Raw genomic sequence first — 57671 nt, forward strand, 5'->3', positions numbered from 1 at the left:
GTGCCTGGCTCGTCGGTCAGGCGGCCGGGGCGCAGGATCGTCCAGGCCAGGCCGTCGCGGGCGCGCAGGTCGTCCTCGGCGGCGGTCTTGGCCTCGATGTAGGCGGCCCAGACCGCGTCGCTGCCCGGCGCGGGCGGGCGGCCGGCGCCCATGGAGGAGATCTGGATGAACCGCCGCACGCCCGCCCGCTCGGCGGCGTCGGCCATCAGGACGGACGCGGCCCGGTCGACGGTGTCCTTGCGGGCCGCGCCGCTGCCCGGGCCGGCGCCGGCCGCGAAGATCACGGCGTCGGCGCCGCGCAGGATCTCCGTCACCTCGTCGGCGGTGGCCTGCTCCAGGTCGCACAGCACGGCCTCGGCCCCGGTGGCCTCGACGTCGGCCACGTGCGCGGGGTTGCGCACCAGGCCGACCGCGCCGGACCTGAGCCGCTCGGCCAGCCGCAGCGCGATCTTGCCGTGGCCACCCGCGATGATGATCCGCATGCCCCCCATGGTGTCATGGACGTCATGAACGACTTCCCGCAGGCCCCCACGCCCGCGTTCCTGTTCGACCTGGACGGCACCCTGATCGACAGCGTCTACCAGCACGTCATCGCCTGGCGGCAGGCGCTGTCCGGGATGGGGATCGACCTGTCGGTGTGGCGCATCCACCGGCGCATCGGCATGAGCGGCGGCCTGTTCGTCAGCGCGCTGCTGCGCGAGACCGGGCTGAAGCTGACCCAGGAGCAGATCGACGAGTTGCAGGTCACCCACGCCGAGGCGTACGAGCAGCAGGTGGCGTCGGTCCGGCCGCTGCCGGGGGCGGCCGAGCTGCTCGGCGAGCTGACCGCGCGCGGCGTGCCGTGGGCCATCGCGACCAGCGGCTACGCCCGTACGGCCCGGCTCGCGCTGGGCATGCTCGGCCTGCCGGAGGACACCCCGATGGTCACCCGCGACCAGGTGCGGCGGGCCAAGCCGGACCCGGATCTGTTCCTGGCCGGTGCGGCGCTCGTCCAGGTGGACCCGCTGCATGCGATGGTGGTGGGCGACAGCGTCTGGGATCTGCTGGCCGCCCGCCGGGCGGGCGCGCTCGGCATCGGGCTGCTGTCCGGTGGATATGGCAGGGACGAGCTCGAACGCGCCGGGGCCTTCCGCGTGTACGCCGATCCGGCGGACATGCTCGCCAGGCTGGACGAGCTCGGCGTGCGCTCCCCGTCCTGAGCGAAGGGGGAATATCTCGCCGAACCTCCCAGCTTGATCGTGCGTATCCCCCACAGAGGAGCATTGAAGATGGACTTGGCAGACATCGGCGTCACCGGCCTGGCCACCATGGGGCGCAACCTGGCCAGGAACCTGGCCAGGCACGGGTACGCCGTCGCCGTGCACAACCGCACGACGGCCCGCACCCAGCAGCTGGTCAGGGAGTTCGGCGGGGAGGGCACGTTCGTGCCGGCCGAGGAGCTGGCCGCCTTCGTGGCGTCGCTGAAGCGGCCGCGCCGGGCGATCATCATGGTGAAGGCGGGTCCCGGCACCGACGCGGTGATCGACCAGCTCGCCGAGCTGATGGAGCCGGGCGACATGATCGTCGACGGTGGCAACGCGCATTTCCAGGACACCCGGCGGCGTGAGGCGGCGCTGCGCGAGCGCGGCATCCATTTCGTCGGCACCGGCATCTCCGGCGGTGAGGAGGGCGCGCTGCTCGGCCCGAGCATCATGCCGGGTGGCTCGAAGGAGTCGTGGGAGGCGCTGGGCCCGATCCTGCAGGACATCTCCGCCAAGGTGGACGGGGTGCCGTGCGCCGTGCACGTCGGCCCCGACGGCGCCGGGCACTTCGTGAAGATGGTGCACAACGGCATCGAGTACTCGGACATGCAGCTCATCGCCGAGTCCTACGACCTGCTGCGCCAGGCCCTGGGGGCGACGCCGGCCGAGCTGGCCGAGGTGTTCAGGGAGTGGAACCGGGGCGACCTGGACTCGTACCTGATCGAGATCACCGCCGAGGTGCTGGAGCAGGTCGACGCGGCCACGGGCAAGCCGTTCGTGGACGTCGTGGTGGACCAGGCCGAGCAGAAGGGCACCGGCCGCTGGACCGTGCAGAGCGCGCTCGACCTGGGCGTGCCGGTGACCGGCATCGCCGAGGCGGTCTTCGCCCGCGCGCTGTCGGGCCATCCGGAGCAGCGCGCCGCCGCCGCGTCGCTGGAGGGCCCGAAGCTGTCCGGCGTCGGCGGCCGCGAGCTGATCGAGGACGTGCGCCAGGCCCTGTACGCGTCCAAGATCGTCGCCTACGCGCAGGGCTTCGACCAGATCGCCGCCGCCTCCGAGGAGTACGGCTGGGACGTCGACCCGGGCGCCATGGCCACCATCTGGCGCGGCGGCTGCATCATCAGGGCCAAGTTCCTCGACCGCATCCGCGCCGCCTACGACGCCGACCGGCGGCTTCCGACGCTGCTGGCCGACCCGACCTTCGCCGCCGCGCTGAACGCCGCGCAGGACGCGTGGCGGCGCGTGGTGACCACGGCCGTGCGCATCGGCGTGCCGACGCCGGGCTTCTCCTCCGCGCTGGCCTACTACGACGGGCTGCGCCGCGACCGCCTGCCGGCCGCGCTGGTGCAGGGGCTGCGCGACTACTTCGGCGCGCACACCTACCACCGGGTGGACCGGGAGGGCGCCTTCCACACCGACTGGTCGGGCGACCGCGACGAGCACCCCGCCTGACCGTCACCCGCGGCTCGGCGGCCGGTCAGCGGCCGGTCAACGCGACCGGGTTGGCCACCGCCGTGACCACGCAGAACCCGATCGGGCCGGCCGTGTCGTGCAGGGTGACCTGGCCGGTCGCGACGCCGCCGGCGCTGAGGTGGCCGGTGGCCTCGACGCCGATCAGCTCGCCCTCGGGCAGCCGGGCGAGCGTCAGCGTGTAGTCGGCGTTGATGAAGCTGACGCCCGCCGAGCCGACGTTGGCCAGCGGGCTGGCGAAGTCGGCGGCCAGGGCGGCGCGGGTGAGCGGCGTCAGCGGCTCGTCGTCCACCAGCGGGTGGGTCTCGCGCAGCCACACCCGGTCGCGCCCGCCCTGCCCCCATTCGGTCAGCCGCCACAGGTCGAACGGCGGCTTCCAGCCCTGCCCCTCGGCCGGGTCGCCGGCGGGCGGCGGCTCGTCCCAGGCGGGCGTGTGCGGCAGCCGGCCGCCGGGCTGCTCGCCCTGCCGGAGCAGCACGGCCGAGGCCCGGCCGATCACGCCCTGTCCGGTGGAGAGCACGGCGTCGGCGACCCGGATCCGCCGTCCGTCCCTGACCAGGGTGGTCTCCACCGTGACCGGCAGCATGGGGCTGTTGCGGAACAGGTCGACGGTGAGCCTGGCGAAGTGCAGGCCGGGCTCGCCGTGCCGCTCCTCCAGGGCGCTCGCCGCCAGGCCGCCGAGCAGTCGGCCGTGGAGCATGTCGGGGGACCAGGGGCTGCGCGCGTGCGGGGCGGGCACGAACTCGCCCTCCTTGCGCGTGAAGAACGCTGACGTGGCCATCACCGAATCATATTCTGGAAGAGAGCAGCCGCCGTCCCAGGGCGTGCAGGCGTTCTTTCAGCTCGGCCGGTTCGAGCACCTCGAAGTCGAGGTCGAGGAAGGCCACGGCCACGGCCATCAGGTGCAGGTCGTCGCCGCGCATGGTGAGCACGCAGGTGGCCTCGTCCACCGGCTCGACCTCGCCGCCGACGCGGCCGGCCAGCCGTCCGGCCGGGGCGTGGATCAGGAAGCGGGCCTGGACCGGCCACATCTGGTGGCCGAGCCGGTGGCGCACCCACGCGGCGACGTCGGCCTCCGGCGGCTCGCGGGGGGCGAAGCGCGGGCCGTTGGGCGTGCGCACCTCGATCCGGTCGGCCCGGTACGTGCGCCAGTCGTGGCGGTCGACGTCCCAGCCGACCAGGTACCAGCGGCTGCCCTTGCTGACCAGGCTGTGCGGCTCGGCCCGCCGCAGCGTGACGGCGCCCTCGTGGTCGGTGTAGTCGAAGCGCAGCTGCTCGCGGTCGCGGCAGGCGGCGGTGATGCGGGTCAGCAGCTCGGGGTCGACCGTCGGGCCCTGCCCGCCGACGCGGACGGTGTGCGTCTGCAGGGCGTTGACGCGCTGCCGCAGGCGGGCGGGCAGCACCTGTTCGAGCTTGGCCAGGGCACGCAGCGAGGTCTCCTCGATGCCGGTCACCGTGCCGCCGGCGGCCGTGCGCAGGCCGACCGCGACCGCCACGGCCTCCTCGTCGTCGAGCAGCAACGGCGGCAGCTCCGCGCCGGGACCGAGCCGGTAACCGCCCGCCACCCCCGGCGTGGAGCCCACCGGGTAGCCGAGGCTGCGCAGCCGGTCGATGTCGCGGCGCAGCGTGCGCGGGGCCACGCCGAGCCGCTGCGACAGCTCCGCGCCGGGCCACTCGCGCCGGGTCTGCAGGAGGGAGAGCAGGCGCAGGAGCCGCGCCGAGGTGTCGAGCACGGGTCCATTGTGGCCCGATCCTGGCCGCAATGCTGCCTAGCGTGGGCGGCATGAACCGATTCGTCATCGACATCCCGCAGTCCGCGATCGACGACCTGCGGGCGCGGCTGGACCGCACGCGCTGGCCGGACGCCCTGGAGGGGGTCGGCTGGTCCTACGGCGTGCCGCCCGAGGCCGTGCGCGAGCTGGCCGCGTACTGGCTGGACGGCTACGACTGGCGGGCGCACGAGGCGCGGCTCAACGAGCTGCCGCAGTACACGACCGAGATCGACGGCCAGCGCGTGCACTTCGCCCACGTGCGCTCGCCGCGTCCCGGCGCGCTGCCGCTGCTGCTGACGCACGGCTGGCCGAGCACGTTCGCCGACTTCTCCCGCGTGGCCGAGGCGCTCAGCCGCGACTTCCACCTCGTCATCCCGTCCGTGCCCGGGTTCGCCTTCTCCGGCCCCACCACCGAGACCGGCTGGGGCGTGCGCCGGGTCGCCGCCGCCTGGATCGAGCTCATGGACCGCCTCGGCTACGACCGGTACGGCCTCCAGGGCGGCGACTTCGGCTCGCTCGTCTCGCCCGCCCTGGCCCGGATGGTCCCCGACCGGGTGGCGGGCGTGCACCTGAACGCGCTCACGGCGTTCGTCTCCGACGACCTGTCCGGGCTGACCGAGGCCGAGACCGAGCGCGCGCGGCGGATCGAGCGCTGGCACCGCGAGTTCTCGGGGTACGCCGCCACCCAGAGCACCAGGCCGCAGACCCTCGCCTACGCCCTGGCCGACTCGCCGGCCGGCCAGCTCGCCTGGCACCTGGACGCGTTCGCGAGCTGGGGTCAGGACGCCGGCGGGGTCGCCCCCGACGACGTCCTGACCAACGTCACCATCACCTGGCTGACCGGCACCGCCGGCTCCGCCGCGCGCCTGTACCGGGAGAGCGGCGGCGACTGGGCGCCGCCCGCCGAGCCCGGCACGACGCCGACGGCCGTGGCCGTCTTCCCAGGCGACAGCACGGTCCGCCGCTACGCCGAGCGCTCCCACAACGTGGTGCGCTGGTCGGAGCCGGCGCGCGGCGGCCACTACGCCGCCCTCCAGGCCCCCGACCTGCTGGCCGAGGACGTCAGCTCGTTCTTCGCCGAGCTCTAGCCGTTCTGCCGGGCACTACGTCCTTCGCCGGGCTCTAGCCGGGCATCACGCAGAACGGGTGGCCCTCGGGGTCGAGCAGCACCGTCCAGTCGTCGCCGCCCGGCTGGTGGCCGGGCAGGGTGGCGCCCAGGGCGACCAGCGCCCGCCTGGCCTCCTCGACGTCGGGGACGGTGAGGTCGAGGTGCACGTGCTTGCCGTCGTTGGGCCAGCCCGGGCCCTGGTAGCCGTCGATCCGCTGAAAGGCCAGCGGCACGGGGCCGCCGGTGACGGTGGCGTAGTCGGGGTCGGAGTCGCCGACCTGCCACCCGGTCGCCTTGGCATAGAAGCCCGCCAGGGCGACGGGGTCGGCGCAGTCGAAAACTATGGAGGAAATCACTGTCGTCATGCCCCCACCCTTGCCGGTGCCACCCCCCAAGGTCTTGAACATCCTTGCACCCACCCCGCCCGATGCCTTCGGCGCGTACCGTGGCCGAGGCCGTACCCCCTGGGACGCATGCGTCGCCGAAGGCCCCGAACCCTGGCGGGGAGATTGTCGGTGGTGGGGCGTAGCGTTCGGCGGGTGCGATCCTCCAAGCCGCTGGCCCGTGGGAAGGGCTTCACCCTCGACCTGGTGACCTGCGCCGACGACCACCGCGGCTGGTCGCGGCCCGAGGTGGGCCGGGCCCACCGCATGGTGCTGGTCCACCGCGGCGCGTTCCGCCGCATGGCCGACGGCCGCAAGGCCGCCGTCGACCCGACGATGGCCTACCTCGGCGCGCCCGGCGAGGAGGAACGCTTCGCCCACCCGGCGGGCGGCGACGTCTGCACCTCCATCTCCCTGTCCCCCGCCCTCTGGCGCACGCTCGCGGGCGACGCCACCAGCCTCGCCCGCTCCACGGTCTACGTCGACGCCCGCCTCGAGCTCGCGCACCGCCGCCTGCTGGCCACCGCCCGCGCGGGAGACCCCGACTTCGCCCTGGTCGAATCCCTGCTGTCGCTGACCGGCGCCACCCTCACCCAGCTGGCCGGCCCCGCCACCCCGGCCGCCGCGGACGGGGCGGCCGCGGCGCGCCGGCCCGCCCCCTCCCCCGCCCGCTCCACCGCGGCCATCGCCGACGCCGCCCGCGAGGCGATCTCGGCCGACCATCCGGCGGCCGCCGGGCTGTTGCCGCTGGCGGAGTTGCTTGCCGTCTCCCCCTACCGGCTCAGCCGGGCCTTCACCCGCGAACTGGGCGTCTCGCTGACCCACTACCGCAACCGGGTGCGCGTGAGCCGGGCGCTCGACCGGCTGGAGAGCGGCGAGACCGGCCTGGCCGCGCTCGCCGCCGACCTCGGGTTCGCCGACCAGGCCCACCTGACCCGTACGATCCGCCGCCACGTCGGCCACACCCCGACGGTCCTGCGCCGCCTGCTGGCCTCCCCCGCCCCCCTCCGGCGGGTGGATTTCGGGTCGCCGGCCGCCGTAAGCTCCCCCAATGCATGATGCAGGTGAGGACCCCCGGCCCGCCCGGGGCGTCGTACGCGAGGTCCACTCGCTCAACGGTCCCGTCACTCTGGCCTACTCCCCCGACCTCGACGGCCTGGCCGATCCTGGGGAGATCGTGTGGGCGTGGGTGCCGTACGAGGAGGATCCGTCGCGGGGCAAGGACCGGCCGCTGCTGGTCGTGGGCCGTACCGGGCGCAGGCTGCTCGGCATGATGTTGTCGAGCAAGGGCGACGACGGCTCCGACTGGCTGGAGATCGGCGCGTGGGGCCGCGACGGGCGGGTGTCGTACCTGCGGCTCGACCGGGTCTTCGTGCTGGACGAGGGCGACATCCGCCGCGAGGGCGCGGTGCTCGACGGCGACCGGTTCGCCCGGGTGGCCTCCGTCCTCATGCAGACGCACGGGTGGGGCGTGGGCTGACCCGCGCACGGCCCGGTCCTCCGCGCACCGGTCCGCTCCCGCAGGGGTGGGCAGTCCTGTAGCCCCCGGGGATGGGCGTGAGGGAGTATCCGGATGGTAAGCGCACGATCCGGTCATCGTCCGAGATCGCCCGCGCCTGCGATCATGGGTGCATGCGTGTTGTGGTGATCGGCAGCGGGATCGTCGGGGCGAGCGCGGCCTACTACCTGAGCGGCCGCGGCGTGGCCGTGACCGTGGTGGACCGCGGCTCCCAGGGCCAGGCGACCCAGGCGGGCGCGGGCATCGTGTGCCCCTGGGTGGACCATCCGGAGGACGACTCCTGGTACCGGCTGACCAGCGAGGGCGCCCGCCACTACCCGAGGCTGGTCGAGGCCCTGGGCGAGGACATCGGCTACGCCAAGGTCGGTGCCCTGCTCGTGGCCGAGGACCCGGTCGATCTCGAACCGGTGCGGGCCCTGCTGCGCCGCCGCTACGCCGACGCGCCCGAGATGGGCGAGGTCACCGACGTGCTGACGCCGTCCGACCTGTTCCCGCCGTTGTCCGACGACCTCAGCGCGCTCCTCGTGCCGGGCGCCGCCCGGGTGGACGGCAGCGCCGTACGCGACGCGCTGCTGCGCGCCGCCGTCGCCCGGGGCGCCGAGGTGCTGCACGGCAGCGCCGTCCTCACCTCCGACGGGCAGGTGCGCCTGCACGCCGCCGACGAGGACATCCCGGCGGGGAACGGGCCGCAGTGGGCCCAGCCGGGGCCGGGAGCCGGCGCGGTGAGCGGCCGGACCACCTCCTGGCGCCAGGCCGCTCCGCTCGCGCCGGACCACCCGCCGTCCGCCACCGGCGACCTGACCGAGAGCCCTCTTGAGGCGTCCGACGAAGGACCGGTCGGCGCAGCGGGCGACGCGCCCTTCGGCGGCCCTCCGGACGGCTCCCCCGGAGGTCCCGCCCCGGCCTCCGAGCCCGTGCCGCCCGTGGTGGAGCCGATCGTCCCCGTGCCGCCGGCCGAACCCGTCGCCCCCTCCGCGGCCGGACGCGTGCCCGCCGGCGAGGGCGTCCCGCTGGAGGCGGACGTCGTGATCGTGGCGGCCGGGGCGTGGACGGGCGAGGTGTGCCGTCCGCTCGGGGTGGAGCTGCCGGTGTTCCCCCGGCGCGGGCAGATCCTGCACGCCACCCTAGACGGCGTGGACACCGCGTTCTGGCCCATCGTGCTGCCCAGGAGCGGGCCGTACCTGCTGGGGTTCCCCGGCTCGCGGGTGGTGATCGGCGCGACCGTGGAGGACGTCGGGTTCGCGCCCCGGGTCACGATGGGCGGGCTCGAAGAGGTGATCGCAGCGGGGTTGCGGGTGGCGCCCGGCCTGTTCGGGGCGACGGTGTCCGAGACGAGGGTCGGCCTGCGGCCGGTCAACGCCCCCGGCCCCGCGCTCATCGGGCGGCTCACGCCGCGGGTGGTCGTGGCGACGGGGCTGAGCGCGTACGGGCTGACGGCGGGCCCGTTCACCGGCGAACTCGTCGCCAAGCTGGCCCTCGACGAACAACCCCCCATCGACCTCACCCCCTACGCCCCCCGCACCGTCTGACCCACCCGCAGGCCCGGCGGAACCGCGCCCCGGCGCGGAGCCCCGCGCCGACCAGGCCGGCCCGTGGACGCCCGGCGAATGTCCCCGCGCTGGAGGAACGGCGTCCATCGGGCGCCAGACACCGATGACGCCGCCCCCGGACGGCAGGCTGAACCAGGACGTGAGCAGGGCGTGCCGCGTCCGGACGGCGGGGGTTGGTGGCAGGTCGGCGTAAAAGGCCATGCGTATCGATGCGGAGGGAGGCTGTCCGCGGGCCCGGACAGGAATTGCCCACTCCGCCGATCGTGGTCATCGGCCACGATCAGGCACCTGACAGTTGTGAAGCCACGCCCACATAGCCGTACGATCCCCCGATCAAGGACCGCGATGTCGATACACGAGAGTCTGGCAATCCTCCACCGCGCCGCCGAATCCGGAACGGTCATCATCACGGCGTCGGAGCCCGCCTCCGCCGAAGCCGTCCGCAACCGCGAGACTGGACTGAAGCCCCATTTCGGAACCGTCGACTGGACGGCTCCGCCCAGCTACCGGGCTTTCCTCGCCGAGCACAACACCTTTGCCTGCAAGCGCCGGGACGTCTCGTCCAACGAGTACATCGAGTTCGTCGTCGTCGGTGACGACGCCATCGTCGAGCTGAACTCCGATCTCGTGCACATGCCCGAGGGTGTGGACCGCGGCGACGGCCGGTGGCTGTCCACCAACCACCTGGTCGGCTTCGCCCTCGCGGACGCGGACAACGAGGCGGTCTGGTGCTTCGACGTCACCCGGCCGGACGCGGACGGCGAATACCCGGTCTACCACCACCACTACGACGACCAGGAGGGGCGCGCACGCTACGTCGAGGACGGGAGCTGGGAGGAGCTGGCCGACTCCATCCCGGACTTCCCCACGTTCGCCGCCTGGCTGGACGCGATGACCACCGCGTTCACCGCGCCGGAGCCACCGAGCTGGTTCGCGGAGCTGGGCTCTCCGGGCTTCCACCCGGGGCCGTAGGAGGCCGTACGGGCAGGGCGCGGTCATGGCCGGCGATTCGCGCCGCTCGCAGCAGCGGGCGATCCGGTGGCAGGCGTGGGCGCGTCCGACGTGCCGGGTAACGCCGGCCGCCTCTCCACCTCCGGGAGCCTTGGTGAAGGAGCCGTCCACGGCGATCTCGTCGAGGCACGGATCGTGGTGGCCGAGCAGCTGGTGTCGGCGATCGCCTCGTAGGAACAGCCGAGGCGCGGCAGTCGCGCGCCGGTCCGCGCGACCCCTTGGTCAGACCCCGGCATGATCCGGGCGGCACTGCGCGGATATGGTGGATTTCTCCCCACCGTGATCTCGTGGGGAGGCCGCGTTGCCGCTGTTCGCGCTGCTGATCGTCCTGCTGCTGGCCGCCGGATGCGCCTCCGCCCCGGAACGCACGGAAGCGCCCGAGCGCCCCGCAGAACGAGCCCTTCCCGCCGTCCCCCGTCCGCCGCGCCCCTCGATCCCCGCGCCGATCCCGCTGCCCGCCGCACACGTCAAGGTCCCGTACGCCGCCTCGGGCTCGTACGCCGTGGTGCCCGGCGGCGCGCCCGCCCGAGACGGGGAGGGCGAGGTGGTGCGGTACCTGGTGGAGGTCGAACGCGGCCTGCCGATCGACGGGCCCGTGTTCGCGGCCGCCGTGCACCGCACCCTCAACGACCCGCGCGGATGGGCCCGCTTCCAGCGCGTCGACCACGGCCCGGTACGGGTGCGGGTGGCGCTGTCCAGCCCGGGGCTGACCGTCCGCCAGTGCCTGCCGTTGCGCACCGGCGGCACGTTGTCGTGCTGGAACGGGACGCGCTCGGTCATCAACGCGCTCCGCTGGGCCGACGGCGTCCCGCAGTACGAGGGCGACCTGGCCGCTTACCGCGACTACCTCATCAGCCACGAGGTCGGCCACAGCCTGGGACACGGCCACCGCGCCTGCCCCGGCCCCGGTCTGCCGACTCCGGTGATGGTCCAGCAGTCGAAGTCGCTGGGCCGCTGCCGTCCGAACCCGTGGCCCCACCCGGAACGCCGCCCGGACGAGCGCCGCGACGCCCTGGTTCGCAACCCCTGACGGATGGCCGGCCCCCGGAAGCCGCGAACCTCCTACTCGGAAGGGCTCGCGGAGGCGGGAGGAGGGCCCGCGGGGGCGGGCGCGGCAGGAGGGCTCGGGGCGGCAAGCGGAGTGGAGGGAAGTCCGGCGCCTGGGCCGACGCCGCGCAGCAAGGTGTCCACCAGCCGCGCCGCCAGCGCCTCCGGCTCGCCGTCGCGGCTCTGCGCCGCCTCGTGGATCAGCGCGTAGTACACCCGGCGGGCCCACTCCGGCTCCACGTCCTCCCGCAGCACCCCGGCCGCCCGCGCCTGCTGGAACAGCCGGTCGCACCTGGCCTCGACCTCGGAGTGCACCCGGGCCACCTCGGCCCCCGCCGACGGCCCGCGGCTCATCGCGAACCCCCAGTCGATCTTCACCCGCAGCACGTTCGCCGTCACCTGGTAGAGCGCGACCAGCGGCGGCGCCTGCTCGGGACGGGCGGCGTCCACGGCGGCGGCGAACTGCCGGGTGGCCCACTCGGCCATCGCCTCCACCAGCGACTCCCTGGAGGCGAAGCGCCGGTGGACGGTCGTGCGCGCCACCCCGGCCGCCTCGGCGATCTGCTCCATGCTGGCCGCCGGATTCCTGCTGAGCACCCGTTCGGCCGCCTCCAGGATCGTCCGGACGGTCCGCTCAGCGTCGGACCGCAGGGCCCGTGTCGTCCCACTCACACCTCAGAGGGTACAGGACGGTACCCCTTCGATTCGAAGTTGCGTCATCACTGTTGCAGCTTCTAGAGTGATCGCATCACCGCTGATGCAAGAAGGGCGATTCACATGGACATGCGACTCACCGGCAAGACCGCCGTCGTCACCGGGGCGAGCAGAGGGCTGGGGCTGGCGATCGTCAAGGCGCTGACGGCTGAGGGCATGCGGGTCGTGGCCGCGGCCCGCACGATCTCCCCCGAGCTGGAGCGCACCGGCGCGATCACCGTCACGGCCGACCTGTCCACCGCGGCGGGCCCGGCCGAGCTGGTCGAACGCGCGCTGGCCGAGCTTGACGAGATCGACCTCCTGGTCAACAACGTGGGCGGCGGCGACGGCGGCCAGGGGCAGCTCAACGGCTTCCTCGGCTTCGACGACGACGCCTGGCGCCAGTCGTACGACCTGAACTTCCTCAGCGCCGTGCGGGCCACCAGGGCTGCGATGCCGAGCCTGTTGCGGCGGGGCGGCACTGTGATCAACATCTCGTCCAACGGCGCCCGCGTGCCGCACATGGGGCCGGTCGTGTACACCACCGCCAAGGCCGCGCTGACGGCGTTCGGCAAGGCTCTGGCCGAGGAGTTCGGCCCGCGTGGCGTGCGGGTCGCCACCATCTCCCCCGGCGCCTCGCGCACCTCGATGTGGGAGGCCCCCGACGGGTACGGCGCCGCCCTGGCGGCCTCGCTCGGGATGGAGCACGAGCAGTTGCTCGCGGGGCTGCCGTCGGTCACCGGAATGACGACCGGTAGGTTCGTCGAACCGGAAGAAGTCGCCTCCTTGGTGACGTACCTGGCCTCGCCGCACGCCGGGAGCGTGAACGGCGCCGACTACGTCATCGACGGCGGAGCGATCAAGACGGTATGAACTATCGCGATATATCGTAGAACGGGAACACCGGGGAATCCCGTCCGGTTGGGCGGGATGGACATCATCTCCAGGGGAGTGTGGGCAATGGCAGGAATGCGGACCGCACGGCGGATCCTCGCGGGCGGCGCGCTCGCCGCCGCGGCCGGGTGGGCGTTGCGCGGGATACCGGCCGAGCTGGGCGTGCGGCCTTTGACGTCGGGGCCGGACCGGGTGAGCAGGATGCGGCGCTCGCCGCAGTTCAGGGGCGACACGTTCGTCAACCCCATGTCCGAGCCGACCGCCCTGATGACCACGCCCCCGGTGGGCCTGCTGGCCGAGCTGGCCAGGAACAAGGAGCAGCGGCATCCCGCCGGTCCCATCCCGCTGCGCCTGCCGCCGTCCGGCCCGCCGCCGGCCGACGGCCTGCGCGCGGTCTGGTACGGCCATGCCTCCACGCTGGTGGAGATCGAGGGCAGGCGGGTGCTGTTCGACCCGGTGTGGAGCAACCGGGTGTCGCCGTCCCAGCTCGTCGGCCCCAAGCGGCACCACCCGCTGCCGGTGGACATCGGCGACCTGCCGCAGGTCGACGCGATCGCGATCTCGCACGACCACTACGACCACCTCGACATGGCCACCGTGCGCTCGCTCACGCGCACCCAGAAGGCGCCGTTCCTGGTCCCGCTGGGCATCGGGGCGCACCTGGAGCGGTGGGGCGTGCCGCTGTACCGGATCATCGAGCTCGACTGGGACGAGGAGGCCGAGGTGGCGGGCCTGCGCTTCGTCGCCACCGCCGCCCGGCACTTCTCGGGGCGCGCCTTCACCAGGAACGACACCCTGTGGGGTTCGTGGGTGGTGGCCGGGCCGAGCAAGCGGGTGTTCTACGCCGGCGACTCGGGATACTTCCAGGGCTACCGGGGCATCGGGGCCGCGCACGGGCCGTTCGACCTGACGCTGATGCCGATCGGCGCCTACAGCCCGGCCTGGCCCGACATCCACATGAACCCGGAGGAGGCCGTCAACGCCCACCTCGACCTCGGCGGCAAGCTGCTGCTGCCGGTCCACTGGGCGACGTTCACGCTGGCGCTGCACCCGTGGGCCGAACCGGTGGACCGCCTGTGGCGGGAGGCGAAGGCACGCGACGTCGAGATCGTGGTGCCCCGCCCGGGCGAGGGCGTCGACGTCACCGCCGTCCCGTCCGTGGACGGCTGGTGGGAGACCCTGGGATAGCCGTCCCGCCCGTGGACAACTGGCAGGAGGCCCCTGGGATAGCCGTCCCATCCCTGGACGGCTGGTGGGAGACCTTGGGACAGCCGTCCCGTCCGGGGGACGCCGACTGTAGGAGGCCGTACGGCCCCCTACAGTCGTGGGGTGAGCAACATGGAACGTGACCCCCGCGAACTCCGCTGCGCCGCCGACGGCGGCGACCGGAGCGAGGTGCTGACCGGACGCGAGGTGCCGCTGGGCGGCCCGCGCGCGATGCGGGTGAGCAGGACGCTGCCCGGCGTGCACCGGCGGATGATCGGCGCCTGGTGCTTCGTCGACGCCTACGGCCCCGAGCCGGCGCTGATGCGCGTCCCGCCCCACCCCCACACCGGCCTGCAGACGGTGACGTGGCTGCTCGCGGGCGAGGTGCTCCACCGCGACAGCGTCGGCAGCCTGAGCCGGGTGCGTCCCGGCCGGCTCAACCTGATGACGGCCGGGCGCGGCATCTCCCACTCGGAGGAGTCGCCCGGCACGACGCTGCACGGCGTGCAGCTCTGGGTGGCCCTGCCGGAGGCCCACCGGCGCACGGCCCCCGCCTTCGAGCACCACGCCACCCTGCCCGTGTTGTCCGGCCCCGGCTTCGACGCCACCGTGATCATGGGCACGCTCGGCGGCGTGACCTCGCCCGCGACCACCTACACCCCGCTGGTGGGCGCCGAGGTGACGGTCGACGGCACGGGCGAGGTGCCGCTCGACCCCGCCTTCGAGCACGGGCTGCTGCTGCTCGACGGCGAGGTCGAGCAGGCCGTGCCGGGGGCGCTGCGCTACCTGCCGCCGGGTCCCGGCACGTTGCGGCTGTCGGGCCGCGGGCGGGTGCTGCTGATCGGCGGCGAGCCGTTCGGCGAGGAGATCGTCATGTGGTGGAACTTCGTGGGGCGCTCCCACGAGGAGATCGCCGCCTTCCGGAAGGAGTGGGCGGAGGGCGAGGGCTTCGGCGCGGTCGAGGGCTTCGACGGCGAGCCGCTGCCCGCCCCGGCGTTGCCCTCCATCCGCCTGAAGCCGCGCGGACGGGTACGTCCCGAGACGCGCTAGTAGACCGAGATGTGCGGATGGTCGAAGTGGTTGGCCGTCGTGCCGCCGCGGTTGGACATCGTCCGCCAGGTGCCCGTCCTGGCGTGCCAGATGCGCTGGCGGTAGATGATGTACATGATCCCCAAGCGCCGGGAGTTCTTGATGGCCCAGTCCGCGATCTCGTAGCCGCGCTTGACCTCGGCCGCCGACGGCATCGCGCCGCCGTGGCTGAGCATGAAGTCGCAGGCGCGGCCGAGCGGGTGCTCGCCGCCGTCCTGGATCGTCCGGTAGCAGCCGATCCCGAACGGCACCGTGAACCGTTCCTTGATCAGCGTCTTGACCAGGCGCATGCGGGGCGTGATGTTCTCGGAGCCGTCCGGGAGCTGCGGCACCCACGTGCCGTCCGGGCGGCGCACACCCGGGGCCGTGTAGAGCCTGTCGATCCGGTCCCTGATCTTCTCGATCAGCTTCTCGGCCTTCTTCCTGCGCCCCTCCAGGTCGGCCACCGCGGTGCCGAGCTCCTCGGCGCGGGCGGCGGCCTCCTGCTCGGCCTTGCGGCGCTCGTCCCTGACCTTGGCGTAGCCGCGCAGCCGGGCGTCCTGGACGTCGATGAGGTGGCGGCTCAGGGCCAGGCGGCTCAGCAGCGCGTCCGGGTTCTGGCTGCCGGTGAACAGGGCGATCTGGTTGGGTTCGCCGCCGATGTACTGGGCCACGGCCAGCGTCCTGAGCTGGAGGGCCTCCCGGTCGTAGACCTCCTGGGCGGCGGCCAGCCGCTCGCGCGCGCTCTTCTCGGTCTTCTCGGCCTGCTGCTGGGCGCGGCGGCTGTTGTAGTACTCCTCGATGAGCCGGTCCGACTCCTTGCTCAGCGCGGCCAGCTCCTTCTTGAGCTGCTTCACCGAGGGTTTGGGGGCCGCGCGCCCGGCTGAGGCGTTGCCCGCCGTCAGCGTCAGCCCGACGAGTACGGCGACCACGGCCCGCGCCACGTGGCCCACGGCGGAGGAGGCGACCGCCACTGTCCTCCTTAGCCTGAGCCGCAGGGCAGGTTCCGGTCAGGAGCTAATCAGAGTCCGGGACGCCCTCTTTCCGACGCTGATAGTAGGGGATCAAGCATCATTCCCCGCAACTCATGACTTTTCCTGACTACGTGATCTTCGTGCGCGTCTGACCGCGATGCGGCCTCCGAGCAGGGCCGATCCCGGCACCACGAGCATGCCGAGCAGGCTGGAGCCCAACCCGACGTCGAGGTCGGCGTCCAGCAACCCGCCTCCGCCCCCGCCGAGCAGCGAGCCGCCGAGCGACAACCCGACCGAGACGGACAGAAGCGGTTCGTGGCTCTTGGCGGGCGGCTTCGCGGAGGGCTCCGGGGCGGGGGCGCTCGTGGCGGGTGGCTTGGGAACCGGCCCGCCGGTGGCGGACTGCCGGGTGGACGTCGGCGACGACCGCGTGGGCGGCCCCGAAGGCGGCCCCGAAGCCGGCTCCGAAGGCGCCCCGGACTTCGGCGGCTCGGACTTCGGTGGTCCCGACTCCGACGGCCCGCTGGTCGGCCTCGGCGGCCGGCTGTTCGGGGCCCTCGTGGCGGGCGGCGCGGACGACACGGGCCCCGCGGTCGGCACGCCGGGCACAGTCGGCATGGCCGGCGCAGTCGGCTGCCCGCTGGCCCCGGCCGTGGCCGTCACAGGCGGCGAGACCGTCCCTGACCCGCTCGGCACGGGCAGCTCCGGATCCGGCGAGACGGGCGGCGTCACGAACGAGCTCTCCGCGGACTCCGGCGGCATCGCGATGCCGCTGTCCGGCGAGGGCGAGCCGCTCCAGATCACGAACGTCGAGGCCACCGCCGCCGCCGTCGCCAGCACCAGTCCGCCGGTCACCCCCAGCTTGGCCGGTGGCCCCAGCGAACTGCGCACCACGCTGGTGCCCGTCGCGACGCCGTGCTCCGCACCGCTCCTCCCGATGATCCCTTCGCCGAGGCCCTCGCCCATCCCCCCGCCGGTCCCGGCCGACGGCAGCAGCGCGGCGAACGGCATCGCCAGCACGGCCAGACCCGACCGCCCGCGCAGCTCCCATCCCGCGCCGTACGTCCCGCGCGCCACCTCCTCCAGCTCGGCCAGGAACGCCTCGGCCGAGGCGGGCCGGTGAGCGGGGTCCTTGGCCAGGCCGTGTTCGACGAGCCCGCGCAGGCGTCCGTCCACGTGCTCCAGCGGGGGCGGCATGTGCTGGTGCTGGAAGGCCAGGGCGGCCAGGTTCGCGGCGGTGAACGGGCGGCGGCCGGTGAGGCATTCGTAGAACACCAGGGCGGCGGCGTACACGTCGCAGGCCGGGCCGGCCGGAGCGTCCTCCCACTGCTCGGGGGACATGTAGGCGGGGGTGCCGGCCAGGGCGCCGGTCTCGCCGAACCGGGCCGCGACGCCGAAGTCGACCAGCTTGCTGTCGCCGTCCGGGGTGACGATGACGTTCTCGGGCTTGAAGTCGCGGTGGGCCACCCCGCGCCGGTGCGCCTCGGCGAGGCCGAGCAGGGCCCCCTTCAGCAGGGTGAGCGCGGCCTCCACGCCGGTGCCGCCCTCGGCGGCGATCAGGCGGCGCAGCGTGACGCCGTCGACCAGCTCCATCACGATCGCGGACGTGCCCCCGGCCTCGACGTAGTCCAGCAGGCGGGCGGTGTGGGGGCTGTCGATCTCGCCGATCACCCCGGCCTCGGCGCGGAACCGGGCGGCGAACTCGCCGTCCGCACGCAGGGCCTCGGACAGGTGCTTGATCGCGACCGGTAAGCCGTCGGAGTCGCGGACGGCGAGCACGACGCGGCCGGTTCCTCCGTGACCGAGTTCCCGGATCTCCGTGTAACCGGGAACAGCCATGTCGGGCCCTCCTGACCGGATAAAGATCCTTATGTCAGGACGCTAGCCGAAGGTAACACGCCGTGTCGAGCCCCTTCGCAAGAGTAACCGACCCCCTGTCGCAATCGGTATTTTTCCTACTTCCTATAGTAGGTCCGTGGCTCTCACCGATCATCTGCGCGAATGGCTCGGGGCCTGGCCGCCCACGGGAAACCTCGACGTCACGGGCTCGCCGCTGCGTACGCTGCCCGCCTGGGACGGCCGCGTGCACCCGGCCGTCGGCGTCGGCACCCCGGAGGGGGCGATGTTGTCGGTGCCGCCCGAGCACGTCGCCCGGGTGCGCGCCGCGCGGACGCTCCGGGAGATCCCCGAGCTGATCGGATATGGGGATCGCGGCTGGTTCGACGCCGTCTTCCGGTGGACCACCGAACCCACGCCCCTGCCCGACGCCGGCGAGTGGGTCCCGGCGACGGACGACGCCGTCCCCGGATGGCTGCGCGTGTTCGGCGGCGAGGTGCTGGTGGCCGTGGACCCCGAGACCGGCCAGCACCTGGCCGGGGTGGGCGTCAAGCGGCACGACCGGTTCGGCCGGGAGCTGTCGGTGGTGACCGCGCCAGAGGCCCGCGGGCGCGGCCTGGCCAGACGGCTGGTGGCGCAGGCGGCGCGGCGGGTGCTGGACGAGGGGGCGGTGCCGACGTACATGCACGCGGTCAGCAACACCGCCTCGGCCGCCGTCGCCAAGGCGGCGGGCTTCCCCGACCTCGGCTGGACGGCCTTCGGCGTCGCCGAGAACTGACCCCTGCGCCAAGCCGCGCACGAAGTAAGGGCAAAGCCACCCAAGGCCAGGCGGCCCGAAGCACCGGACACGAGATCAAGCCCTGGCACGCGGCCAGGCGGCCGGGACCACCGGGCGCGGAGCCAGGCGGCCCGAAGCGTCGGACACGAAGTCGGGCCGCGGGAAGGGCCGATCGTGGGTCGGGCCGTGGGAAGGGCCAGGCGGCCCGAGGCGCCAGACACGAGGTCAGGCTGCGGGTTGGGCACTGGCGCACGGTCAGGCTGCGGGTTGGGCCTGGCGCGTGGTCAGGCGGCGGGGATGGCCGGGCGTGGGGTCAGGAGGGTGCGGAGGTTGCGGGCGGCGGTGCGGCCCGCGCGGTTGGCGCCGACCGTGCTGGCCGAGGGCCCGTAGCCGACGAGTTGCAGCCGCGGCTCCCGGACGACCCGCGTCCCGTCCACCTTGATGCCACCGCCCGGCTCCCGCAGGCGCAGCGGCGCGAGGTGGTCGAGCGCCGACCGGAAGCCGGTGGCCCACACGACGACGTCCGCCGCGGTCCGCCGCCCGTCCGCCCACTCCACGCCGTACGGGGTGAGGCGGCGGAACATCGGCAGCCGTTCCAGCGCCCCCTTCGCCATCGCCTCCCGCACGACGACGCTGTAGCCGAGCCCGGTGACGCTGACCACGCTCTGCGGCGGCAACCCGTCCCGCACCCGCGCCTCCACCAGGGCGACGGCCTCGCGCCGGGCGTCCTCGCCGAAGTCGTCGCCCCTGAAGACGGGCGGACGCCGGGTGACCCAGACGGTGCCGGCGGCGACCCCGGCCACCTCCGACAACACGTGCATCGCCGAGGCCCCACCCCCGACCACGACCACCCGCCGACCGGCGAACGCCGCCGGCCCGCGATAGCCCGCGTAGTGCAGCTGCTCGCCCAGGAAGTCGCCGGCTCCCGGGTAGTACGGCCAGTACGGACGCGTCCAGGTGCCGGTCGCGTTGACCACGGCCTTGGCCGCCCACTCCCCCGCGTCCGCCGCCACGACCAGCCGCCCGTCCTCCCCCTCCCGGACGGCCGTCACCTTGACCGGCCGCAGGACCTCCAGCCCCACGCGCCGCTCGTAGTCGCCGTAGTACTCCGGGACGACCTCCGCCGCGGGCCGGTCACCGGCCGCCGCCACCCCGTCCGGCACGCCGGGCAGGTCGAAGATGCCGTGCACCTTGTCCATGGTCAGCGACGGCGACCGGTGCCGCCACGCGCCCCCGGGCCCTGCGGCCGCGTCGAGCACGATCGTCCCGATGCCGAACCGCCGCAGGAAGTACGCGCTGGACAGCCCCGCCTGCCCGGCCCCGATCACCACAACCTCGGTCGTCTCCACGGTCGAGTGCAACCCCGCACACCCGCCCGCTCTTCCCACCCTGCCATTCCTGCGGCGACACCCGGCCCGTCCCGCAACGGCGCCGAGCCATTCGTGCGGCGACACCTGCCCGGTCCCGCAGCGGCGCCGGCCCGTTCCTGCACACGCCCGGCCCGTTCCTGCGGCGGCCCCCGGTCGGTCCGGTGGCGGCGCCCGAGCGGATCAGGCAGCGGCGCCCGGCCGGATCAGGCGGGGGGCGGCTCTGTCAGCGCCGTGGCGAACAGGGCGCGGTGGCGCAGGACGTGCTCGCGGTCGGCGCCGTACAACACGTCGTCGCCGCGGGCGATGTGCGCGGCGAAGGCCCGGTCCCCCGCCGCCGCGCGGTCGCGCATGTGCCGTACGAGGTGCGCCAGCCGGTCGGCGACGGTGACGGGCAGCGCCGGACGGTCACCTTCCGCCAGGCCATAGGCGTCGGCGAACAGCCGCAGCCTGCGTGCCTGCTCCCCCACCGGATCGGCCCCGTCGTGGCGCGGATCGCTCAGCGGGACGAACCGGTAGGCGGCGTAGGCGACGTCCCACACACGCGGCCCCGGGTGGGCGGTGTCGAAGTCGATCAAAGCCACCGGCCGCCCGTCGCGGAACACGCAGTTGTACGGCGCGACGTCCCCATGGCAGATGACCTCGGCGGGTTCGCGCGGCGGGAAGTACCAGGCGGCCCCGGCGGCGGGCCGGAAACCCTCGGTGGCGTCGTGGTAGCGGCGCAGCAGCCGGGCGACGTCGCCGAGGGCCTGGTCGGAGCGGGCGTGGTCGGGCAACGGATGACCGGGCACCTCGCCGGGGACGAAGTCGAGCACCTCCCGGCCCTGGACGTCGATCCCGTGCCCGGCAGGCGCGCCCGTGAAGCCGCGGGCGGCCAGGTGGCCGAGCAGGGCGTGCACGGCCGGCGTCCACGGGCCGGTCGGGCGGCGCACGGTGGCGCCGACCCGCACCACCTCGTTGACACCGCCCCCGGTCAGCAGCTCCTCAGCACACCCGCCCCCGCTGAGCAGCCCTTCGTCAGGGCCACCACCGGTCACCCGCTCCCAACCACCGCCGCCACCGGCGAGCACCCCCTCGTCAGGGCCGCCACCGGTCAGCAGTTCCCGGTCACCGCCGCCGGTCAGCGACTCGCCGTCACAACAACCGGTCAGCAGTCCCTCGTCACGCTCGGACACGTCCGCCATCCTCGCACCCCGGCGCGCAGCGGCCACCGCCGTCGAGCCGCCCGGACCCCGCCGGGAGGCGTCAGCGGGCCCTGAAAGCGACCGCGGTCGTGGAGGCGATCGCCGTCACCAGGACCACCATGACCAGGACCGTGCCGAGCGGGTTCTTGCGCCGCGGCGGCGCCTGGAACTGCTTGACCCGCTTGTGCATCGCGACCGCCGGGGTGGGCTTGGGCGTCGGTGTGACCTCCTGGACGGGCACCCGCACCGGAGGCGCCACGCGCACCGGCCGGGGCTTGGGGTGGTGCACCGGCCTCGGCGTGTGCGGCGGAGTGGATGGCGGCGTGGGACGCGGTGTCGGCCGCGGCGACGAGCGAGGCGGCGGAGGCGGCGGCGGGGACGGGCGGACGTGACAGTCACCCACCTCGACGCTGCCGCTCGGCCCGTACACGCACACCGAGCCGGGGCCGATCGACACGCGCGGCACAGGGGCGCCGGTCCGTGGCGCCCGCCCGCCGGGCCGCGTCGACACCGACGCCCGGGGCTCCGGATCGTCCCGGATCTGCGCACCCGGAACCGACACCCGCGGCTCCGGATCGTCCCAGATCTGGGCGCCCGGGACCGACACCACCGGCCCGGTGCGGCCGTCGCGCCCCCGCCCGCCGTGGATCGTGATCCCCGGGCTCGGGAGCTGCGACGGACGCACGCGCACGGTGCCGGGCGCCGGGGATTGCAGGTCGGCCGCCGCCGGGCCGGCCGCGCTCGCGGCGAGCAGAGCGGCGGCCAGCAGCAGCGGCGCACGCCTGACGCCCACGGTCACATTCCCCCGGCGATGCGGGAGAACTCCTGCAGGGCGCCCTGGAACGCCTGCGGCCCGACCGCCAGCGGCCCGGCGAAGGCGTGGGAGATGTCCCAGGTCAGATAGGTGCCGAAGCCGAGCATCGCGGCCATTGCGAGCAGCGGCAGGACCGCCAGGCCGCGTGGCCGCGCGCCGGCCAGGTAGGGGAAGACGACGACCAGGAGGCCGGTGAGCACGGTCAGGAGCAGCAGCCCCTGGGGCGGGGTGGCGGCGGCGTCCATCGAGCGCTGGGAACGCGCGGCGGCGATCGCGGCGACGCGTTCGAGCACGGCGTCGCGGGCGTCCTTGTCGTCGTCGGTCTTGGCGTCGACGGCGCTCACGCGGCTGCGCATGGCGTCGAGCCGGGCGGCGCCGACCGGGTCCATCCGGCCCTCGGCCATCAGCGGCCACTCGTCTCTGACCACGAAGGTGACGTAGTCGCGCAGCGCGGTGCGGACCGTCTGCTGAGCGGTGCCGGGCAGGTCGGCCGCGGCCCAGTAGGCGTCGATCGCGGCCTGGCTCTCGGCCTGGGCGTTCTGGCGGGCGGCGTCGGCGGTGGTCCACGGCACGATGATCGCGATCGCGAACACCAGCAGGAACAGGGCCGACAACATCGCCCCGGAGTGACCGGCCGAGACCCCGTCGGGCTCGGCGTCCTCGCTGCCCTTCTTCGTGAGCCGGAACACCAGCGCGGTGAGCGCCACCACGCCCACGGCCGCCACGATCGAGAGCGTGTACGCCAGCATGAAGATCTCCCAAATCTTCTCGAATACACAGTGTTACATGACTATCACACTATGCAACGCTGGTGTCAGCTACCGGCAAGTAAAGTCGCGGCAAGCGTGTCGGCCGCCGAGGGAGCGGCGCGAGCGGCACCGGGCAGGCACCGAAGACGTCGAGAACCTGCTCGCGCAGGGGTCCGGGGCGGCACCGCCGCTGGACGGATCGTTGATCATGACCGGGTGTTCTGACCAAACGTCCAGCCGGTCGGTGATGATCCAGAAAAATGGTGACTATGGACGGCGTGAATCTCAACGGCCGTAAATTCGTGATGGTGAGCTCGACGGCGAGCGCGGTGGACCCCGACAGCCCGACGGAGTTCCTGTACTGGGAGGCCGACGGCGTGGTGTGGGGCAGCTACACGGGCGACACCGTGACCCACGGCCGCTTCGTCGGGACGCGCGACGGCGCAGACGTCTCCATCTCCTACGCCCATGCGCTCAAGGCGGGCGGCAAGGCGGGCGGACAGAGCAGCAGCCGCGTCGAGCAGGGCGAGGACGGGCTGCTGCGTCTGGTCGAGGAGTTCCGGTTCGACGGCGACGACACGCTGCACGTCAGCGTGTGCGCCGAGGTCCCGGCCTCCTGACCGACCCTCCGACGGGAAACCGGAAAGCCGGTGGGCCGGTGGGCCGGTGGGCAGATCGGCCGGGAGCGGGCAACGCACCGGCCCCCGGCGGCCCGGCCACCCGGCCGCTCTCGGCCCAGGGGGCGACGCCGAGCCCTCCTCACGGAGAGCGGCGCCCGACCGTCCTTGCGCAGAGCGGCGGCTAGCCGTCCTTGCGGAGGGCGGCGCGTCCCTCGGCCGCGCCGACGAAGCGCATCATGCCGAGCGGCACGTCCCCTTGCGTCTCCTGGGGTGTCCGCCGCGCGGGACGGGAGGCGTCCCGGTCGGACGGCAGCACGTACGGCCGCCTGAGCACTTCGTCCAGGATGAACACGGTTTCGGTGGCCTTGACCGCCGGGATGTTGGCCAGGCGGTCGGTCACCATGGCGTGCACGGCGGCCACGTCGGACACCCGTACCTGGATCATGGCGTCGTGCTGGCCGGTGGTGATCGCGCAGTACTCGACCTCGGGCATCCGGGCCAGTTCGGCCCTGAACTGCTTCCACATCTGCTGGCGCACGGTCACGAAGATCAGCGCGGTGATGCCGAGCCCGGCGCGCACGTGGTCGATCTCCGCGGTGAAGCGCTTGATCGCGCCGTCGGCGCGCAGCGCCTCGAAGCGCGTGTAGGCGTTCGCGCGGGAGATGCCCACCCGTTCGGCCAACGCGGCGACCGAGATCCTGCCGTTCTCGCGCAGGACCTCAAGGATCTTCATATGGACGTCGTCCAGTTCGAGACCGATGCCGATCCGTCCAGGCTGACCGCCGCCGCTGGCACCATTTCTGGAAATATCACTCATCATTACACCTCGACCATTTATATCCGTCTCGCGGACCGCACATGACCTGGACGTTCTGCCGGACAATCCTCGACATCCTTCTCCCGAACGTCCAATTTGGAGGACCCCATGGCGACCCGCTCGCAGACGGCGGCAGTGCTGCTCGCCGGTGCGCTCGCCCTCGCCGCCTGCGGAAGCGGCGGCACCTCGCAGACCCCGGCGGCCTCCGGTGGCGGTGGGAAGACGCTCGTCATCGACACGTCGTTCGACCTCAAGACGGCCGACCCCGGCCGCACCTACGAGCCGACCGGGCTCATCGTCGGCAAGGCCGTCTACGAGACGCTGCTGACCTTCGACGGTTCCGACGTGACCAAGCCGGTCCCGGCGCTGGCCGAGTCCTACGAGCTGAGCGAGGACGGCAAGACGCTGACGCTCAAGCTCAAGAAGGGCCCCACCTTCGCCGACGGCTCGCCGATCACCGCCGACGACGTGGTGTTCTCGCTCAACCGCGTGCGTGACATGAAGGGCACCCCGTCGTTCCTGCTGGACGGCGTCGAGGTGGCCAAGACCGACGACTCGACGATCACGCTGACGTCGAAGGCGCCGAACCCGGCGCTGCCCTACATCCTGCCGAACCCGGCGCTGGGCATCCTCAACAGCAAGGTCGCCAAGGAGCACGGCGCGACGGCCGACGCCCAGGACAAGGCCGAGCAGTACCTGAACGCCTCCTCGGCGGGGTCAGGGCCGTACACGATCGAGTCGTTCAACGTGAGCAGCCAGGTCACGCTCAAGGCGAACCCGAAGTACTACGGCACCAAGCCGGCCTACGACAAGGTCGTCATCCGCAACGTCGAGGCCGCCACGCAGAAGCTCAACGTGCAGCGCGGCGACAGCCAGGTGGCGCTGAACCTGTCCGGTGACCAGGTCACCAACATGCCCTCCACCCTGCAGGTGAAGAAGACCGCCTCGGCGAACGTCATCTTCCTGCTGGCCAACCAGGACTCGGGCGTCAGCAAGACCACGCCGAACGCCAAGTTCGTCGAGGCCGTGCGCAAGGGCGTCGACTACGCGGGCCTGCTGGAGCTGGCCGGCGAGGGCTCGACGCAGGCGCCGGGCGTGATCCCGTCGCAGCTGCTCGGCGCGCTGCCGCCGGAGCAGGCTCCCAAGCGGGACGTCGAGGGCGCCAAGGCGGCCCTGGCGGCCAGCGGCGTGTCGAACCCGACCGTCAAGCTGGAGTTCCCGAGCGAGCTGACCGTCAACGGCCTGTCGTTCCAGCCGCTGGCCGAGCGCATCCAGGCCAACCTCAAGGAGGTCGGCATCACGGTGGACCTCCAGCCCGCGCCGGTGACGACCGCGCTGGACAACTACCGCAACGGCAAGGAGGAGATGGGCCTGTGGTACTGGGGCCCGGACTACCCGGACCCGAGCGACTACCTGGCCTTCGCCCCCGGCAAGACCGTGGGCCTGCGGGCCGGCTGGAAGGAAGGCGCGGCCAAGGAGATCGAGTCGGCCGCTGACAAGGCCGCGACCGCGATCGGCGACGAGGCCCGCAAGACGGCCTACGCCGACCTGCAGACCAAGCTCAACACCTCCGGCCCGTTCGTGCCGCTGATCCAGCCGAGCCAGAACATCGTGTCGGCCGCGTCCGTGACGGGCCTGGAGTACCACCCGGTCTGGACCGTGGACGTCGCCGACCTCGGCGCGAAGTAAGGAGACCGTCAGGTGTCCGACAACCCGGGCGCGGCGGGCTCGCCGCCGCGCCCCGGCGCCGGCTCCCCGGTCGAGGCGGCCGCCGCGGGCACGCGGCGGCGGGGTGTGCACCCGCTGGCGCGCTTCCTCATCCGGCGCATCCTCATCGCCGTGCTGCTGGCCTGGGGCATCACGCTCGTCACGTTCCTGCTGACGAACCTGGTGCCCGGCGACCCGGTGGCCGCCAACCTGGGCCAGCGGGCGCTGGGCGACCCGGCCATCGTGGCGCAGTGGCGGTCCGAGCACGGCCTGGACAAGCCGCTGTGGCAGCAGTACGGGATCTACCTGCAGGGTCTGGTCCAGGGTGACCTGGGCATGAGCCAGCAGAGCCACCGCCCGGTCAGCCAGGACCTGGCCGAGTTCGTCCCGGCCACGCTGGAGCTGGCGGGCGCGGCGATCCTGATCTCGCTGGTGCTGGGCGTGGCCTTCGGCGTGGTCGCCGCGCTGCGCAGGGACCGGCTGTCCGACCACGTGCTGCGGCTGGTCAGCCTGATCGGCATCTCGGTGCCGACGTTCTGGCTGGCGCTGGTGGCGTTCTACGTGTTCTTCTTCCGGTTGCAGATCACGCCGGGCAGCGGTCGCGTGGACGCGGCGCTCGGCTCGGCGCCGGCGGTGACCGGGCTGCAGACGGTCGACGCGCTGCTGGCGGGCCGGTGGGACATCTTCACCTCCGCCGTCGGCCATCTGATCACGCCCGCGCTGGTGCTGGCGCTGTACACGATCGGCCTGCTGACCCGCTTCACCCGTTCCGCGGTGCTGGAGGTGCTGGGCCAGGACTACGTCCGGGCGGCCCGCGCCAAGGGGCTGCCGGGCCGGGTGATCCTGTTCAGGTACGTGCTGCGTTCGGCGCTGGTCCCGATCATCACCGTGGCCGGTCTGGCCTTCGGCAGCCTGCTGTCCGGCACCGTCCTGGTCGAGGCGATCTTCGCCTGGCCCGGCGTCGGCCAGTACGCCTACAAGAGCGCCACCAGCCTCGACCTGCCCGCCGTGATGGGCGTCGGCCTGGTCGTGGGCGTGGTCTACCTGGTCATCAACCTGATCGTGGACGTGCTGTACGGCGTCATCGATCCCCGAGTGAGGCTGCAATGAGAGGCAAGGGTCTGCTGGGCAGGCTGCCCGAGGCGTGGCGGCAGCCGCTGGCCGTCGCGGGCGCCGTCCTGGCCGTGGCCTGGCTGGTGATCGCGCTGGCCGCGCCGTGGCTGGCGCCGCACGACCCGCTGGCCCAGGACCTGCCGCGGCTGGCGCCCCCGGGTCCGGGCCACTGGTTCGGCACCGACCAGCTCGGACGCGACATCCTGAGCCGCGTCATGTACGGCGCGCGGGTGTCGATCCCGCTGACGTTGCTGCTGGTCGTGCTGTCGGTGCTGGTCGGCGGCCTGCTGGGGGCGTGCGCCGGGTACTTCGGCAAGTGGGTCGGCGAGACGATCATGCGGATCGCGGACCTGGTGTTCGCGTTCCCGACCGTGATCCTGGCCATGGTGGTGGCCGCGGCGCTGGGCGCGAGCCTGGGCAACGCCGTGCTGGCCGTGCTGGTGGTGGCCTGGCCCGCCTACGCCCGCGTCACCCGTGGGCTGGTGCTGGGCGTGCGCGAGCGGGAGTTCGTGCTGAGCGGGCGGCTGCTGGGCTTCTCGGTGTGGCGCTCGCTGCGGGTGGACGTGCTGCCGAACGTGACCGGCCCGATCCTGGTGCTGGCCACGCTCGACATCGGCACGGCGCTGCTGCTGCTGTCCGGCCTGTCGTTCCTGGGCCTGGGCGCCAAGCCGCCGTCCCCCGAGTGGGGCGCGATGGTGGCCTCCGGCGTGGAGGTCTTCGACAGCTGGTGGGTGGCGACGTTCCCCGGCCTGGCGATCCTGACCGTGGTGCTGGCGTTCAACTTCCTCGGCGACACGCTGCGGGACGCGCTCGACCCGCGGACGGCCCGCGCGATCAAGGAGCGTGCGTTGTGACGCTGGACATCACCGGCCTGAAGGTGTCGATCCACGGCAAGGAGATCCTGCGCGGCGTCGACCTGAAGCTGGCCGCCGGGCGCGTGCACGGCCTGGCCGGCGAGAGCGGGTCGGGCAAGACGATGACGGGCCTGGCCGTGCTGGGGCTGCTGCCGCACGGCGCGCGCGTCTCGGGCCGGATCGGGCTCGGCGAGCGGGACCTGCTCACGCTGCCGCCCAAGGAGCTCAACCAGGTGCGCGGCGGCGAGGTCGCCATGGTCTTCCAGGACCCGGCGACCAGCCTGCACCCGATGCTCACGATCGGCCGGCAGCTCACCGAGCACATGCGTCACCACCTGGGCCTGGGCAAGGCCGAGGCGAAGGCGCGGGCGGTCGAGCTGCTGGGCAAGGTACGCATCCCGGGCGCCGAGGAGGCGTACGGGCGCTTCCCGCACCAGTTCTCCGGCGGCATGCGCCAGCGCATCGCGATCGCCGTCGCGCTGGCCTGCTCGCCCAAGGTGCTGATCGCCGACGAGCCGACCACGGCGCTGGACGTGACCGTGCAGGCGGGCGTGCTGCGGCTGCTGCGCGGGCTCTGCGACGAGCTGGGCCTGGCCGTGCTGCTGGTCACGCACGACCTGGGCGTCATGTCGGCGGTCGCGGACGAGGTGAGCGTGATGAAGGACGGCCTGGTCGTGGAGACCGGGCCGCGCGGACGGGTGCTGCGCGACCCCGAGCACCCCTACACCCGCGCGCTGCTGGACTCGCTGCCTGATTCTGCGCCTGATTCTTCTGTGCCTGATTCTGCTTCGGACGTGGAGGGCTGATGCTGGACATCGAGGACCTGGTCGTCGAGCACCGCTCCCCCGGGCGTCCGGTGGTGCGGGCGGTGGCGGGGGCCAGCCTGACGGTACGGGCGGGCGAGGTCGTGGGCCTGGTCGGCGAGTCGGGGTGCGGCAAGTCCACCCTGGCGCGGGCGGTCTGCGGGCTGAACCCGATCACCCACGGGTCGATCGCGTTCGAGGGGCAGCAGGTCACGCCGCTCGGCCTGCGCCGCAGGAAGCTCACGGGCATCCAGATGGTGTTCCAGGACCCGTACGCGTCGCTGAACCCGCGGCGCCGGGTGGGCGACCAGATCGCCGACGGCCTGCGCACCGCGGACGACACCCGTACCGACCCGGCCGACCTGCTGGAGCGGGTGGGCCTGCCGCGCGAGTTCGCCGGACGGCACCCCCACGAGTTCTCCGGCGGCCAGCGGCAGCGCATCGCGATCGCCAGGGCGCTGGCGGCCCGGCCGCGGCTGCTCATCGGCGACGAGCCGATCTCCGCGCTGGACGCCTCCGCCCAGGCCCAGGTGGCCCGGCTGATGCGCGACCTCGCGGTGGACTCCGGGGCCGGGCTGCTGTTCATCAGCCACGACCTGTCGGTGGTGCGGCTGATCGCCGACCGGATCGCCGTCATGTACCTCGGCAAGATCGTCGAGGTGGGCGAGACGGCCGAGGTGTGGGACGACCCGAAACATCCGTACACCAGGGCGTTGCTGGGGGCCATCCCCAAGCCGGACGGCATGGGCGTGCTGCCCGCCGAGCTGGCCGGGGACGTGCCCGATCCGGCGAACCCGCCGGGCGGGTGCCGGTTCAACCCGCGTTGCCCGCTGGTGATGGAGGTGTGCCGCGAGAAGGAGCCGGACTTCGGGCCGGTCGCCTGCTGGCTGCACGAGCCGGCGTGAGCCGGCGGCACGCCGCGCGGGTGGCGGCCGTGCGGCGGGCGATGGCCCAGGAGGGCATCGACGTGCTGGTGTTGCGGCCCTCGCCCGACTTCCGGTTCCTGAGCGCCTCCCCCGAAGGCCCTCTCCCCGAAGGCGCCTTCCCTGAGGGCGTCCTGCCTGAGGCCGTCCTGCCGGAGGGCGCCGCGCCGGACGGCGGCGTCGCGCCGGGCGTGTTCCTCGTGGTGACGGCCGACGCGATCGTCGAGACCCGCGACCCGGCTGGCCTGGTGCCCGCCTCCGCGCGCCGGGTCGGGGTGGACCCGGAGATGCGGGCGAGCGAGCTGTTCCGGCTGGCGATCGCCGCCGAGCTGGTGCCCGCCTCCGCGGTGCTGGCGCCGTTGCGGCTGCGCAAGGACCCGGCCGAGCTGACCGCGCTCGGCAGGGCGGTCGCGGCGGCGGAGGCGGTGCTGGCGCAGGCGGCCGAGCTGGCCTGGTTCGGCGCGACCGAGCGGGCGATGGCGCGCCGGCTGCGGCTGCTGGCCGTGGAGTCGGGCTGCGAGGAGGTGATCTCGCTGCGCGTGTCGGCGGGCGAGCACACCGCGCGGCCCGAGCACGTGCCCGGCGGGCGCGTGATCAACCCGGGTGACGCGCTGCTGGTGTCGGTGTGCGGCCGCTGGGACGGCTACTGCGCCGAGGCGGGCCGGGTGTTCGCCGTCGCCGAGCCGCCGGAGGACTACGAGGCGATGTACTCCGTGGTGCTGGCCGCCCACCGCGCGGCGCTGGCGGCGCTGCGGCCGTCCGTGCCGTTCGCGGAGCTGGCCAGGACGGTGCACGAGGTCATCGACGCCAGCGGGTACGGCCGCTTCGCCGCCCCGCACGTGGGCCGCGGCGTGGGCCTCGGCCACGACGAGGGACCGCGGGCCGGCGAGGACGCGGTGTTCGCCCCCGGGATGACGGTCTGTCTGGAGCCGGCCATCTACGTGCCCGACCTGTTCGGCGCCCGGGTGGCCGACGTGGTGGCCTGCACGGCCGCCGAGCCGGTGCCGCTGGGCACGCGGCCGCACACCCTGCACGTCCTCGACCGCTGAGGCGGCCTGCGCTTACGCTGGGTGACGACGATCACCGGGGGGCGTCGTGGACCAGTTCGTGCTGCTCATGCTGGTGCTGCTGGGCGCGCTGGTCACGGTTCCGCTGGGTGAGCGGCTGGGGCTGCCCGCGCCGGTGCTGATGACGCTGCTGGGCATCCTGCTGGCGGTGCTGCCGTTCGTGCCGAACGTGGACATCCCGCCGGCCATCGTGCTGCCGCTGCTGCTGCCGCCGTTGTTGTACGCGGCGGCGCGGCGTACGTCCTGGCGGCAGTTCGCGGCGAACTGGCAGCCGATCTTCCTGCTCGCGGTGGCGCTGGTGTTCGTGACGACGGCGGCCGTGGCGGCCACGGCGTACGCGCTCGTCCCCGGCCTGCCGCTGGCGGCGGCGGTGGCGCTGGGCGCGCTGGTCGCGCCGCCCGACCCGGTGGCGGCCACGGCCGTGGCCGGACGGCTGGGCCTGCCACGGCGCATGGTGTCGCTGCTGGAGGGCGAGGGCCTGTTCAACGACGTGACCGCGATCGTGCTCTACCACGTGGCGGTCGCGGCGGTCGTCACCGGCGTGTTCTCCTGGCCGGGAGCGCTGGGCGAGTTCGTGTTGTCGGCCGGGGTGGCCGTGGCGGCGGGGTTCGCGCTGGGCTGGGCGGCCGGGAAGCTGATGGCGCTGCTGGGCGACGCGACGCTGCAGGTCGGCCTGTCGCTGGTGGTGCCGTTCGTGAGCTACGCGGTGGCCGACGAGCTGCGCGGATCCGGTGTGCTGGCCGTGCTGACCACCGCCTTCTACCTCAGCGACCGCATGTGGGACGCCGACGACGTGTTCGGCAGGTTCGCCTCGTCCACGTTCTGGCAGGTGGTGGACACGCTGGTGACCGGGATCGCGTTCGGGCTGATCGGGCTGGAGCTGCACGCGGTGTTCGGCACGGTCCACGGGCGGTTCGGCGAGGTGCTGTGGTGGAGCGCCGCCGTGGTGGGCGTCGTCGTGGTGGTGCGGCTGCTGTGGCTGCTGCCGGCCGCGTGGCTGGCCAAGAAGGGGCGGCGCGAGGACACCGAGGTGCCGATGAGCTGGCGCGAGACCGTCGTCATGTGGTGGGCGGGCATGCGCGGCGTGGCGTCCGTGGCGCTGGCGCTGGCCATCCCGCTGCGGATCCACGACGGGCGGCCGTTCCCGCAGCGGCCGGTGATCGTGTTCATCGCGTTCGCGGTCATCCTGGTGACGCTGGTGGTGCAGGGGCTGACGCTGCCATGGCTGGTGACGCGGCTCGGCGTCAAGGCCGACACGGCGGCCGAGCGCGACCTGGAGAAGCGCCTGGCGATCCGGGCCGCCCACGCGGCCAAGCGGCGGCTGCGGGAGATCGACGAGGCCGAGGACCTGCCCGAGGAGGTGGTCGAGCTGCTCGGCCGCCGCATGATGGACCTCGGGCTGCGGATCAGCCCCGAGGCCGCCGACGACGAGCGGCGCGAGGCGTTCGAGCAGCGGGCGCGGCGGGCCCGGCTGGTGCGGCGGGTGCAGGAGGAGATGATGTCGGCCGCCCGGCAGGCCGTGCTGGACGCCCGCCGCGACCCGCGGGCAGATCCCCAGGTGGTCTCCCGGGTGCTGCGCGCCCTCGACGCCCGGAGCATGCGCTGACCAGCCCGGATCCGCCGCCCGGGGGGTTGACGGTGTGTGATCGGGGGCCGCAGAGGGTAGTCATTTCCTTATGCTGCGGATCGGCACGCTGGGCGCCGCCCCGTCGGTCGGCGTCGTGGCCTGTGGCTGGCACGACAGCGGTCCTGGCCCCTTCACCACCGGCATCAAGCTGATCTACACGCTCGGCGGCCCGCTGCCCGAGCTGCCCGGCCTGCGGATCGGGTCCGGGGCGCTCAGGGGCGCCGAACAGATCGCCGCCGCGCTGCTCCAGGGGCTCGACGTGGTGATCACCGAGCCCGCCTGCCCGGCCGCGCCCGTCGTGGCGGCCGGCATGTGGCACTACGGCTGGACCAGGCGCGACGTGTCCGCCCTGGCCGGGGCGACGGTCGCCGGTCTGGCGCTGGCCACGCAGCCGGGGGCGTGCGTGGCGGAGATCGGGCGCGACGGCACCAGCTCCATCGACGGGCAGATGCCGGCCGAGTCGGTACGGGCCCGCCTGGCGGCGGCGTTCTCCGGCGGCCGGTACCGCACGCCGGAGGTGACGGTGCCGCTGGAGGCGGTGCGGCTCAGCGAGGACACGCCGTGCCGGATCCGGATCGCGCGCACCCCCGGCATCGTCGTCTGAGGCCGTTCCTGGGCTGTGGGGCTCGGCGACGAAGAACCGCCGGCCTTTGGTGGCCCGGCACGAACCCTGGTGTCGCCGCATGTCGTACGGTCGCCAGGGAGCACCTGCGCGCCGACCGAGTTGGAGAGAGTGTGAAGATCACAGGAGTAGAGCTGCGCCGGATCGCGATGCCGTTGGTGGCGCCGTTCCGCACGTCGTTCGGCACCGAGACCGCCCGGGACGTCCTGCTGGTCAGGGTGGTGACCCCCGACGCCGAGGGGTGGGGCGAGTGCGTGGCCATGTCCGAGCCGCTCTACTCCAGCGAGTACGTCGACGGCGCCGCCGAGGTGATCCGCCGGTTCCTGCTGCCCTCCCTGCCGGCGACCCTGGACGCGTACGGCGTCGGCCGCGCGCTGGAACCGATCAAGGGCCACCGCATGGCCAAGGCCGCGCTGGAGACCGCCGTGCTGGACGCGCAGCTGCGGGCCTCCGGCGAGTCGTTCGGCCATTTCCTGGGCGCGGCCCGCGACCGGGTGCCGTGCGGGGTGTCGGTGGGCATCATGGACTCGATCCCGCAGCTCCTCGACGCCGTGGCGGGCTTCGTCGAGGAGGGGTACGTCCGCATCAAGCTGAAGATCGAGCCCGGCTGGGACGTCGAGCCGGTGCGCGCGGTGCGCGAGCGCTTCGGCGACGACCTGCTGCTCCAGGTGGACGCGAACGCGGCGTACTCGCTGGCCGACGCCCGCCGGCTGGCCCGGCTCGACGCGTTCGACCTGCTGCTGATCGAGCAGCCGCTGGCCAACGACGACCTCGTCCAGCACGCCCGGCTGGCCCGCCAGTTGCGCACCCCGATCTGCCTGGACGAGTCCATCGAGTCGGCCGAGCACGCGGCGGCCGCCATCGCGCTCGGCTCGTGCTCGATCATCAACATCAAGCCGGGCCGCATCGGCGGCTACCTGGAGGCGCGGCGCATCCACGACCTGTGCCGGGCCAACGGCATCGCGGTGTGGTGCGGCGGCATGCTGGAGACCGGTCTCGGCCGGGCCGCCAACGTGGCGCTCGCGGCGCTGCCCGGGTTCACGCTGCCGGGCGACACCTCGGGGTCGCGCCGCTACTTCGCGACCGACGTGACCGAGCCGTTCGAGCTGGTGGACGGCCATCTGGAGGTGCCGACGGGGCCGGGGCTCGGCGTCGAGCCGATCCCGTCCGTCCTGGAGGAGGTCACGACGGCCACGGAGTGGATCCCGCTGTAGGGCGCCCGTCCTGGAGGGCGGCCCGGCCGGGGTCGCGGGACCCCGGCCGGTGCCCTGCGGCCGAGCTCGGCCGCAGGCCGGAGTCGGCGAGGTGGCTCACGCCGTGGAGCGCGAGGGCGAGGGTCGTGCCTGCGTTGACGCGCCAGGAGCACCGAGTGCCGGGCGATGACGACGTCCATGCCCGCCGTTCACGAGTCTCCTACGGGTTGTCGCCCATGATCTGCTGTTCGTCGAGGTCCACCTTCACCGAGCCGCGGTAGGCGCGGCTGTGCTCGGCGCAGAGATAGAGCGTCAGCCCCTCGGGGGTCGTCGTACGCGAGAGACCTCCCCAGGCCCGCTTCGGGTCGTACTTGACCAGCAGCGCTTCGAGCGCGCGGAAGTCGGCCTCCAGGGTGGCGTGCGCTTCCGGTCCCCCGGCCTCGGACAGCTCCCTGCGCTCGATCGCGAGGTCCGGGATCTGGGCGATCAGCTCCTTCATCGCGTCGGCCTCCGCCTTGGTCTGCTGGCTCAGGTGGTCCACGCTCATCCCGAGAATCGGCCCCGCGAACGGCGCGGCGTGCTTCAGCACGTTGAGCAGATGCTTCAGGTACGGCGCGATGGTGACGAGCCACTCGGGCGGCTCGTCGAGCTTGTAGCAGCCGTCGTTCCCCGGCAGGCGGTGCCAGGCGCCGGGCTCCTCGCAGTAGAGCCGCAGTTCGTACGCGGCTCCGGTGAGCGCCTTTCGCTTGAGCTCCACCAGGGTGAAGACGCTCGGGCAGAGGATCTCCCGGTACGCCTGCGCGATGCGCTGCGTCCTGACGAACATGCGCTGCATGAACTCCGTCTGCCCGTCGATCTTCTCCCCCTGGGCCATGACGAGCTCCGTGATGCGTTCGATGTCCTCGCGGCTCACGGATCGTTCGGGCGGGGCCAGCCCCAGCAGCAGGCTCGTCACGTTCAGCAGTTCCAGCGATTTCCGGCATTCGATCTGCTCACGCGGCGGATTGAGGAGCAGGCGTCTGTGCAGATCCTCGTAATCGAATCGCTCCGCGCAGGCGACGTCCGTCCCGGTCCCGCACGGGCAGGGGATGAGCCGTTTGATGCTCAGTCCTGGGAAACGTTCGAGCGTCCTGTTCAGGCCGTCGTCGAGAAGGGAGAAGAACGCGGTGGGCAGCGGGCCTCGTACCGCCAGTTCGACCAGGTTGCGGTGCCGGTCGGCCCGGACGAGCGCGACGTGCCGGCCGTCGGGATGCCTCAGCAGCGCGCCCGTACGCCAGTGGTGGTGGGTGGTGAACCGGTGCGACCGGGCGATGAACCAGGTCGGGATTCCCGGCGGCATGGAATTGAGCTCGTACAGGACGCGGATCTCCTTCGACGGCCCGGATTCGCCGCCGTCCCACAGATGCTGGTACGGCGGCGGGTTCCAGCCGAGGCGTTCGACCACCAGGCTCAGATCCGTACCGTCGTTCCCCTCCATCTGATAAGAGAGGTCGTACTTGTCCATCATGTCGAGGAAATGATGGCGTAGTCCGCGGTCGAGATCAGACCAGAGAAAGCTCAGATGTTCCCGCGTGAGAACGCCGTTCCGCGCCGCGACCTCGTCGCTGTCGAGAACCTTGCTGATGTAGGCGTTCACCCATTCGGGGCGCAGGATGACCGACTGCGCGAGATTGGGGTCGTCGTGGTAGTACAGGATGTCGCCGAGCTGGTGCAGCATGACGGCCACGTACTGCTGCTGGATCGGGTCGCCGACCCCGGCGCGGTCCATCACCGCCCACATGCGTTCCGGGGTGATGTGCTTGTCCTCCATCGCCCGCAGTTCCTCGGCCGCCGCCTGCCAGGTGGTGGGCCATTCCGAGCCCATCAGCGGCAGGTTCGCGGCCTGCTCGCGCAGTTCGCCGCGCAGCGCCTCGATGCCCTGGCGCGTCTCGCTGTCGATGGACAGGCCGGCGACGATTCGGGGATATTGGGCGCGTAGTTCGTCCAGGGGGAGGTCGACCGGGCGGTCGCCCTGGTCGGCGTGGGTCGCGATCAGCAGGATCGGCGATTCAGGAGCGCGCGCGGTGATGATGTCCAGCCAGTACTGGAGTCTCCCCTGTTCCCATCCGAGCCGCGAATTCCACGCGAGCAGGAAAAGGGACCGGTCGGTGAGGAAGAACTGGTGGGTGGCGTGGTAGATCTCCTGGCCGCCGAAGTCCCACACGCTCAAGTGCATGTCGACGTCGGCGCGGCTGGGATGCGGGATGTTCAGCCGTTCGATTCTCAGGCCGTGCGTCGAGGGTTCGGCGTGGTCGTGCGGCATTCCCGCCAGCGCCTTCAGCAGCGACGTCTTGCCCACGCCGCCCTCGCCGACGATCAGCAGTTTGGACACCCATTGCTCGGCCGCTCCGTCGCGGCGCGCGCGCAGGAACGTGAGAATGGACACGGTGCCGCCGGCCACGATGGCGGGAGGCGGGCTGATGATCCGGTTTCCGCGTACGGAAAGGACGGAAAGCCTTGGCAGCCGGAGGACGAGATCCGGGATGACGGAGAGCTCGTTGTCGTCGAGGAGGAGTTCCTCGAGCCTGCCGAGTCCGGCGATCGCATCCGGCAGTTCCGTGAACCGGTTGCTCGACAGATGCAGATGCGCGACGCCGGCGAGCCGCCCGAAAGCCGCGGGCAACGTCGACAGCCGGTTGCCCACCAGGTCGAGCCGCACGAGGCCGCCGAGTTCGCCGATCTCCTCCGGCAGGGTCGTGAGCTGGTTCTCCCGCAGTTGCAGTACGGTGAGCGCCTTGAGGCCGCCGATCGCGGCCGGCAGCGTCGGAAGCTCGTTCTCCGCCAGAGCGAGTGTGGTGAGCGCGGTGAGCTTCGTGATCTCCTCGGGAAACGTCGTGAACGCGTTGTTCTGCAGGTACAGCGTGTTGAGCGCCTGGAGCCGGCCGATCGCGGCCGGCAGCGTCGACAGGTCGTTGCCGTCGGCGTCCAGACGGTCCAGGAGAACGAGCCGGCCGATCGACTCGGGCAGCGCCGTCAGCTGGTTCTCGTCCAGGTTCAGCGCCGTGAGAGCCGTGAGATCGCCGATCGCCTCCGGCAGTTCGGTGAACAGGTTGCCCGACAGGTTCAGGTTGACGAGGGCCGTGAGGCCGCGGATCGTCTCGGGCAACGTGCTCAGCTCGTTGAGCGACATGTTCAGCTCGGTGAGCCGGGTGAGGTCGCCCACCACCTCCGGGCAGGCCGTGAACGCGTTGCCCGACAGGTCCAGCCTGACCAGGCCAGAAAGGCCGCCGACCACGCCCGGCAACGAGCTGAACTGGTTGTTCGACAGGTCGAGCCCGGACAGTGCGGTGAGACCGCCCACGGTCCGGGGCAGCGCCCGGAGCTGGTTGCCCGACAGGTACAGATCGGTCAGAGCGGTGAGCTCGCCGATCGCGTCCGGCAGCACGGTGAGCTGGTTGCGCTGCGCGTACAGGGTGATGAGCGCCTTCAGCCGGCCGATCGACTCCGGCAGCGCCGTCAGCTGGTTGCCGTCGGCGTCCAGGCGTTGCAGGAGACTCAGCCGGCCGATCGACTCCGGCAGCGTCGTCAGCCGGTTCTCGTCCAGGTTCAGCGCCGTGAGAGCCGTGAGGCCGCCGATCGGCTCCGGCAGCGTCGACAGCTGGTTGCCCGACACGTTCAGCTCGGCGAGGTCCCGCAGCCCGGCCACCGTGTCGGGCAGGACGGCAAGGCGGTTGGTCGACACGTTCAGCTCGGTGAGGGCCGTCAGGCCGCCGATCGACTCGGGCAACGTGCTCAGCTCGTTGAGCGACACGTTCAGCTCGGCGAGGTTCCGCAGGCCGCCGATCGACTCCGGCAGCGCGGCAAGCTGATTTCCCGACACGTTCAGGACGGTGAGAGCGGCGAGGTCGCCGATCTCCCTCGGCAACGCGCTGAGCCGATTTCCCGACAGCTGCAATCTGCCGAGATTGCCGAGACCGCCGATCTCCACGGGTAACGCCGTGAGCTCGTTGTCCGACAGCGACAGCTCGGTGAGTGTGGTGAGCCCGCCGATCTCCCTCGGCAGCGCGCTGAGCTGATTGCGTTGCGCGTAAAGGGTGGTGAGCTCCTTCAGCCGCCCGATCGCCGCCGGCAACGAGCGCAGCCGGTTGCCGTCCACGTCCAGATGCCGCAGGGCGGTGCACCGGGCGAGCGCGTCCGGCAACGCCGTCAGCGCGTTGTCGTACAGGTTCAGGGTGTCGAGATTCCGCAGGCCGCCGATGGTCTCGGGGAGCGTCTCGAGCAGGTTGCTCGCCACGTACAGCGTGCGGAGCCCCCCGAGCTCGGCCACCGCTTCGGGCAGTGCCAACAGGCCGTTCGCCGACAGGTTCAGCGCGGCCAGGCCGGTGAGGTCGGCGAGCTCCTTCGGCAGAATCGAGATGCTGTTGCCCGACAGGTCCAGCTCGACGAGAGCCGTGAGCCGGCCGATCTCCGCGGGCAACCCGTCGAGCCGGTTGCCCTCCAGACTCAGGATGGTGAGTGCGGTGAGAGCTCCGATCTCCTTCGGCAACGCGCTGATCCGGTTGCCCTGAAGGAACAACTCGCTGAGAGCGGTGCAGCCGGAGATCTCGGGCGGCAACGCGGTGAGCCGATTGCGCTGCGCGTACAGGATGACGAGCGCGGTCAGCCGGCCGATCTCCGGGGGCAGCGCCGACAGCCGGTTGCCGTCCGCGTCGAGGCGTTCCAGTGCGGTCAGGCGTCCGATCGACGCGGGCAGCGTCGTCAGCTCGTTCTCGTCCAGGTTCAGCGACCTGAGTTCGGTGAGATCGCCGATCTCCTCGGGCAACGACGAGAGCCGATTGCTCGACAGGTCGAGCGTTCTGAGCTCCTTGAAACCGTGCACGGCGGCGGGGAGCTCCGTGAGGTCCAGGTCGCTCAGGTCGAGTTCCTCGCCGCCGCCTTCCTGAGCGAGGGCGATACGTCGGCCCACCTCGTCGTGATCGGTCATCGCGTCCCATCGACTCCTTCGCCCGGCCGGTGATCTCTCCGCCATCATGGTCCGCCGTACCGGCCGCGTCACCCCCCCTATGACCATCCGCGGTGACGTGGCCGGCCCCGCCGGCCGGGGCGGCCGAGGTCTCCGGGTGGCGGGAATAATGCGTTGCGTCCGGTCGCTGAGCGGCCCACCATGGTCAGCATGTTCCCGCACGTCCGCCGCGCGACGCCCGCCATGCCGGGCGTGTTCGGGCGTGCCTGCGACGGCCTGGAGCGCTGACCTCTCCTCGTAAGTCCTGATGTGACCCGGCGGGGGGAGGTTGCCGGCCCTTCGACGGGTCACGGGATTCCAGGCTTCGAGGAAGAAGACATGGCCAAGCAGGCGTACGTGCGGAACAAGCCGCACCTCAACATCGGCACGATGGGGCACGTCGACCACGGCAAGACCACGCTGACCGCGGCGATCACGAAGGTGCTCGCGGAGCGGGGGCAGGCGCGTACACGCCGTTCGAGCGGATCGACCGGACCCCGGAGGAGACCTCCAGGGGCATCACGATCAACATCTCGCACGTCGAGTACGAGACCGACACCCGCCACTACGCGCACGTGGACATGCCGGGCCACGCCGACTACGTGAAGAACATGATCACGGGGGCGGCGCAGCTCGACGGCGCGATCCTCGTCGTGTCCGCGCACGACGGCATCATGCCGCAGACCAGGGAGCACGTGCTGCTGGCCCGCCGGGTCGGGGTCGAGCACCTGGTCGTCGCCGTCAACAAGGCCGACGGCGCCGACCCGGAGCTGACGGACCTGGTGGAGCTGGAGCTCGCCGAGCTGCTGGCCGGGCACGGCTACCGAGACGTCCCGATGGTGCGGGTGTCCGGGCTGCGGGCTCTGGAGGGCGACCCGGTCTGGACGGCGTCCGTGGAAGCGCTGCTGCGGACCGTGGACGAGCACATCCCCGTCCCGGTCCGGTATGTGGAGGCGCCGTTCCTCATGCCCGTCGAGAACGTGCTCACGGTCACCGGCCGCGGCACGGTCGTCACCGGCGCCATCGAGCGCGGCACCGTACGGGTGGGCGACACGGCAGAGGTGGTCGGGTTCGGCGACGGGTTCACGGCGGTCGTGACGGGCGTGGAGACGTTCGGCAGGACGATGGAGCGGGGCGAGGCGGGGGACAACGCCGCCGTCCTGCTGCGCGGGGTGCGCCGCGAGCAGGTACGGCGGGGCATGGTCCTGGCCGCGCCCGGCACCCTGCGCGCGCACCGGACGTTCACCGCCCGCGTGTACCTGCTGACCCCGGAGGAGGGCGGCCGGCGGCGGCCGATCGCGTCCGGGTACCGGCCGCAGTTCTACCTGCGGACGACCGACGTGCCCGGTGAGCTGGCGCTGCCCGCGCCGGCCGAGCCGGGTGACACGGTGACGGTGACGGTCGAGCTGGGCAAGGCGGTCGCCGTCGAGCCCGGTCTCGGCTTCGCCGTCCGCGAGGGCGGCCTCACGGTCGGCGCGGGAACCGTCCTGACGACACCCGCCTGACGGGCGGAGGCCGGGAACCGCCGTACGGGCGGATCCCGGCCTCCTTCCCCGCACGTCAGGCCGGGGTGAACCGGAGGCGGAGCGTCGCGCGGGCCGGGCGCAGGTCGTAGCGGGGGAGGGTGCCGGGGCCGCAGGTGGCGGTGCCGATGCCCTGGTGGGCGAGGTCCAGGTGGAGGTGGACGTGGTCGCCGGGCACCAGGTCGGGGCGGTGCCGGGCGGCCGCCAGCTCGGCGGTGCTCCACCGGCGGGCGGTCAGGCCGAACACCGGGTCGCCGTGGACCCTGAACCCGCCCGGCCCCGTCCCGCCGAACTCGGCCCACCGCACGTCGGCCCGGTGTCCGTTCTCCTGGGGGTGGACGTACGACGTCTGGAGGTCGTCGATCGTGGCGTGCCAGCGGCCGACGCGGGCGGCCATCCCGGTGTCCGGGTACGCCTCCCCCGGCCCCCTGCCGAACCACGTGACGTGGCCGAGCTCGCCGGGCAGCAGCAGGTGGACGCCCAGCCGCGGGATCGGCGCGGGCCACTCGCCCTCCGGCTCGACGTCCACGGACAGGTTCAGTGAGCCGGACGTGGCGGTCCACGCCCAGGTGACGAGCATGCCGAGGTCGGTGGCGGCGGGGGCGACCCTGGTGCGGACGGTGATGCCGTCGCCCGTCCCGATCCCGGCCACGCGGTGGGTGAGGCGATGCAGCCCGAGCTGCCGCCACTTCCGGTCCAGCCCGCCGTAGCGGTCGTTGTCGGTGGGGGCGCGGTAGAGGTCGAGCCGCGGACCTTCGACGTCCAGGCCGAACAGGCGCAGCAGCAGGCCGGTGCGGGGGTCGAACTCGCCGCCGCCCAGCCTCAGCCGCCCGCCGGACGTCTGCGGCCGGACTCCCGCACCGGCGGCGGCGGGAAGCGCGGGGCTCGGCAGGCGGGTCTGGGACCAGGCGAGCTCGTGGCCCGCGGCGGCCCACGGCTGGTCGCCGGTCAGGGGGGCGCGGACGGTGAGCCAGCGCTCCCCCGCGCCGTCCGGCGGCGGGGGCAGGGCGGGCAGCTTCACCTCGCCGCCGGACGGCGGCACCGCCAGCGGGAACCGCGCGACTTCGAGCCCGTCGTCCTCGACGACGGCCTCGAAGGCGAGGTGGGCCAGGTCGCGGAAGTCGTGCCGGTTGACCACCCGCACGACGCCGTCACCGAACTCGAACCGCACCGGCTCGAAGACCTTCTTCAGGTCCAGCAGGCCGGGTGAGGGCGTGCGGTCGGGAAACACCAGGCCGTCGATGACGAAATTTCCGTCATGGACGGATTCGCCGTAGTCGCCGCCGTAGGCGTACTCGTGGCGGGGATCGGTCAGGCCGTGGTCGATCCACTCCCACACGAACCCGCCGGCCAGCCTCGGGAACCGTTCGAACAGCTCCTGGTACTCGGCCAGGCCGCCGGGCCCGTTGCCCATGGCGTGGGCGTACTCGCACTGCAGGAACGGCATCGAGCGCCGCCGCGCGTCCAGGGCGGGGTCGTCGAGCGGGTCCTCCTCGCCGCGGCCGATGGCCTCGACCTCGGCGTGGGTGGCGTACATGCGCGAGTAGACGTCGGTGTGGGCGCACGACCGGTCACCCTCGTAGTGCAGCGGCCTGGACGGGTCGCGCTCGCGCGTCCAGCCGGCCATGACGGCGAGGTTGCGGCCGACGCCCGCCTCGTTGCCGAGCGACCACATGATGACGCTGGGGTGGTTCTTGTCCCGTTCGACCATGCGGCGCATGCGGTCGAGCAGGGCGTCGGCCCAGCGCGGGTCGTCGGTGGGGTTGCGCCGCCAGCCGACCTGGCCGAAGCCGTGCGTCTCCAGGTCGCATTCGTCGACGACCCACAGGCCCAGCTCGTCGCACAGGTCCAGGAAGGCGGGGTGCGGCGGGTAGTGGCTGGTCCTGACGGCGTTGACGTTGTGCCGCTTCATGAGCAGCACGTCCTCGCGCATGGTCTCGTACGGGACCGCGCGGCCGTGGTCCGGATGGAACTCGTGCCGGTTGACGCCCTTGAGCAGCAGCGGGCGGCCGTTGGCCAGGAGCACGCCGTCCTCGACGGAGACGGTGCGGAAGCCGACGCGCAGCCGTACGGTCTCGTGCGGGGTGGTGAGGACGGCCTCGTACAGGCGGGGCGTCTCGGCGGTCCACGGCTCGGCCTCGACGGTGATCTCGACGCCGGGCGCCAGGTCGCGCACGCCGAGCTCGGGGAGGCTCAGCAGGCCCTCGGCGGCCTCGAAGGAGAGCCGGCCGTCGTGGGCGGCGTGCACGAACACGTCGGCGGCCGACCGGGTGAGGGTGACGTCCCGGAAGATGCCGGGCAGCCACCACATGTCCTGGTCCTCCAGGTAGCTGGCGGCCGACCACTGGTGCACGCGCACGGCCAGCACGTTGCGTCCCGGACGCAGCCACGGCCCGGCGTCGAACTCGACGGGCAGCCTGCTGCCGGTGGAGAAGCCCAGCTCGTGGCCGTTCAGCCAGACCCTGGCGAAGGAGTCGACGCCGTCGAAGCGAAGCCTGCCGCCGCGCCAGCCGTCCGGCAGGTCGAAGGCGCGCCGGTAGTCGCCGGTCGGGTTCTCGTCCGGGACGTGCGGCGGGTCCACGGGGAAGGGGTAGGAGACGTTGGTGTAGGCGGGGGCGCCGTGGCCGTGCAGGGGCCAGTGGGCCGGCACCGGCAGCTCGTCCCAGGCGGAGTCGTCGAAGCCGGGCCGGGCGAAGTCGTCGGGCACGTCGGCCACGGGTGAGAGGCGGAAGCGCCACAGGCCGCCGAGGTCGAGGGCGGGGGCGTCGGAGCGGAGTGCCGCGCGGGGTTCGAGACGGCCCGAACCGGGGGCGAAGGTTTCGAGATCCATCCCTTCCGACAGTAGGGGTTGATGGTGGTTCCGTCAGCGATGCCCCGTCTGGGGTGCTTGGACTTCCCTGCCGTGGTTGTTGGAGGAATGGACGCGGCAGGGGCCCGGTCTCAGGCGTTCCTGGAGAACAGGAGCCCGTTCGCACCGGCCGGGCCGGGCAGCGCGGAGGCGGCCGCGAGGTAGCCGGCCAGCAGGCTCTCGGCCACCGCGCCCACGGCCGCGTCGCCGGGCAGGAACTCGGGGGTGTGCAGGCCGGCGGCGGTGTCCACGCCGACGAACATCATGAGCGACGGCGCCACCGAGGCGTAGTGGGAGAAGTCGTCGGCCCCGCACGAGCGCAGCCCGCCGTCCACGGTCCAGCCGTGGCCGCGCAGCAGCCCGCCGGCGCGCACGGCCAGCCCGGTGTCGTTGACCAGCACCGGCTCGCCCGGCAGGATCGTCACCTCGGCCACGCAGCCGCACGCCCTGGCGACGTCCTCGACCACCTGGGTGAAACGTTCGTGCAGCTCCTGGCGCCAGTTCTCGGACATCGCCCGGAGCGTCCCCCTGGCCACGGCCTCGCCCGGGACGGCGTTGGGCGCGGTCCCGGCGTTGACCGTGCCGAAGGTGACCACGGTGGGCGTCATCGGGTCGGCGACCCGGCTGACGACCTGCTGGGCGGTGACGATGACCTGCGCCATGGCCACCACCGGGTCCCTGGTGAGGTGGGGGTAGGCGGCGTGGCCCTCCGCTCCCCTGACGACCACCCTGAACTCGTCGGAGGAGGCGTTGACCGCCCCCGGCACGGAGGCGACCGTGCCCTCCGCCAGCAGGGGCTGCACGTGCGCGCCGATCATGGCGCCGACCTTGTGGCGGTGCAGCGCGCCCGACCCCACGACGTCGGAGGCGCCGGAGGGGAAGCCCTCCTCGCGCGGTTGCAGCACGACCAGCAGGGGCGGGTCGGCGCCGAGCCGGTCGAGGGTCCTGGCCAGGGCGACCACGGCCGCCATGTGCACGTCGTGGCCGCAGGCGTGCATCGCGCCCTCGGGGGCGGCCCACTCGACGCCGGTGCGCTCGGTCAGCGGCAGGGCGTCGAGCTCGCCGCGTACGCCGACCGCCGGGCCGGGACCGCCGATGCGCAGGACCGCGCCCGTGCCGGCGACGTGCTCGACCTCCCCGGCGGGCAGCGCGTCGAGCAGCCGGTCCCGCGTCGGGCCCTCCTGGCCGGACAGGCACGGCTCCGCGTGCAGCTGGCGGCGCAGCGCCTGCGCCGCGGGCAGCTCCCGCAGCAGGCCCTCCCGCAGCGCCGCGTAGGCGGCGCTCTCCACGCCGCCGGTCCCGATGACGGCTCCGTCGACGGGCCTGTTGATCGTACGGCCCCCGAAGTCGTTCACCCCGTGCTCTCCTCCCGTGTTCCCAGTCCGTAGACGCGTCGCGCGTTGTCCGCCCCGACCATCGCCGCCACCCGCATCGCCTGCCCGGCCGACCACTCGCCGTCCACCACGAGCCGGCCGAGCACCCGCGCCATCGCCCGCCGCCACAACACCGCGCCGAGGTGGTGCAGCTCGGCCGGCCCCCATCCGTCGGACGAGAACATGATCTTGGCGAACGGCGCCAGCTCCAGGCTCTCGGCCACCAGCGCCACGCTGCGGGCCCCGGTGTAGGTCACGCCGAGCCCCACGTCGAAGTAGACGTTGGGATAGGCCTGCGCGAGGAACCCCGCGTGCCGCTGGAAGGGGTAGCAGTGCAGCAGCACCAGCGGCACCCCGGTCGGCTCCGCGCGCTCGACGAGGCCGCGCAGCAGCAGCGGATCGGCCCGGCGCAGGTCGAGGTCGGGATCGCCGAGGCCGGTGTGGAACTGGATCGGCAACCCTCGCTCGATCCCGGCCCAGATCACGTGCCGCAGCAGCACCGGCTCCGTCAGCTTACCGCCGCCGGACCCTAGCCAGCGCCCGGCCGCCTCGGTGACCTCGGCCCGGCTCGGCGGCTCGGGGTCGAGGTCGAGGCCGTGGCGGTAGGCGGCGACGCTCTTGAGCCCGCGCGCGCCGCCGGTGCGCTCCCACAGCTCCCGCGCGAACGCGTCGGCGAACGAGGACGCGTCGCAGCCGCCGGCCGCGACCTGCTCGGCCACCGTCTCCAGCCGCACCACCTCGTCGGCGGGCGCGCCGGTGAGCTCGGCCATGCCGGACGGGCCCACGAGCTCGTCGCCCCGGTAGCCGGTCTCGACCAGGTAGTGGGCCACGTTCGTGGCGCCCAGCAGCAGCCGGTTCACCTCGCCGGCGCCCAGCCGGGCCCTCCTGGCCAGGTACTCCTCCGGCGTGCAGTGCGGTTCCAGGCCGAGGACGGGCGCGCAGTGGCGCAGGATGGCGTACCCCGTCTGGGAGTCGAACTGCGTCATCCACTCCGGCACCGGCCGGTCGGACTCGGTGATCAGCTCCTCGAACGCGGTGCGCGACAGGTCGCGCGGCACCACGCCGTGGACGTGGTGGTCGACCAGCGGCAGCTCCTCGATGGCCCGGACGAACCCGGCCGGGGCGAGGTCGAGGTCTGCGGCGGTGGCGTACACGTCGGTCACGGAGAGATCTACTCCCCCGTGGGCGCGCGGACGAACCACCCCGCCCCGATCCGGCGCCTCGATCAGGGGGCCGCGGCGGGCACCGCGAGCTGCTGGACCAGCCACGGCAGGGCCTGCGGCAGCTCCCGGTTCCAGGTGTTGAAGTTGTGGCCGCCGCTGGGCAGGATCAGCGACGAGGCCCGCATGGGCGCTTTGACGGCGTTCAGGAAGCGCTCGGTCGGCAGGTAGTCGGCCTCGCCCTTCCTGCTGCTGGTGACGAGCACGGCCACGGGCGGCGCGGGCAGCCGGGCCAGGCGCCACATCAGGTCGTTGCGGTCGGCGAGCGCCTTGTCGCCGTGGAACAGGTCGCCGGTGGTGCCGTCCAGGATCGTCTTGTAGTAGCCCGACAGGGAGACGGCGGCGGAGAACGCGTCGGGGCGGCTCATCGCCAGCTTCAGCGCGCAGTAGCCGCCGGTCGAGCCGCCGAGCACGCCCCAGGAGTCGCGGCCGGCCGCCGCCCGGTAGTGCGCGGTCACGGCCTGCCGGACGTCGGTGGCGAAGTACGTCAGCGCCTGCGGGCCGCCCGGCACGTCCACGCACTCGGTGTCGCGCGGCAGCACCACGCTCGGCCGCATCATGACCAGGACGGCCGGCTCGACCTGGTGCAGGGCGATGGCGTGGGCCAGCCGTCCGGGCAGGTCGAGGCGGGTCATGAGGTTGCGCGGGTCGCCGGGGTAGCCGGTCAGGGCGAGGATCGCGGGGAACCTGCGCCGCGGGTCCTTGTAGTAGGCCGAGGGCAGGAACACGTACGCCTCCTCGCTCAGGCGCGTGGTCGCGCCCGGCAGGACGACCTCCTCGATCCGCCCGCCCGGCACCGCCCGGCTGTCCAGCACCCGCAGCCCGGCCGCGGCCCCGGCGACGGTGATCTGGGCGGCGCCGGTGTCGGTGCCGAGCAGGTCGGCCCAGGAGGCGTAGAAGCCGAAGTAGTAGTTGACCAGCAGCGCGAGCGCCGCCACGGTGAGCGCCTGGCAGCCCGCCAGCAGGCCGGCCCGGCCGAGCACCGGCGGCAGGCCCCGCCCGGCCAGCCGCGGCCACACCCAGACGGTGGCCGCGAGCCCGGCCACCGCGAGCACCGCGGTGGTCACCAGCAGCGCGATCGAGGTCAGTCCCATGAACAGCAGGAATATCCCGGCCGGCGTAAGCGCGTGGTTAACGGCGAGATTAACCGGCAGGGGCTTCAATCGGTATTTGTGAAGCGTCCTTGGATCCCCGCGCTGGCGGGTTACGCGTCGCTGGTCATCGGCCTGCTGGACATCGCCAAGGCCGTGGCGCCGCGGCTGGAGCACACGCGGATGGGCCAGTGGTCGGATCTGCTGCCCGGGACGGTGACGACCGTGGCGCGGGCGACGTCGCTGGTGGTCGGCATCATGCTGGTGATGATCGCGCACGCGCTGCGCCGGGGTAAGGTGCGGGCCTGGCGGGCGGTGGTGGTGCTGCTGCCGGTGAGCGCCGTCATGGGCGTGCTGCACCTGCGGCCGGTGACCGCCGCGATCAGCGTCGTGCTGCTGGCCGTGCTGGTGGCCGGCCGGCGGGAGTTCACGGCGCTGCCCGACCCGCGCTCGCGCTGGCGGGCGTTGTGGAACCTGCTCGTGCTCGGCGTGATCGACCTGGCGCTCGGCTACCTGATCGTGAGCGTCCGGCCGGGCGCGCTGGTGGGCCGTCCGGGCGTGGCCGAGCGGCTGGAGCACGTGGCGCTGGGGCTGGCGGGCATCGAGGGGCCGGTCACGTTCACCGTGGAACGCGTCTCCGACCTGGTCTACTTCTCCCTGGTCGCGCTGGGCGCGCTGACCGCCGTGACGACGCTCTACCTGGCGCTGCGCCCGGAACGGCCGGCCGCCGAGCTGACCGCCGACGACGAACGCCGTCTGCGCGCGCTGCTGGACGTCCACGGCGAGCGCGACTCGCTCGGCTACTTCGCGCTGCGCCGGGACAAGAGCGTGATCTTCTCGCCGTCGGGCAAGGCGGCCGTGGCCTACCGGGTGGTCTCGGGCGTGATGCTGGCCAGCGGCGACCCGATCGGCGACCGCGAGGCGTGGCCGGCCGCGATCGCCGCTTTCATGGCCGAGGCGCGGCGGCACGCCTGGGTGCCCGCCGTCATCGGCTGCGGCGAGACGGGCGGCGAGGTCTGGACGAAGGTGGCGGGGCTGTCCGCGCTGGAGATCGGCGACGAGGCGATCGTCGAGGTCGACGGCTTCACGCTGGAGGGCCGCGCGATGCGCAACGTGCGGCAGATGGTCAACCGCACCCGCCGCGCCGGGTACGTCTGCCGGGTGCGCCGCGCCCGTGACGTGCCCGAGGAGGAGAAGGAGCGCATCCGCCGGGCCGCCGGGCTGTGGCGCGGCACCCAGACCGAGCGCGGCTACTCGATGGCGCTCGGCCGGTTCGGCGACCCCGCCGACGCCGAGTGCCTGGTGGCCACCGCCTGCCGGGACGGCGACCTCAAGGCTGTGCTGCACTTCGTGCCGTGGGGCGCCCGGGGCGTCTCGCTGGACCTGATGCGCCGCGACCGTGACGCCGACCCGGGCCTGAACGAGCTGCTGATCGCCGAGACGCTGCAGGCCGCGCCGTCGCTGGGGATCACGCAGGTGTCGCTCAACTTCGCGATGTTCCGCTCGACGCTGGCCCGCGGCGACCGGCTCGGCGCGGGGCCGGTGCTGCGGGCCTGGCGGTCGGTGCTGGTCTTCCTGTCGCACTGGTTCCAGATCGAGTCGCTGTACCGGTTCAACGCCAAGTTCCGGCCGATCTGGGAGCCGCGCTTCGTCGTCTACCCGAACGCCCGCGACCTGCCCAGGATCGGCGTCGCGGCGCTCCAGGCCGAGGCGTTCATCCCGTCGGGCCTGCCGCTGCGCGCCCGCCTGCGCCTGCCCCGGCCCTTCACCCACGACCGCGCCGCCGCCGCTCCCCAGACCCCGTGAAGCGCGCGGTTCACGGAGAGGCGGCGGTGCCGGTGGCGGGCCACATGGTGTTGAGGCGGCCGGCGGTGGCCTGGTAGGCGCGCTCGGCCTCCGGCGTCAGGACGACGTCGGCGCCCGGCCCGGCGGCGGCCAGCCGTTCGCGCAGGACGATGGAGTCGGCGGTGTCGGCCAGGTCGAGCAGCCCGGTGAAACGGGCGGCGGACGACACCAGCTCGGTGGCGGGCAGGCCGGTGCACACGGCGTCGAGGGCCTGGCGGACCACGCCCCTGCCGACCGCGCCGAGGCCGAGCGCCACCGCGGCGGCCGACAGGGTGGCCACGTCGAGCGGGTCGACGTCGACCAGGCGCAGCGGCACGTGCTCGACCTGGCCGCCGGGGGCGTACAGGCGACCGGCGAGGCGGGCGGCGGCGGCGCGCCTGCCCTGCGTGGGGCCGATCGCGCGCCAGAGCCGGCGCAGCGCGGTCAAGGCGATCCCGCCGGCCAGCGGGCCGGGCAGCGGCGAGCCCACGGACTCGGCGGCGCGCAGCACCAGCAGCAGCCTCTCCAGCTCGCCCACCGCGCGGGCCAGGTCTTCGCCCAGGTCGGGGACGAGGACCGCGCGCGGTCCGAGGCCGGTCATGTGCGGCTCCTCACGGAGCCCTCGTCGTCGAGCGGTCGTCGGGCGGCGGAGCAGTCAACCGGAGGGTCACAACCGGAGCGTACGCCGCCCCGGCCACGCCGCACACCCCACCGATGAGCACCCGGCCCCCAGCCCGCGTCCACCCCACCGGTGAACACCCCACCCCCAGCCCGTGCCCACCCCGACTCCGTCCCTCCCCCAGCCCGACACCCACCCCGCGCACCCGTGCGGAGCGGGCGAGCCGGGCGTGTGGGAGGATCTGGCCTCGATGGGTCCATGGTCGTTGGTGCGGTGGCTGCGTGCGGCGAGCTTCGCCGGCACGTGCGCCGCGCTGGCCGCGCTCGCCCACCTGGCGGGCGGCGGCTGCTTCGACCCCGGGGCGCTGCTGGCGGGGTTCCTGCTGGTCCTCGCGCCGGCCCTGGCGCTGACCGGGCGTGAGCGCACGCTGCCCGCCATCGTGCCCGCCACGGGCGCCTCGCAGGTCGTCCTGCACCTGCTGCTCTCCCTGAGCTGCGACCATCCCGTACCCGTCGCCGCCCCCGCGAGCGTGGTCCACGCGCACGACACGGGCGCCCCGGGGTTCGGGATGCTGCTCGTGCACGCGGCGAGCGTGCTGCTGACGTCGGTCTGGCTGCGCTGGGTGGAGTCGGGGCTGTGCGCCCTGGTCCGCGAGCTGGCCGGGTGGGTGCTGCGCCCGCTGCTGGTGCTGTTCCTCGTCGTGGCCGGGTGGGCCGCGCCGGCGCGCACACCGGTGGGCGGGCGCGACGACGTCACGGCGCGCGTGCGGCTGTTCCTGCGGCACGTGCTGGTGCTGCGGGGGCCGCCCGCGGATGGACCGGAGCCGCGACGGCCGGTCCGTCCGACGGTCGTGGGCCTGCCCGCCTAGGCGCGCCCGCGGTCCTTCGCGCGCCCGTCCGCCGCGGTTCCTCCGACGACAATCCCGGCTCGCCGCCGTGCCCGCCCCCGCCGTGGGGCCGGTCCGGCGTGCGCGCCTCCGGACTCGACTCAGAGGACATCACCCATGAGACCTTCCCGTACCCGCCGGGCCTCGGCGGTCGCGCTCGTGCTGCTGGCCGCCGCCTGCGGCACGCCCGCGGCGACCGGCGGCGAGGCGGCCACAGAGGCGGCCACAGAGGCGGCCACCGCGGCCGCGTCCGCCGGCCGGACCGTCTACCCCCTCACCTTCGACAACTGCGGCACGCGGGTCACCTTCCGCCGCCCGCCGCAGCGCGTCCTGATCCTGAACGGCACCAGCGTCGGCGAGGTGGAGAGCTTCCTGCTGCTCGGGCTGGAGCGCAGCATCCTGGCCAACGCCCAGAGCTACGGCGTGTCCGACGACCCGTCCATGACGGCCCGCATCAAGGCGCTGCCGACCGGCGGGCTGACCATGAACAAGAACTTCGACGTGCCCGCCGAGCAGGTGCTCAAGCTCAAGCCGGACCTGGTGGTCTCCACCTGGTCGGGCGGGTTCGACCCCGCCCGCGGCTTCGCCACCCGCGAGCAGCTCGCCGCGGCCGGCATCACCTCGCTGGTCAACCCGGTCAACTGCGCGATGGGCAAGCCGGAGGCCACCGAGCAGGAGAAGCGCGCCTACCGCAACCAGTCGATCAACTCCTCGCTGGAGTTCCTCAGCCTGCTCGGGCGGGTGTTCGACGTGCAGCGCGAGGCGTTCGACCTGATCGGGCGGCTGAGGGCGCGGATGGAGTCGGTACGGGCCCGCGTCGCGGCGCTGCCGCCCAGGAAGGTGCTGATCGCCTATCCCGGCATGGCCATGATGAACGCCAACGGCCTGCCCGCCGTGATGACCGGCGGCATCTACGACGACGTCATCAGGGCGGCCGGCGGGGTCAACGCCTTCGCCGGCCAGACCGCCGACATGACGCGCACCCTCAACCGCGAGCAGCTCGCCACCGCCCAGGTGGACGTGCTGGTCGTCGGGCTGTTCACGCCTGAGGACAAGGGCGAGGAGGCGGCGGCGAAGCTGTTCGCCGCCTACCCCCACTGGGCCGCGGCCAGGTCCAGGAGCTACACGGTCGTCTCCGACGGCGTCTACCTCGGGCCGCTGAACGCCTGGGCCGTGGAGAAGATCTCCAAGGTGGTGCATCCCGGTGGCTGACACGCTGGCCGCGCCGCCGCGCCGCGCCGTCCCCGTCCCGCCGCGGCGGCCGCACGCGGTGTCCGGGCGGGCGACCGGGTTCCTGCTGGCCGGGCTCGGGGCCGCGCTGGTCGTGGCCCTGGTGATCGGGATCTCCGCCGGGTCGGTGAACCTGCCGCCGGACCAGGTGTGGGGGGTGGTGTGGGCGTACCTGACCGGGCGGGGCGAGCAGGCCGATCCGCTGCTCGCGCAGGTCGTGTGGGAGATCCGCACGCCCCGGGCGCTGCTGGCCGCGCTGGCCGGGGCCGCGTTGTCGGTCGCCGGGGTCGCGTTGCAGGCGCTGGTCCGCAACCCGCTCGCCGACCCGTACGTGCTGGGTGTGTCGTCGGCGGCGTCGCTGGGGGCCGTGCTGGTGCCCGCGCTCGGGGGCGGCGCGCTGGCCGGGCTGACCGGCGCGCTCGGCGTCACGGGGGCCGCCTTCGCCGCCGCGCTGCTGTCGGCGCTGGTGGTGTACGTCCTGTCCCAGCGTTCCGGCAGGCTGCTGGACTCGTGGCTGGTGCTGACCGGCGTGGCCGTCGGCTACCTGTGCTCGGCGGCCACCACGTTCGTGCAGCTCCAGCTCAACCCGACCGAGCTGCAGGGCATGATGTTCTGGCTGATGGGCAGCGTCGCCGGGGCGTCGTGGGCCGATCTGGGCGTGCCCGCGCTGCTCGTCGCGTGCTGCGTGGCCTGGCTGTCCTCGCAGGCGCGGGCGCTCAACGCGCTGCTGGCCGGCGAGGAGTCCGCGGTCGCGATCGGCGTGCCGGTCGCGGCGCTGCGGATCGGGCTGCTGGCGGCCGGGTCGCTGCTGACGGCGACGGTGGTCAGCGTGGTCGGCGGCATCGGGTTCATCGGGCTGATGGTCCCGCACATGGTCCGGTTCGTGGTCGGGGCCGACCACCGCCGGGTGCTGCCGGTCTCGCTGCTGGCCGGCGCGGTGTTCCTGGTGCTGGTCGACCTGGCGGCGCGGATCGCCGACCGGCCGAACGAGCTGCCGGTGGGCATCTTCACCACGGGGCTCGGCGTGCCGTTCTTCCTGTGGCTGCTGCGCAGGCGGCGGGCGGGAGGCGGCGGCGATGCGGCTTGACCTCGCGGGCGTCAGCGCGAGCATCGACGCACGGCCCATCGTCACCGACGTCACGCTGAGCGCCGGGCCCGGCGAGTTCGTGGCGCTGGTCGGGCCGAACGGCAGCGGCAAGTCCACGCTGCTGCGCACGGTCTACCGGTCGCTGCGCCCGTCGGGCGGCGTCGTCCGGCTGGACGGCGACGACCTGTGGCGGATGCGGCCCCGGCACGCCGCCCGGCGGCGGGCGGTCCTGCCGCAGCACAACCCGGCCGGAGAGGGGTTCTCCGTGGCCGAGGTCGTCGCGGCCGGACGGCACAGTCACAAGCGGGCGCTGGACCGGGAGAGCGCGGGCGACCGGGCGGTGGTCGCCACGGCCCTGGAACGGGTCGGCATGGACTGGGCGGCCGACCGGCTGATGACCACGCTGTCCGGCGGCGAGCGGCAGCGCGTGCTGCTGGCCCGCGCGCTGGCCCAGGAGGCGCCGCTGCTGATCCTGGACGAGCCGGGCAACCACCTGGACGTCGGGTCCCAGCTGCTGCTGCTGGACCTGATCCGCTCGCTCGGCCTGACGCTGCTGGCCGCCCTGCACGACCTGGACCAGGCCGCCGCCTACGCCGACCGGATCGTCGTGCTGCGCGAGGGCCGGGTCGCCGGGCAGGGGCCGCCCCTGGAGGTGCTGACCCCGGCCTTCATCGAGGAGGTCTTCGGCGTCCTGGCCCATGTGGGGCCGCATCCGATCACCGGGCGGCCGCACGTCGCGGTGGCGTCCAGGGCGGGAGGTAAGCGCCTGCCCTAGGGCCGGTCAGCACTCGTCCCCCGGTGCGGAGCCGTGCCCGGCGCCGTCCGTCCGGCCGGTTATAAACGGAGCGGAGTGGATCTTCGTGGTGAAGGGGCCGGGGACCGTGTCGATCAGCAAAGTAGGACGAATGGCCGCCGGTGTCGGCCTGCTCGCGGCGGTGTGCGTGCCGGAGCGGGCCGTCGCCGTCCCGGCCCCTCTCCCGGTGGCGCCCCCGGTCGCGGCGCCGGTGCCCGCGCGGGCGCCGGTGCTGGACCTGGTGCTGGACGGCGGCCGGTTCGCGCTGCGGGACGCCTTCGCGATCCTGGCCGGCCGTCCCGTGCTCGCGCGGGTGTCGGACGCCGCGCGGGCCCGCATGGCGCAGTCGCGGGCGGGGGCGCTGGCGGCCCTGAGCGGCCAGCGGGTGTACGGCTGGAACCAGGCGCTCGGCCCGCTGAAGGACCGCCCGCTCTCGCCGGAGGAGGCCGAGCAGTTCCAGCGCAACGTGCTGCGCTCGCACGCGGCGGGCGTCGGCCCGGCCTTCCCCGACGACGTGGTCAGGCTGGCCCTGGTCCTCAAGGCCAACCAGATGGCCAGGGGGAAGATGGGCGTCCGGCCCGAGGTGCCGCAGCGGCTGCTGTCCCTGGTGAACGCCGGGGTCGTGCCGGTGATGCCGCAGATCGGCTCGCTCGGCACCGGCGACCTGCAGCCGCAGGCGGCGGCCGGGCTGGCCGCGCTGGGCGAGGACGCGCCGGTGCACTACCGGGGCGAGACCGGACCGGCCTCGCGGATGTTGCCGCGGGCCGGGCTGCCCGCGAGCTTCACCTTCGAGGCCGGGGAGGCGCTGCCGATCGTCAGCGGCAGCACGGTGCTGGCCGCCACGCTGATGCACGCCGTGCACCGGGCCACGGTGCTCGCCGACCAGGCGGAGGGGGCCTTCGCCCTGTTCATGGAGGCCACCAGGGCCGAGCGCGGCTCGCTGGACGCGCGCACGCACCGCGAGCGGCACATCCCGGAGGAGGACGCGGTCGCGGCCCGGCTGCGGACCATGGTCGCGGGTTCGGGCTGGATGACCGAGGAGGGCCGCAGGCGGCTCGACCCTGCGAACTACACCCCGCGCGTGCAGGACGCGGTCTCGGTGCGCGCGGCCCCGCACATCATGGCCGGGCTGCGGCAGGTGCTCGCCGCCACCCGCCGGGCGCTGGCGCGCGAGGCCAACTCCTCGGCCTCCAACCCGCTGGTCTTCCGGCGCGAGCGCGGCCCCGGCTACGAGTTCGTGATGGGCGGCAACTGGGACGGCTCGATCATGGGCCACCTCGCCGACAGCCTGAACGCCGAGATCACCGACCTCGGCGTCCTGTCGCAGGAGTTGTCCGGACGCCTGCTGTCGCCCCGCTGGAGCTACGGCCTGCCGGCGAACCTGGCCGGCGGGAGCGTCGGCCTGAACTCCGGGATGGTGCAGGCGCAGTCGGTGGCCGCGGCGGTGGTCCCGGAGATGCAGGTCAGGGCCCATCCGGCGGGCACCTTGTCGCGTCCGGTCAAGGACGGCCAGGAGGACCACAACACGATGGCCATGGCCTCGGCCCGCGACCTGCACGCGAACCTCGACCGCCTGGAGATCGTGCTGGCGGTGCAGTACCTGATGGCGGCGCAGGGCATCGACCTGATCGCGGCGAAGATGGCCGGCCTGCCGCTCGGGACGGCGACCCGCGCCCTGCACGACGAGCTCAGGCGCTACGTCGCGCCGCTGGGCGACGACCGATACCTGACCCCCGACCTGGAACGGACGATCTCGCTGGTGCACGCGGGCGGCCTGACGCCGTACCCCGCCCGGTGACGTCGCGGAACGGGTGAGGGGTGCGCAGGCCGCCGCGGTCGCGCGCCTAGGGCCGCCCGGACCTGGATGGCCGCATCATCGGGGCGGGCCTGCCGGCCGTGACGTACGTGCCGCCGTTGATCACGTCGCGGGCGGCGGTGTCGCGGGCCCTAGCGTCGGAGGCCCTGGTGTCGGAGGCCCTGGTGTCGCGGGTCGCCGTGTCGCCGCCGGTCCTGACGGTCACCAGGACCGGTTCGATCTCCTCCAGGTATCCGTTCGCCAGCAGCCAGCTCACCGGAACCTCTTCGCTGGTCTGCGGAGCCTCCGGGATGTACCTGCTGAGCACGTGGTACTGCGTGCCGCCGCCCGACTGCTCGAACGCGGGCGCCGCCGGGCCCACCTCGACGCGGAACGACTTGAGCACCCGGAACGCGTGATAATTGCACAGATGCTGCGGATCCTGCGGATTGGTGTTCAGGTTGCGCGGCGGCAGCGCGCGCAGGATGAATTGGTCGCCAAGCGGCGACAGGAACGCTCCCCCGTAACCGCCGAAACGGTCCAGCCGCATGCCGATCTGCAGAAACGTCGTCTTGAGCAGCAGTCTTCCGTTGGGGTAATTGCCGGAGCGGCCGAAACCGGAGTCGGGCGGGAAACGGTAATTGTTGGCGGCGTAGTCCCAGTAGCGCGAGAGGAAGTGCTGCGGGGTGAGACCGCCCAGCGGCACGTAGTCACGCAGAAGGGTGCCGAGGTAGCCGGTGCGGGGCAGGATCGTCGGCCCGAGGTCCGGGTCGCCGGTCACGTACGGCGGCCCGCAGACCAGCCCGCCGGCCTCCTTCTCGGGTTCGGCCGTGCCGGCAGGCGGCGGCGCCTGCCGGACGAGCGGGACGGTCTGCCGGAATGTGCTGTCGGCGTGCGCGGGCACGCCCCCCATGGGGTCGGCCGCCAGGCACATCGCGGCGACCAGGACGACGATTCGTCGGTTGATTCGCATGACTTTCCCGTGGATCCGTGCAGAAGAAGCGAATGAAGAGAGATCACAAGCGATTCGGCGGCATGGACGCGTCGTCCGGATATTCATCGGCGATGCCCGCTCGTATGCAGCCGGGTGTCGAATACGGTGATCGACAGCTACATTCCCGCCGGTCGCCCATATCGCATCTCCGGCATGACAAGAGAACAGCAAAGAGTGCGGCCACGAAAACGGCCATTCTCGCTAAGGGTTGAAATATCCGAGAATGCGACGCTTTGCGCGTCTCGCCGTACAGGGCCGATCAACCCGTCGCCGGGGGCTCACCTGGGGGGCGGGGGCAGCAGGCGGACCGCGTCCAGGGCCAGCGCGAGGTCCACGATGTCCCGCGGGCGGGTGAGCGAGCGGCCGGTGAGCTGCTCGATCCGGCGGACCCGGTTGATGATCGTGTTGCGGTGGCAGAACAGCCGGCCGGCGGCCCTGGCGGCCGAGCCGTCGCAGGCCAGCCAGGTCTCCAGGGTGGTCAGCAGCGTGTCGCGGTCGGCCGGGTCGAGGGCGAGCAGCCGGCCGAGCGCGCCCTCGACGAGGTGGCCGGTGACGCCGGGCCGGCTGATCATCAGCACGGCCGGCACGCGTTCGTCCAGGCGGGCGATCTCGGGGCCGCCGTCGGCGCAGGTGCGCATGGCGAGGGAGGCCAGCTCGTGCGCGGTGCCCAGCTCGTCCAGGCCGGCGACGACGGGGCTGACCCCGGCCACGCCGCTGACGATGAGGCTCAGCTCCTGGCACAGGTCGTCCAGGGTGGCCCGGCCGAGCGCGACGACGGCGACCTCGTGGCCGGTGCGCATGCGCCACAGCAGCCGCAGCGCGCCCAGAGCCGCGGGCAGCCGGACGTCGTCGTGGTGGCGTCCGCCGGGGAAGCGCACGGTGACGACGGCGTAGCGGGCGCGTTCGGGCAGGCCGAGCGAGTCGGCGGCGGCGCGCACCACCCCCGCGTCGGCGGTGCCGTCGAGCAGGGCGTCCAGCAGCGCGTTGACGCGTTCCTTGCTGCGGCCGAGGATCTCCTGCTCGCGCCGGGCGTAGACGTCGCAGGCCACCAGCGACTGCCGGTCGATCGCGTGCCAGACGTGGCTGGCGGCGCGGACCAGGACGTCGAGGCGGTCGGGGCGCTCGCGTTCCATGTGGTCCACGATCGCCGACCAGGTCACCTGGCCGGCCAGGCGGTACATGCGCAGCAGCGACTCCAGCGGAAGGCCCTGCTCGGCCCTGCGCTGGGCCATCGACCGGGTGAAGACCAGGTCGCGCCGCTCGGACGGCTCCTGCAGGATCGCGGTCAGGCCCAGGCGCACGCCTTCGAGGGTGCTCTTCCAGTGCTCGTCGTAGGGGACGCAGGCGCTGTAGACGTCGTCGCCGTCGCGCGTCCTGGCGACCAGCTCGCCGGTCAG

General features: G+C 73.3%; 49 protein-coding genes and 2 pseudogenes (2 of these 51 only partly in view). 30 read left to right on the forward strand and 21 right to left on the reverse strand.

All coding sequences use genetic code 11. The features are described from left to right. Window positions 1-482, reverse strand: partial view of an SDR family oxidoreductase gene (locus ACFYUV_RS16535; protein WP_387669350.1) — the 5' portion only. It extends 163 nt beyond the left edge of the window; the window shows 482 of its 645 coding nt (coding positions 1-482); its start codon is at window positions 480-482; the stop codon falls past the left edge of the window. A 24-nt stretch (window positions 483-506) separates the two neighbouring features. On the opposite strand from ACFYUV_RS16535, the gene ACFYUV_RS16540 reads away from it, so the two are divergent. Together ACFYUV_RS16540 and gndA are read left to right on the forward strand one after the other, a co-directional pair. Then, a complete protein-coding gene (locus ACFYUV_RS16540) occupies window positions 507-1199 on the forward strand; it encodes an HAD family hydrolase (protein WP_387670361.1) in 693 nt (230 codons plus the stop codon). 69 nt (window positions 1200-1268) lie between these two features. After that, window positions 1269-2693 carry an NADP-dependent phosphogluconate dehydrogenase gene (gene gndA / locus ACFYUV_RS16545; RefSeq protein ID WP_387669352.1) on the forward strand — a complete coding sequence of 475 codons (1425 nt, stop codon included), beginning with the start codon at window positions 1269-1271 and terminating at the stop codon, window positions 2691-2693. A 25-nt stretch (window positions 2694-2718) separates the two neighbouring features. Here gndA and ACFYUV_RS16550 read toward each other — a convergent pair whose 3' ends face one another. After that, a complete protein-coding gene (locus tag ACFYUV_RS16550) occupies window positions 2719-3492 on the reverse strand; it encodes a thioesterase family protein (protein ID WP_387669353.1) in 774 nt (257 codons plus the stop codon). A 7-nt stretch (window positions 3493-3499) separates the two neighbouring features. Then, window positions 3500-4444, reverse strand: a complete 945-nt coding sequence (locus ACFYUV_RS16555; RefSeq protein ID WP_387669355.1) for a helix-turn-helix transcriptional regulator — start codon at window positions 4442-4444, stop codon at window positions 3500-3502. 50 nt (window positions 4445-4494) lie between these two features. Between ACFYUV_RS16555 and ACFYUV_RS16560 the strand changes: the two genes are divergently transcribed. Next, on the forward strand, window positions 4495-5571 hold the full coding sequence (locus ACFYUV_RS16560; protein WP_387669357.1) for an epoxide hydrolase family protein: 1077 nt from the start codon (window positions 4495-4497) through the stop codon (window positions 5569-5571). A 34-nt stretch (window positions 5572-5605) separates the two neighbouring features. Here ACFYUV_RS16560 and ACFYUV_RS16565 read toward each other — a convergent pair whose 3' ends face one another. Then, window positions 5606-5956 carry a VOC family protein gene (locus ACFYUV_RS16565; RefSeq protein WP_364337466.1) on the reverse strand — a complete coding sequence of 117 codons (351 nt, stop codon included), beginning with the start codon at window positions 5954-5956 and terminating at the stop codon, window positions 5606-5608. 174 nt (window positions 5957-6130) lie between these two features. Here ACFYUV_RS16565 and ACFYUV_RS16570 point away from each other — a divergent pair, with 174 nt between their 5' ends. From ACFYUV_RS16570 to ACFYUV_RS16585, 4 genes are all read left to right on the forward strand, one after another. After that, window positions 6131-7033, forward strand: a complete 903-nt coding sequence (locus tag ACFYUV_RS16570; protein ID WP_387669359.1) for a helix-turn-helix domain-containing protein — start codon at window positions 6131-6133, stop codon at window positions 7031-7033. Beyond that, window positions 7026-7454 (forward strand): type II toxin-antitoxin system PemK/MazF family toxin, encoded by a 429-nt coding sequence (locus ACFYUV_RS16575; protein WP_387669360.1) that lies wholly within the window; start codon window positions 7026-7028, stop codon window positions 7452-7454. The genes ACFYUV_RS16570 and ACFYUV_RS16575 overlap by 8 nt, the downstream gene beginning before the upstream one ends. A gap of 152 nt (window positions 7455-7606) precedes the next feature. Next, the gene (locus ACFYUV_RS16580; RefSeq protein ID WP_387669362.1) at window positions 7607-9022 is read left to right on the forward strand and encodes an NAD(P)/FAD-dependent oxidoreductase; all 1416 of its coding nucleotides are present in this window, start codon (window positions 7607-7609) and stop codon (window positions 9020-9022) included. Between the two features lie 366 nt (window positions 9023-9388). Next, complete coding sequence (locus tag ACFYUV_RS16585) at window positions 9389-10015, forward strand: hypothetical protein (RefSeq protein WP_387670380.1); 627 nt, start codon at window positions 9389-9391, stop codon at window positions 10013-10015. A 102-nt stretch (window positions 10016-10117) separates the two neighbouring features. On the opposite strand, the pseudogene ACFYUV_RS16590 reads toward ACFYUV_RS16585, so the two are convergent. Continuing rightward, window positions 10118-10251: pseudogene (locus ACFYUV_RS16590) on the reverse strand (IS5/IS1182 family transposase); the annotation flags it as partial. Between the two features lie 104 nt (window positions 10252-10355). Here ACFYUV_RS16590 and ACFYUV_RS16595 point away from each other — a divergent pair. After that, entirely contained in the window at window positions 10356-11084 is a 729-nt protein-coding gene (locus tag ACFYUV_RS16595; protein ID WP_387669364.1) for a DUF3152 domain-containing protein, read from the forward strand. Window positions 11085-11116: 32 nt separating this feature from the next. On the opposite strand, the gene ACFYUV_RS16600 is transcribed toward ACFYUV_RS16595, so the two are convergent. Further along, the gene (locus tag ACFYUV_RS16600; RefSeq protein WP_387669366.1) at window positions 11117-11773 is read right to left on the reverse strand and encodes a TetR/AcrR family transcriptional regulator; all 657 of its coding nucleotides are present in this window, start codon (window positions 11771-11773) and stop codon (window positions 11117-11119) included. A 105-nt stretch (window positions 11774-11878) separates the two neighbouring features. Between ACFYUV_RS16600 and ACFYUV_RS16605 the strand changes: the two genes are divergently transcribed. From ACFYUV_RS16605 to ACFYUV_RS16615, 3 genes are all read left to right on the forward strand, one after another. Further along, window positions 11879-12667, forward strand: a complete 789-nt coding sequence (locus ACFYUV_RS16605; protein ID WP_387669368.1) for an SDR family NAD(P)-dependent oxidoreductase — start codon at window positions 11879-11881, stop codon at window positions 12665-12667. An 87-nt stretch (window positions 12668-12754) separates the two neighbouring features. Further along, window positions 12755-13876: an MBL fold metallo-hydrolase gene (locus tag ACFYUV_RS16610; RefSeq protein WP_358286371.1), complete on the forward strand. Its 1122-nt coding sequence runs from the start codon at window positions 12755-12757 to the stop codon at window positions 13874-13876. A 141-nt stretch (window positions 13877-14017) separates the two neighbouring features. After that, complete coding sequence (locus ACFYUV_RS16615; RefSeq protein WP_387669369.1) at window positions 14018-14944, forward strand: pirin family protein; 927 nt, start codon at window positions 14018-14020, stop codon at window positions 14942-14944. Here ACFYUV_RS16615 and ACFYUV_RS16620 read toward each other — a convergent pair. Next, window positions 14941-15936 (reverse strand): coiled-coil domain-containing protein, encoded by a 996-nt coding sequence (locus ACFYUV_RS16620; protein WP_387669371.1) that lies wholly within the window; start codon window positions 15934-15936, stop codon window positions 14941-14943. The genes ACFYUV_RS16615 and ACFYUV_RS16620 overlap by 4 nt on opposite strands. Window positions 15937-16047: 111 nt before the next feature. Beyond that, window positions 16048-17775, reverse strand: coding sequence for a protein kinase (locus ACFYUV_RS16625; protein WP_387669372.1), 1728 nt, complete (start codon window positions 17773-17775; stop codon window positions 16048-16050). A gap of 136 nt (window positions 17776-17911) precedes the next feature. On the opposite strand from ACFYUV_RS16625, the gene ACFYUV_RS16630 reads away from it, so the two are divergent. Continuing rightward, window positions 17912-18550 (forward strand): GNAT family N-acetyltransferase, encoded by a 639-nt coding sequence (locus ACFYUV_RS16630; RefSeq protein ID WP_387669374.1) that lies wholly within the window; start codon window positions 17912-17914, stop codon window positions 18548-18550. 284 nt (window positions 18551-18834) lie between these two features. Here the strand turns inward: ACFYUV_RS16630 and ACFYUV_RS16635 are convergent, their stop codons facing one another. From ACFYUV_RS16635 to ACFYUV_RS16650, 4 genes are all read right to left on the reverse strand, one after another. After that, on the reverse strand, window positions 18835-19899 hold the full coding sequence (locus ACFYUV_RS16635) for an NAD(P)-binding domain-containing protein (RefSeq protein WP_387669376.1): 1065 nt from the start codon (window positions 19897-19899) through the stop codon (window positions 18835-18837). Between the two features lie 224 nt (window positions 19900-20123). Beyond that, a complete protein-coding gene (locus ACFYUV_RS16640) occupies window positions 20124-21092 on the reverse strand; it encodes a phosphotransferase enzyme family protein (RefSeq protein WP_387669377.1) in 969 nt (322 codons plus the stop codon). Between the two features lie 70 nt (window positions 21093-21162). Next, complete coding sequence (locus ACFYUV_RS16645) at window positions 21163-21894, reverse strand: hypothetical protein (RefSeq protein ID WP_387669378.1); 732 nt, start codon at window positions 21892-21894, stop codon at window positions 21163-21165. 2 nt (window positions 21895-21896) lie between these two features. Further along, window positions 21897-22664: a hypothetical protein gene (locus ACFYUV_RS16650; protein WP_387669379.1), complete on the reverse strand. Its 768-nt coding sequence runs from the start codon at window positions 22662-22664 to the stop codon at window positions 21897-21899. Window positions 22665-22933: 269 nt separating this feature from the next. Here ACFYUV_RS16650 and ACFYUV_RS16655 point away from each other — a divergent pair, with 269 nt between their 5' ends. Further along, window positions 22934-23284, forward strand: coding sequence for a hypothetical protein (locus ACFYUV_RS16655; protein ID WP_358286353.1), 351 nt, complete (start codon window positions 22934-22936; stop codon window positions 23282-23284). Between the two features lie 181 nt (window positions 23285-23465). On the opposite strand, the gene ACFYUV_RS16660 is transcribed toward ACFYUV_RS16655, so the two are convergent. Beyond that, window positions 23466-24017: an Lrp/AsnC family transcriptional regulator gene (locus ACFYUV_RS16660; RefSeq protein ID WP_352351036.1), complete on the reverse strand. Its 552-nt coding sequence runs from the start codon at window positions 24015-24017 to the stop codon at window positions 23466-23468. Here ACFYUV_RS16660 and ACFYUV_RS16665 point away from each other — a divergent pair, their 5' ends adjacent. The 10 genes from ACFYUV_RS16665 to menC all read left to right on the forward strand — a co-directional run bounded on the left by ACFYUV_RS16665 (window position 24018) and on the right by menC (window position 34031). Beyond that, window positions 24018-24146 carry a hypothetical protein gene (locus ACFYUV_RS16665; RefSeq protein WP_352351038.1) on the forward strand — a complete coding sequence of 43 codons (129 nt, stop codon included), beginning with the start codon at window positions 24018-24020 and terminating at the stop codon, window positions 24144-24146. 63 nt (window positions 24147-24209) lie between these two features. Continuing rightward, window positions 24210-25790 (forward strand): ABC transporter substrate-binding protein, encoded by a 1581-nt coding sequence (locus ACFYUV_RS16670; protein ID WP_387669381.1) that lies wholly within the window; start codon window positions 24210-24212, stop codon window positions 25788-25790. 12 nt (window positions 25791-25802) lie between these two features. Continuing rightward, window positions 25803-26918, forward strand: a complete 1116-nt coding sequence (locus ACFYUV_RS16675; protein ID WP_358286349.1) for an ABC transporter permease — start codon at window positions 25803-25805, stop codon at window positions 26916-26918. Further along, window positions 26915-27775 (forward strand): ABC transporter permease, encoded by an 861-nt coding sequence (locus tag ACFYUV_RS16680; protein ID WP_352328927.1) that lies wholly within the window; start codon window positions 26915-26917, stop codon window positions 27773-27775. Before ACFYUV_RS16675 ends, ACFYUV_RS16680 begins: the two co-directional genes overlap by 4 nt. Next, window positions 27772-28581, forward strand: coding sequence for an ABC transporter ATP-binding protein (locus tag ACFYUV_RS16685; protein WP_387669383.1), 810 nt, complete (start codon window positions 27772-27774; stop codon window positions 28579-28581). Before ACFYUV_RS16680 ends, ACFYUV_RS16685 begins: the two co-directional genes overlap by 4 nt. Beyond that, a complete protein-coding gene (locus ACFYUV_RS16690; RefSeq protein ID WP_387669385.1) occupies window positions 28581-29483 on the forward strand; it encodes an ABC transporter ATP-binding protein in 903 nt (300 codons plus the stop codon). Before ACFYUV_RS16685 ends, ACFYUV_RS16690 begins: the two co-directional genes overlap by 1 nt. Then, a complete protein-coding gene (locus tag ACFYUV_RS16695; protein WP_387669387.1) occupies window positions 29480-30550 on the forward strand; it encodes a M24 family metallopeptidase in 1071 nt (356 codons plus the stop codon). Before ACFYUV_RS16690 ends, ACFYUV_RS16695 begins: the two co-directional genes overlap by 4 nt. Before the next feature lie 46 nt (window positions 30551-30596). After that, window positions 30597-32174, forward strand: coding sequence for a Na+/H+ antiporter (locus ACFYUV_RS16700; RefSeq protein ID WP_387669388.1), 1578 nt, complete (start codon window positions 30597-30599; stop codon window positions 32172-32174). A 70-nt stretch (window positions 32175-32244) separates the two neighbouring features. Next, a complete protein-coding gene (locus ACFYUV_RS16705) occupies window positions 32245-32799 on the forward strand; it encodes an acyclic terpene utilization AtuA family protein (protein WP_357976614.1) in 555 nt (184 codons plus the stop codon). A gap of 131 nt (window positions 32800-32930) precedes the next feature. Continuing rightward, window positions 32931-34031, forward strand: a complete 1101-nt coding sequence (gene menC, locus ACFYUV_RS16710) for an o-succinylbenzoate synthase (protein ID WP_387669390.1) — start codon at window positions 32931-32933, stop codon at window positions 34029-34031. A 199-nt stretch (window positions 34032-34230) separates the two neighbouring features. On the opposite strand, the gene ACFYUV_RS16715 is transcribed toward menC, so the two are convergent. Further along, window positions 34231-39399 carry a COR domain-containing protein gene (locus ACFYUV_RS16715; RefSeq protein ID WP_387669392.1) on the reverse strand — a complete coding sequence of 1723 codons (5169 nt, stop codon included), beginning with the start codon at window positions 39397-39399 and terminating at the stop codon, window positions 34231-34233. Between ACFYUV_RS16715 and tuf the strand changes: the two are divergent. Then, window positions 39331-40496 (forward strand): annotated as a pseudogene (gene tuf / locus ACFYUV_RS16720) (elongation factor Tu). The gene ACFYUV_RS16715 and the pseudogene tuf overlap by 69 nt on opposite strands. A gap of 55 nt (window positions 40497-40551) precedes the next feature. Here the strand turns inward: tuf and ACFYUV_RS16725 are convergent. The 4 genes from ACFYUV_RS16725 to ACFYUV_RS16740 form a co-directional block, all read right to left on the reverse strand. Further along, complete coding sequence (locus tag ACFYUV_RS16725) at window positions 40552-43344, reverse strand: glycoside hydrolase family 2 TIM barrel-domain containing protein (protein ID WP_387669394.1); 2793 nt, start codon at window positions 43342-43344, stop codon at window positions 40552-40554. Between the two features lie 110 nt (window positions 43345-43454). Beyond that, a complete protein-coding gene (locus ACFYUV_RS16730) occupies window positions 43455-44717 on the reverse strand; it encodes a M20 family metallopeptidase (RefSeq protein ID WP_387669396.1) in 1263 nt (420 codons plus the stop codon). After that, entirely contained in the window at window positions 44714-45898 is a 1185-nt protein-coding gene (locus ACFYUV_RS16735; protein ID WP_387669398.1) for an amidohydrolase family protein, read from the reverse strand. Before ACFYUV_RS16735 ends, ACFYUV_RS16730 begins: the two co-directional genes overlap by 4 nt. A 62-nt stretch (window positions 45899-45960) precedes the next feature. Next, entirely contained in the window at window positions 45961-47049 is a 1089-nt protein-coding gene (locus ACFYUV_RS16740) for an alpha/beta hydrolase (RefSeq protein ID WP_387669399.1), read from the reverse strand. Window positions 47050-47127: 78 nt separating this feature from the next. Here ACFYUV_RS16740 and ACFYUV_RS16745 point away from each other — a divergent pair, with 78 nt between their 5' ends. Continuing rightward, on the forward strand, window positions 47128-48852 hold the full coding sequence (locus tag ACFYUV_RS16745) for a phosphatidylglycerol lysyltransferase domain-containing protein (RefSeq protein ID WP_387669401.1): 1725 nt from the start codon (window positions 47128-47130) through the stop codon (window positions 48850-48852). Window positions 48853-48862: 10 nt separating this feature from the next. Here the strand turns inward: ACFYUV_RS16745 and ACFYUV_RS16750 are convergent, their stop codons facing one another. Continuing rightward, window positions 48863-49471, reverse strand: coding sequence for a hypothetical protein (locus ACFYUV_RS16750; protein ID WP_387669403.1), 609 nt, complete (start codon window positions 49469-49471; stop codon window positions 48863-48865). A 172-nt stretch (window positions 49472-49643) separates the two neighbouring features. On the opposite strand from ACFYUV_RS16750, the gene ACFYUV_RS16755 reads away from it, so the two are divergent. The 5 genes from ACFYUV_RS16755 to hutH all read left to right on the forward strand — a co-directional run bounded on the left by ACFYUV_RS16755 (window position 49644) and on the right by hutH (window position 55283). Continuing rightward, entirely contained in the window at window positions 49644-50357 is a 714-nt protein-coding gene (locus ACFYUV_RS16755; RefSeq protein WP_387669405.1) for a hypothetical protein, read from the forward strand. Window positions 50358-50492: 135 nt separating this feature from the next. Continuing rightward, window positions 50493-51587, forward strand: coding sequence for an ABC transporter substrate-binding protein (locus tag ACFYUV_RS16760; RefSeq protein ID WP_387669407.1), 1095 nt, complete (start codon window positions 50493-50495; stop codon window positions 51585-51587). After that, complete coding sequence (locus ACFYUV_RS16765) at window positions 51580-52692, forward strand: FecCD family ABC transporter permease (RefSeq protein WP_387669409.1); 1113 nt, start codon at window positions 51580-51582, stop codon at window positions 52690-52692. The genes ACFYUV_RS16760 and ACFYUV_RS16765 overlap by 8 nt, the downstream gene beginning before the upstream one ends. Then, window positions 52682-53467: an ABC transporter ATP-binding protein gene (locus ACFYUV_RS16770; protein WP_357976647.1), complete on the forward strand. Its 786-nt coding sequence runs from the start codon at window positions 52682-52684 to the stop codon at window positions 53465-53467. Before ACFYUV_RS16765 ends, ACFYUV_RS16770 begins: the two co-directional genes overlap by 11 nt. Window positions 53468-53597: 130 nt before the next feature. Next, window positions 53598-55283, forward strand: a complete 1686-nt coding sequence (gene hutH / locus ACFYUV_RS16775) for a histidine ammonia-lyase (RefSeq protein WP_387669411.1) — start codon at window positions 53598-53600, stop codon at window positions 55281-55283. Window positions 55284-55329: 46 nt separating this feature from the next. On the opposite strand, the gene ACFYUV_RS16780 is transcribed toward hutH, so the two are convergent. Beyond that, window positions 55330-56253 carry a TNT domain-containing protein gene (locus tag ACFYUV_RS16780; RefSeq protein ID WP_387669412.1) on the reverse strand — a complete coding sequence of 308 codons (924 nt, stop codon included), beginning with the start codon at window positions 56251-56253 and terminating at the stop codon, window positions 55330-55332. A 299-nt stretch (window positions 56254-56552) separates the two neighbouring features. Further along, window positions 56553-57671, reverse strand: partial view of a PucR family transcriptional regulator gene (locus tag ACFYUV_RS16785; protein ID WP_387669413.1) — the 3' portion only. Its footprint extends 84 nt past the window's final position; only the last 1119 of its 1203 coding nucleotides appear in the window; its start codon lies off the right edge, out of view; its stop codon occupies window positions 56553-56555.

It is taken from the genome of Nonomuraea sp. NPDC003560 (assembly GCF_042878785.1).
GTDB lineage: Bacteria > Actinomycetota > Actinomycetes > Streptosporangiales > Streptosporangiaceae > Nonomuraea.

Coding starts and splice junctions, on each gene's coding strand:
- ACFYUV_RS16540 (WP_387670361.1), top strand. CDS start 507: ATGAACGACTTCCCGCAGGCCCCCACGCCCGCGTTCCTGTTCGACCTG.
- gndA (WP_387669352.1), top strand. CDS start 1,269: ATGGACTTGGCAGACATCGGCGTCACCGGCCTGGCCACCATGGGGCGC.
- ACFYUV_RS16550 (WP_387669353.1), bottom strand. CDS start 3,492: ATGGCCACGTCAGCGTTCTTCACGCGCAAGGAGGGCGAGTTCGTGCCC.
- ACFYUV_RS16560 (WP_387669357.1), top strand. CDS start 4,495: ATGAACCGATTCGTCATCGACATCCCGCAGTCCGCGATCGACGACCTG.
- ACFYUV_RS16565 (WP_364337466.1), bottom strand. CDS start 5,956: ATGACGACAGTGATTTCCTCCATAGTTTTCGACTGCGCCGACCCCGTC.
- ACFYUV_RS16575 (WP_387669360.1), top strand. CDS start 7,026: ATGCATGATGCAGGTGAGGACCCCCGGCCCGCCCGGGGCGTCGTACGC.
- ACFYUV_RS16580 (WP_387669362.1), top strand. CDS start 7,607: ATGCGTGTTGTGGTGATCGGCAGCGGGATCGTCGGGGCGAGCGCGGCC.
- ACFYUV_RS16585 (WP_387670380.1), top strand. CDS start 9,389: ATGTCGATACACGAGAGTCTGGCAATCCTCCACCGCGCCGCCGAATCC.
- ACFYUV_RS16605 (WP_387669368.1), top strand. CDS start 11,879: ATGGACATGCGACTCACCGGCAAGACCGCCGTCGTCACCGGGGCGAGC.
- ACFYUV_RS16610 (WP_358286371.1), top strand. CDS start 12,755: ATGGCAGGAATGCGGACCGCACGGCGGATCCTCGCGGGCGGCGCGCTC.
- ACFYUV_RS16625 (WP_387669372.1), bottom strand. CDS start 17,775: ATGGCTGTTCCCGGTTACACGGAGATCCGGGAACTCGGTCACGGAGGA.
- ACFYUV_RS16650 (WP_387669379.1), bottom strand. CDS start 22,664: ATGCTGGCGTACACGCTCTCGATCGTGGCGGCCGTGGGCGTGGTGGCG.
- ACFYUV_RS16655 (WP_358286353.1), top strand. CDS start 22,934: ATGGACGGCGTGAATCTCAACGGCCGTAAATTCGTGATGGTGAGCTCG.
- ACFYUV_RS16660 (WP_352351036.1), bottom strand. CDS start 24,017: ATGAAGATCCTTGAGGTCCTGCGCGAGAACGGCAGGATCTCGGTCGCC.
- ACFYUV_RS16665 (WP_352351038.1), top strand. CDS start 24,018: ATGGACGTCGTCCAGTTCGAGACCGATGCCGATCCGTCCAGGCTGACC.
- ACFYUV_RS16670 (WP_387669381.1), top strand. CDS start 24,210: ATGGCGACCCGCTCGCAGACGGCGGCAGTGCTGCTCGCCGGTGCGCTC.
- ACFYUV_RS16680 (WP_352328927.1), top strand. CDS start 26,915: ATGAGAGGCAAGGGTCTGCTGGGCAGGCTGCCCGAGGCGTGGCGGCAG.
- ACFYUV_RS16690 (WP_387669385.1), top strand. CDS start 28,581: ATGCTGGACATCGAGGACCTGGTCGTCGAGCACCGCTCCCCCGGGCGT.
- ACFYUV_RS16705 (WP_357976614.1), top strand. CDS start 32,245: ATGCTGCGGATCGGCACGCTGGGCGCCGCCCCGTCGGTCGGCGTCGTG.
- ACFYUV_RS16725 (WP_387669394.1), bottom strand. CDS start 43,344: ATGGATCTCGAAACCTTCGCCCCCGGTTCGGGCCGTCTCGAACCCCGC.
- ACFYUV_RS16740 (WP_387669399.1), bottom strand. CDS start 47,049: ATGGGACTGACCTCGATCGCGCTGCTGGTGACCACCGCGGTGCTCGCG.
- ACFYUV_RS16750 (WP_387669403.1), bottom strand. CDS start 49,471: ATGACCGGCCTCGGACCGCGCGCGGTCCTCGTCCCCGACCTGGGCGAA.
- ACFYUV_RS16760 (WP_387669407.1), top strand. CDS start 50,493: ATGAGACCTTCCCGTACCCGCCGGGCCTCGGCGGTCGCGCTCGTGCTG.
- ACFYUV_RS16770 (WP_357976647.1), top strand. CDS start 52,682: ATGCGGCTTGACCTCGCGGGCGTCAGCGCGAGCATCGACGCACGGCCC.
- hutH (WP_387669411.1), top strand. CDS start 53,598: ATGGCCGCCGGTGTCGGCCTGCTCGCGGCGGTGTGCGTGCCGGAGCGG.
- ACFYUV_RS16780 (WP_387669412.1), bottom strand. CDS start 56,253: ATGCGAATCAACCGACGAATCGTCGTCCTGGTCGCCGCGATGTGCCTG.